Genomic DNA, 57,671 nt, shown 5'->3' on the forward strand with positions numbered 1-57,671 from the left:
CCAACCGATCGGCCAGCATCTCGGCAAACCGCGCCGGATCGTCGAGCGCGCCGCCCTCGGCGAGAAGCGCTGTGCCGTAGAGCAATTCGGCGGTCTCAGCGATGGACGGGTCGTCGCTGCGGTCCTGGTGTGCCTGGCGAAGGCCCGTGACCAGCGGGTGGTTCGGATTGAGTTCGAGGATCCGCTTGCCCACCGGGATGTCCTGCCCCGAGGCGCGGTAGAGGCGAGCGAGCGCGGGCGTGATCCCGAACGCGTCGGTGATCAGGCAGGCGGGCGAGTCGGTGAGCCGAGTGGAGAGCCGAACCTCCTTGACGTGATCGGCGAGGGTGTCCTTCATCCAGGCGAGCAAATCGGCGAATTCCTTCTGCTGCTCTTCGCGCTCGGCCTCGCTCTCGTCGCCCTCGGCGCTCAGGTCCACCTCGCCCTTGGCGATCGACTGCAGCGGCTTGCCGTCGAATTCGGTCACCGTTCCCACCCAGACCTCGTCGACCGGGTCGGTGAGCAGCAGCACCTCGTAGCCCTTGGCTTTGAACGCCTCGAGGTGCGGCGACTTCAGGATCTGCTGACGCGTCTCCCCCGTGGCGTAGAAGATCTGCGTCTGGCCGTCCTTCATGCGCTCCACGTACTGGGCGAGCGTGGTGGCTTCCTCCTCGCTGTGCGTCGAGGCGAACGAGGAGATCTGCAGCAGCGTCTCCTGGTTGTCGAAGTCCGACAGCAGACCTTCCTTGACGACCCGGCCGAATTGGGTCCAGAAGGTCCGATAGTCGTCGGGGCGCTCGGACTGCAGATCCTTGATGGTGGACAGGACCTTCTTCGTCAACCGTCGCCGGATGGCTTTGATCTGCCGATCCTGTTGCAGGATCTCGCGAGAAACGTTGAGCGACATGTCCTGCGCGTCGACCACACCCTTGACGAAGCGCAGGTATTCGGGCATGAGCTGATCGCAGTCGCCCATGATGAACACGCGCTTGACGTAGAGCTGGATGCCGGTCTGGGCGTCGCGGTTGAACAGATCGAACGGCGCGTGCGACGGAATGAACAGCAGCGCCTGGTATTCGAAGGTGCCCTCGGCCTTCATCGCGATGACCTCGAGCGGGTCGTCCCAGGCGTGCGCGATGTGCTTGTAGAACTCCTTGTATTCCTCCTCGGAGACCTCGTCTTTGGGCCTGGCCCACAGGGCCTTCATCGAGTTGAGGGTCTCGGTCTCGATGGTGACGGTCTCCTCGCCGCCCTCCTCGCTGGCCGGTTCCCGGCGCTCGACCTGCATGCGGATGGGCCAGGCGATGAAGTCGGAGTACTTCTTGACCAGACCCCGGAGCTTGAACTCCGAGGTGTAGTCGTGCAGCTCGTCCTCGGCGTCTTCGGGCTTGAGGTGCAGGATGACCGACGTCCCCTGCGGCGCATCGTCGATCGATTCGATCGTGTACGTGCCCTCGCCGCTCGATTCCCATTTGGTGGCGTCGCTCTCGCCGGCCTTACGGGTCAGCAGCTCGACCTTGTCGGCCACCATGAAGCTCGAATAGAAGCCGATGCCGAACTGGCCGATGAGTTCCTCCGACGCGGCCTCGTTCTTGGCGTTCTTGGCCTCGCGGAGTTGCTGGCGCAGCTCGGCGGTGCCCGACTTGGCCAGCGTCCCGATCAGGTCGACCACTTCGGCACGGGTCATGCCGATGCCGTTGTCGCGGATGGTCAGGGTGCGCGCCTGGTGGTCGACGTCGATCTCGATGTGCAGGTCGGAGGTGTCGACGTCGAGGTCCTTGTTGCGGAACGCTTCGAGCCGCAGCTTGTCCAACGCGTCGGAGGCGTTGGAGATCAGCTCCCGCAGGAACGAGTCCTTGTTGGAGTAGACGGAGTGGACCATCAGATCCAGCAGTTGCCGAGCCTCTGCCTGAAACTCCAACTGCTCGACGCGCGCGTTCATGACTTCTCCTATATCTCCTTCCCAGGGCCGGACGGTCTCAAATTTACCGAGCCGCCGGCCGTCGGCGTGTGGTGACCATCCTCTTCGGGGACGACCGGCTCTACGCTGAACCCATGTCTGTTGCTCAACGCGAACGCGCCGCCCTGGTGGACACCATGCGCGACGTCGGTCCGGACGCGCCCACCCTGTGCGAGGGCTGGACGACGCGGGACCTGGCCGCCCACCTGGTGATCCGGGAGTATCGGCCCGACGCCGCCCCGGGCATCCTGATCCCGTTCTTCGCCTCCCACACCGCCAAGGTGCAAAACCAGGTGAGCGAGCGAAACGAGTGGGACGAGCTGGTCGGCAAGGTCGCCGCCGGCCCGCCGGTCTACTCCCCGCTCAAGCTGCTCGACCCGGTCGCCAACGTCGCCGAGATGTTCATCCATCACGAGGACGTGCGCCGCGCGCAGCCGGGCTGGCAGCCGCGCGCGATGGAGCCCGCGCTGAGCACGATGCTGCGTCGCACCCTGCCGCTGATGGCCCGGATGACGCTCGCCAAGGTGCCCGCCCGGGTGGCGCTGCGCACCCCGGAGGGCAAGACGTTGCTCACCGCCGGTCAGGGTCCGGCGGTCACGGTGACCGGCGCGCCCGCCGAGCTGTTGCTGTTCTCCGTCGGGCGCGCGGCGCAGGTCGAGTTCGACGGCGACGCCGCGGCGGTGCAGGCGGTTCGCGACGCGCCCAAGGGGTTATAGCATCGCGCCGCGGGCGTAACGCCACGGCGAAAAATTCAGCGGAATCTCGCCGTGGCGTTACACGTGCGCGAATAGGGAAGGTCACCCAAACGCCGCGCGCAGGTCCTTTTTGATCACCTTGCCGAATTGATTGCGCGGGAGCGCGTCGACGACCACGAGATGTTCGGGGTGCTTGTAACGGCTCAGCCCCCGCGATTGGCAGTGTTGCACAAGGGATTCCAGCGTCACACCGTCGGCGGTGGCGGGCACCACGACGGCGCAGACGCGTTCGCCGGTGCGCGGGTCGGGGATCCCGATGACGGCGACGTCGGCGACGGCGGGATGGGTCGCGATCGCATTTTCGATCTCGAGGGCGGAGATGTTCTCCGCGTTGCGGATGATCGCGTCTTTGGTGCGACCCGTGACGCGGACGTTGCCGCCCGCATCGATCAGGCCGAGATCGCCCGTGCGCAGCCACCCGTCGTTGTCGAAAGCCTCGGCGTCCAGCGAAGGATCGGCGTAACCGAGGAAACATTGGGGGCCCTTGAGTCGCAGCTCCCCCTCCTGGCCGGCGCCCAGTTCGACCTCGTGGCTGTCGACCACGCGGACCTTGACCCCGGGCACCGGCGGGCCGACGGTGTGGTCGAGCACCTCCGGCGGGGCGGTCGGGGGAGGCGAAGTCGCACACGGAAACTCGGTCATCCCCCACGCGTTGGCGATCCCGGCGATGCCGAAGGTCTCCCGTACCTGCCGTCCGAGTTCAGCGGTGATGGGCGCGCCTCCCGCCAGGCCACCCCGCACGGACGGAAACAACGGCCGATCACCGTGGGCGCGTTGGGCTTCCAGGAACGCCACGAAGAACGGGGTGGCGGTGCCCAGGAACGTCGGGTTGTGGGCGGCGATGGCCAGCGGCGTCGTCGCGGGGTCGAACGACGCGAACAGCGCCAGCCGCATGCCGGTCAGCAGGGCCGTCGCCAGCATCGCCGCCCCGCCGATGTGAGCGATCGGGAAGGCGATGGGGTCCACGTCGCTGCTCGTGGCCCCGACCATGCCCACCACCCCCGCCGAGCCGGCGATGACCGAGGTATCGGTGTGGCGGATCCCTTTGGGGTCCGCGGTGGTCCCGGAGGAGTAGTAGACCCAGCGGGCGTCGTCGGCCGATCGTGGGGGCGCGGGCAGGGAGCCGTGGTGGGCGCCGGGCAGCCGCAGCTCGCCGGACGGAGGCGTTTCCAGGTCGAGGGTGATGACCTCAAAACCCTTGTCCCGCGCCAGGTCGCGGGCCAGGCCGCCATGGTCGAAGCCGCGCCAAACGTCCGGTGCCACAAGGAATTCGGTGTTCAACTGGCCGGTGATGAAGCCGACTTCGCTCTCGCGCAGCAACGGGATGATCGGGTTTTGCACCGCACCCAGCCGGGCCAGCGCGGACATCACCACCAGGGTTTCCAGCGTGGTGGGCAGCTGCCAGGACACCACGGTTCCCGCGCGGACACCCCGTTCGGCGAAGGCGGCGGCGGTGGCGCACGCGGCGTCGTGGAGCTGGCGTGCGGTCAGGCAGCGACCGTGCTCGTCGGCGAGAAGCGGCCGGTTCGATCCACGTTGCGCCGCATCGGCAATCAACGCCCAGAACGTGCCGGCGCCAGCCAACGTCAGCGCACCGTCGGGTCGGTGGAGGGCGGGCGAAATCCCGAGTGCGCGACGGCGACCGACACACCGGTGCCGATCGGGCCCTTCTCGTCGACGAGTACCGCGGAGCCGCTGGCCACCCCATCGTGGCTGTGATGCGTGAGGGAGGCCAGCCCGATGTGCGGTCCCTCGGGCAGCCGGGTCAGCGTCAGCGTGTAGTCGACGTTGATGAATTCCAGGGAGTTGGTGCCCCAGTTGGCGATCGAGGCCGTGATGTCGCCCGCCATCGCGGCGCGGGTGAAGGCGGACAGCGGTTCGTCGTCGATCAACGGGCGGTTCTCGTGCAACCAGGTGTATTTCGGGCCGTCGGTCTGGGGCCAATCCGGCTCGGGGTTCTGCACCTCCGAGCCCCAGCCGTAGGTGCGCATGAAAAGCGTCGGGCAAGTCTCACCCAGCGGCATCGGCGGCATCTGTACCGGCGGTGACCAGATGTGTCCGTCGGGCTGGGGACCGCGCCGCACGAACAGCGCGCTGGCCTGTGCCACGGGGGCGCCGTCCTGGATTATGACGGCCTCGACCAGCCGCAAACGCCGCCGGTCCTGGCGCACCTCGGTGTGCACCTCGAGCGGTTTGAGCGCCGTCGGCCGGGGCAGGTCGACGGTGAGCCGCGCGGGTTGCAGGTGCGCGTCCGGCGCGGCCCGCTCGACCGCCCACGCCAAGAGTCCGCCGACGACGTGGCCGCTGAGCGATGGGCCCCAGCCGCCGCGCGCGATTTGTGTTGGTACGAAATGTTTTTCGTCGCGCACGAAATACGGCGCCGGTTCCGCCCATTGGGCTTCATCCGGAACGAAACTGGGCTCGGCCACTGCATGACCCTTCGCGTGAGGGGATCGCGGAACCCTGCTGAGATCCGCAACCGTGAATGTTACAGTTGCGCTTCCAGTCGCTGGATGCGCACCGTGCCGGTCAGTCGATGGCGGCGCCCACCAGGTGACCGATCACGTAGGTGACCGTCAGTGCGAGGCTGCCCCCGATGGCGTTGCGCAGCACCGCGCGAAGCTTCGGCGCCCCGCCCAGGCCGGCCGAGACCGCTCCGGTGACCACCAGCGCCATCAGCACCGCCACCATGGTGACGGGGATCCGCCACGTGGTCGGCGGGGCCAGAATGGCGATCAACGGCAGCAGGGCGCCGATCGCGAAGGACAGGGCCGACGACGATGCCGCCTGCCACGGATTCGTCAGCTCCTCGGGATTGATGCCGAGTTCGACCTCGGCATGGGCCAGCAACGGATTCTGATCGGTGAGTTCCTCTGCCACGGTGCGCGCGGTGGCGGCCGTCAGGCCTTTCGCTTCATAGAGTTCGGCGAGCTCGTCCAGTTCGGCGGCCGGATCGTCGCGCAATTCGCGACGCTCCTGGCGCAGCAACGCCCTTTCCGTGTCGCGTTGGGTGCTGACGGATACGTATTCGCCGAGCGCCATCGACACCGCTCCGGCGACCAGCGCGGCGCTTCCGGCGGTCAAGATCGGCGCTCGCAGGGTCGTGGCCGCCGCAACCCCGACGACGATGCCCGCGGTCGAGACGATCCCGTCGTTGGCGCCCAGCACGCCCGCGCGCAGCCAATTCAGCTTCGAGGACACCGATCCGACATGCGGTTCGGCCGGATGTGACGTAGTCGACACGGCGGCAACGATATAGAGGAAAACCCTGGCCGACTAGCCAACCTAGCCTTGCCAAACCGGTGCGTTTCGATGCCCCGCCCAAGCATTGCATGGGCCAGACACAGCTGGTCCATAGGAAAGCTATCTAGCGTCTGGGTTGTGTCGGGGGGAGGTTCCGAACACATCCCTAGTTGAAGAAGTCCCTAGTGGATAGGTGAAGCACCATGAAGTTGAAGCAGCTTGTCGGAGGGGTGACCGTCGCCGGCGCGCTCAGCGCCGCGGCCCTGGGAATGGGCGCCGGGTTTGCCAACGCCGCGCCGGGCGGTCCGCCGCCCGGTCCCGGTGGTCATGGCGCACCGCAACCCGCGGGCTTCCACGTCCCCACCGGGCCCAACGATCCCGGCGGACCCGGTGGTCCTGGCGGTCCTGGTGGTCCTGGTGGCCCGCCCGGGGGCCCGGGTGGACCCGGTCATCCCGGTGGGCCTGGCGGGCCGGGTGGACCCGGCGGTCCCGGTCCCGATCACCCGGGCGGTCCGGGCGGTCCGGGTGGTCCGGGCGGCCCCGGTCCCGATCACCCGGGTGGACCCGGTGGCCCGGGTGGCGCGTGGCACGGCGATGACCAGCGCGGCTACTTCCACGGCGCCCCGTGGGGCGACGGGCCCGGCCCGTGGGGCCCGGGCGCGCCGCCGCGGCCGGCGTGGGATCGACCGCTCCCCCCGCCCGGCGGTCACTGGGTTTACGGCCCGATCGACTACTGGGGCTACCAGGAAACCCCGTACTGGAACCCCCGTTTCAACCAGTGGGGATTCGACTTCTTCGGGGTCTGGATTCCGCTGTAAAGATCGCTGAACGCGATGCCCGCCTCGCCGATCGGTGAGGCGGGCATCGTCGTTTAATGCATTGGCGGCGAATGCTTTCCGCGGTTCGACGCGGGTTTCAGCGTTTGGTGCCGACGGTCAACAGGTCGGACACGAGGCGGGTCCAGACCGGCCGCGGGATCCGGTGCTGATCGCTGATCACGAACCCGGCGTCTTCGAACAGCGCCCGCATCTCGGGCGCCGACGTGTTGTGTTGCGGCTTCCACCGGTTCTGCGCGGAAGACTGCAGCCGCGGTTGCCGCGTGCTCAGGGCCGACACGGCCACCAGGCCGCCGGGCGCGAGCACGCGATGGAATTCGCGCAGCGCCGCGGGCTGATCGAAGAAGTGGAACGCCGAGGTCGTCACGACCGCGTCGAGCGCACCGTCGTCGAAGGGAAGCTGTTCGGCCGGGCCGCGCAACCACTGCACCCGGTCCGATTTGGCCCGGGCCTGGTTGAGCATGCCGTCGGACATGTCGACGCCATAGATCACGTCGGGATTCAGTTCGCGCTGGATCCGGTCACTGAGAATACCTGTGCCGCAGGCGATATCAGCGATCTTTCGCGCTCCGTGGTTGCGCAGCTGCGCGATCACCTCATTGTGCGGCGGCCGGTATACCCACTGTTGCAGGAACGGCAGGTCGTAGGCCGGCGCGAGGAAGGTCCACATCCGGGTGACGGCTTCGTTGAGCCCGCGACGCTGCGGGGCGGTCACTTGGCCAGCACCGAGCTGAAGTAGACGGTGTCGGCCACCGAGACCGAGTCGTTGGTCTGCGGGATCGAGTCCAGGCCGAAGTCCGCAAGCAGCTGACTCATCTGGACGCCGACCGAGCGCCAGCCCAGGTTGTCGAGGTACGCGGCGACGTCGCTGCGCTCGCCCTGGTAGCCGAGATCGCCGAATTCCAGGTCGAAGCCGTGTTCACGCCATTTCGCGGTGGCCCTGCGCATCATTTCGTGAGCCTTCTCGGTGTCTACCTCGGACATGTCCGGAATAGCTTCGCACGCCAGCCGGCTGCCGTCGGCGCTGAGTGCGGTGATGTTGTCCAGCAGGCGGTCCTGCGCTTCGGGCGGCAGATAACCGAAGAGTCCTTCCGCGATCCATGCCGTGGGCAGGCTCTTGTCGAATCCCGCGTCCGCCAGGGCTTTTGGCCAGTCGTTGCGCAGATCGACGGGGACCGTGCGCAGCTCGGCCTGCGGGGCGGCGCCCAGCTCTGCCAGGGTGGCGGCCTTGAATTCGATCACCTGCGGCTGATCGATCTCGAACACCGTCATGTCGGCAGGCCAGGCCAACCGGTAGGCGCGTGCGTCCAGGCCGGACGCCAAAATCACCGCCTGCCGGATCCCGGCCTGCGTCGCGGCCTGGAAGAACGAGTCGAAGAAGCGGGTCCGGGCGGCCATCGCGACGGGCATGTGTTCGAGCTTCCAGCCGGATTCGTGGTCGTCGACATCGGCGGCGGCCAGGTCGCCGGAGACCCAGCGCGTGAAGAAGTCCACGCCGACGGCACGAACCAGGGGCTCGGCGAATCGGTCCTCGATCAGCGGGTTGTCGGCGTTGGTCGCGATCGCCCGGGCGGCCGCCACCATCGTGGCGGTCGCGCCCACACTGGTCGCGAGGTCCCAGGTGTCGTTGTCTGTGCGTGGCATGCGGCTGTTGTCCCCCTCGGAATCGGATTACTTAGCCGGTATAACGACCGGCGGGCGGGTGGAGTTCCCGCGCGCCGACCATCCGGCGATGTCGCCGATTCCAGGCGGGCGTTGCCGCAGCTAAGCGGGCCTTTTAGTGCGCTCCCAGGTGGCCGGGCGCCCCGGGTCCACCGGGGCCTCCGGGCCCGCCCGGTCCTCCGGGCCCACCAGGACCGCCGGGCCCGCCCGGTCCACCGGGCCCGCCCGGGCCTCCCGGGCCATTTGCGGCCGGAAGCAAGAACACGCACTCATTCAGCTCGATGCTCCAGCCCCAGCCCGGGGCGCATTCACCGTCGGCGCGGGCGATCGCCGACGTCCCGAGCACCGTCACCGGCAACCCCGCCAGCGCGAGGGCGAACACGCCGATCAGGGAGCGCCGCAGATACCGTCTCATCGCCGACCTCACTTCGTCCTTGGGGCAGGGCGCGCGGCGTTGGCCGTCGCATCAGGCCGGACCCGCGCACATCATTGTGCGGCAATCGACGCGTTAGCGTGCCGAATCGGCGGACCTGAATGTTGTTGGCGGCTCGCGCCTTCAGTCGGTCATCAATTCGAAGACCGGGATGACGCGATCGGTGCGTTGCTGGTATTCGCCGAAGCCGGGAGCGCGCTCGACGATGACGGGATAGATCAAATCCCTTTCCTCGCGCGGCAATTCGCGCGCGGTCACCGACTTGGGAGCGTCGGAGCCGATCTCGACGGTCACGTCGGGGACGGCGCGGATGTTGTGCACCCACGCGGGATGGTTGTCCCGGCCCGCCGCCGAGCCGACGATATAGATTTTGCCGTCGATGTCGAAGTAGGCGACTGGGTTGACGCGTTGGGCGCCGCTGCGCGCACCCTCTGACGTCAGCAACAACAGCGGGAAGCCCTCGAACTGTCCGCCGACCTTGCCACCATTGCGGCGAAACTCTTCGATGTTGTGCTCGTTGAAGTCCCGTTCCGAGCTCAGCGCGTCCTCACCCATTGCGCCATCGTGGCACGCAGGAGGCACATGGGCCAGCCATAACAGGTTATATGTTGCGCCGCAAGGATATTCAACACCGAGAAAGTGTTAGCGCTTCTCGGTCGGCGGCGCGGTGACGATGGCGGTGAGCTCGGTCAGGCCGCTGACCTTGAGGACGGGCATCAGGATCGGGTGCGCGACCAGCTCAATGCGGTCGGCGTGGGCGGCCAGGGCATTGATGGCGGCGCTGTCGAGGTACTCCACGGCGCTGAGATCGACAAGCACCGCCCCGTCGCTGCCGGTGGCGGCGGTGGACAGGGCCAGGGTGAAGGCGTCGACATTGGTCAGGTCGATTTCCCCCGATGCGACCAGCACGAGTTTCCCGTCGCGCCCGCGCGCGGTGTCGAGCGTGAGCGGCGTGGTCATCAGGTGATCCGCGCCGATAGGTGAACGGTGGTTCCGTCGTGCGCCGGTCGGATGTCGACGTCGTGCATCAGGCTTCGCATCAGCGGGATGCCCCGGCCGCGACGATGATGGGAGGCCGGCTGCGGAGCCTTCCACGAACCGGTGTCCGTGATCGTCAACTTCACCTCATCGCCCACCGCGACCGCGCCGAGCCGAATGAGGCCCTCCGGTCTGTGCCGGTGGCCGTGCTCGATCGCGTTGGCGACCGCTTCCCCGGCGGCAACCAGCACGTTCAAGGCCTCCTCGGGGCCCACCCGGACGCGGGCCAACCACTTACGCAAGGCGTTGCGGGTGGGCGCGAGCTGGCTGACATCGGCGGGGAAGTTCAGCTCCAACGGCGCCGGATGACGGTAGAGCAACAGGACGACGTCGTCCTGGTACCCGCCCGGCGGCGCGACGCGGGTCATGACCTGGTTGGCCAGATCTTCCAGTCCCAGCGTTCGGGCGTCCTGCGCGACGTCGGCGACGCGAAAGATGCCCCGATCCAGTGGACTGCGGCGACGCTCGACCAGCCCGTCGGTGTAGAGCAGCAGGGTCGTGCGCGCCGGTATGGTCACGCGGGCCTCCGGGCGCGACCAGTCCCCCCGTATTCCCAAAGCAATGGTGTGGCCGTCGTCGAGCAATTGGGTGCTGCCGTCGCCGTGCACCAGGATGGGCGGCGGGTGCCCGGCGCTGGAGTAGACCAGTTCACCGGTGTCGGGGGTCAGGACCGCGCACACCGCGGTGGTGCATTGCGCGCCGGGTAGCCGCGCGGCGAAGCGATCCAACCCCGCGAGAGCTGCAGCGGGGCTTGGGTTTTCGAACAATAGCGCACGACAGGCGCTGCGCACCTGACCCATCACCGCGGCAGCGGCGAGGCCATGGCCGACGCAGTCGCCGACAACCAACGCGATGCGCCCGTCCTCGAGGTCGACGATGTCGTACCAATCGCCGCCCACTTGCAACGGCCTTGTGGCGGCCTGATAGCGCACCGCGAATCCGCTGGGCAGATCGGCCGGGCCGAGGATCGCGTGCTGCAGGGCCAGAGCGGTTTCGCGCTGCTGGTCGACTTGGTGCACCCGCTGCAGACCCTGGCCGAGGCGGCCGGCCAGCACGGTGAGCAAGGTCTGGTCCTCCAGGGTGAACGGGCGTTGCTCGGCCAGGTCGATCCAGACGACGAGCACGCCCTCGGGGTGCTGCAGCGCGATGCCCGCCGTCCCCGGCTGCGTCGTCGTCGGGGTGAGTAAGTCGCCGTCCCGCAACGAGCTGAGCGCCCCTTGGGTGTCGGACGGCAGGTCGGCCCACTGCGCGGGCTCACCCACCGACACCACCTGCGGCGCGCCGAAGGCCGTCTCCGTAGACGAGCCGTACGCCGGAAAGGTGACGGCCAGGACCCGGCGCGCCCGCCACAGCCGGCGCAGTTCTTCGGCGGCGGTGTGGACCGCTTCCTCGACCGTATCGGCTTGGGCCAGTTCCTGATTGAGCGCGTGTTCGCGGCCCGCCGCCAGCGCCAACGCGATCGCGGCGTGCCGGGCGAAGTCGCTGACGAGGTCGAGGTAGTCGTTGCCGAACGGGGGCTGGCGCGGGTCGCGCGCGACGGCGATGACACCGAGCACCGCGCCGTCCGCGATGAGCGGGATGACTATCGCCGGGCGTTCACCGACATCGGTGAAGCCCTCGATCGGGTATTGGAAGGAATCGGTGATCAGCGGCAGACCGCGTCGCGCCACACCGCCCGTGGTCGAGCCCTCCATCGGGACCTGCCGACCGATCACTTCCGACGAATAGCGGCCCGCCGTTGCGGCCACCACCAGCGTGTCGGCCTCGTCGGCGACCGAGTCCGGCTCCCGGGGCACCAGCAAGATCGCCTGCTCGGCGCCGGCCAACTCCAGCGCCCGGTTCACGATGAGCTGCAGCGGCCCCGTCTGCGGGTCGCCGGACAGCAGCGCGGTCGTGATCTCACGACTGGCCGTCGTCCATTTCGCCGTTTCACGCTCGCGCTCGAAAAGTCGTGCGTTGTCGATGGCGGCGGCGGCCGCCGTGGCCATCGCTCGTACGGCACCCTCTTGCGAGTCGGTGAAGACGCGCCCGGGCCGGTCGTCGGCCAGGTAGAGGTTGCCGAAGTTGGCCGCCCGCACGGTGATCGGGATTCCCAGAAACGCCCGCAACGGTGGGTCCTGTGCGGGCAGCCCGGCGGTCTGCGGATCGGCGCTCAGATCGTCGACGCGCAGCCCGTCGCCGACCGGAAGGTCGCCGAGCCGTCGCGCTGCGTCGCCGTCGATGCCCGCGTGCACGAAGGACACGAGGCTGCCGTCGGGGGCGCGGATGCCCAGGGCGGCGTAGCGGGCGCCGGTCAGCTCCATCGCCGCTTTGAGGACCCGGTGCAGCGTCACGTCCAGGTCCAGATCGGAGCCCAGTTCGACGATGACCTGCACCAGTTGTTCCATCTGGTCGCGCGCCGCCACCAGCTCATCGAGCTGGTCGTGCATCTGGCCCACCAGTTCGCGCCGGCCCTGCCAGGTGAAGGCGGAGTCACTCCGGTCGCTGTCCATAGGCACCAAGGTAGTGCGTGGGGTTGCCGGCGCGCGGGCGCAGCGGCCTTTACTGAATCTTGACCGGCTATTGAATTGCCCCGCCGACGATAGGCAAGGTGAGTACCCTTTTAGCGGTGGAACTGGGGGTTTTACGCCCTCTCCAGGTCCGGCGAGGCGGAGCGGCCGTCGGTATCCCGGGCGCGAAACCTCGCGCCATCCTCACCATGCTCGGACTGCACGACGGTTCCGTCGTGCCGGCCGACACGCTCGTCGAGTTGCTGTGGGGCGAGGATCCGCCGCGCACCGCCGACAAAGCCCTGCAGACCCACATCTCCGCGCTGCGCCGCACGCTCGGTGACGGCTTCGTCCTGACGCAGGGCGCGGGTTGGGTCCTCGCCGACAGCGAGGTCGATGCCTCGCGGTACAAGACGGCCGCCCGCCTGGGACGCGCGGCCGCCGCCGCCGGCGACACGAGCCAAGCGGTGGCCCGGTTCGACGAGGCCCTCGCCCTATGGCGCGGAATCCCCGAACTTCCCGATGGCCGGCGCGGCACGTCCGAAAAAACGCGGTGGATGGAGGGCCACGCCGCGCTGGTGGAGGATCGAGCCGACGCGTTGCTGGCGACGGGCCGCGCCGCGGAAGTCATCGGCGATCTGGAGGCCGCGATTGCCGATGCTCCGCTGCGCGAAAGGCGGTGGGGCCAGCTGATGCTCGCCCTCTACCGCGCCGGCCGGCAAGGCGAAGCCCTCGGCGCGTACCAACGCGCGAGGGCGCTGCTTGCCGACGAGCTCGGCGTCGATCCCGGACCGGAACTTCGCCGGCTCGAGGCCCTGATCGTCGCGCAGGACTCCTCCCTGGACATTGCTGTGGCACAACATGTTCCGTCGGTGACCCGCGCGGTGACGTTCCTTCTCACCGATATCGAGGGGTCGACGGCCGCCTGGGAGGCGGAGGCCGGGGCCATGGCGGCGGCCCTCGCCCGACACGACGAGCTGATCGAACACGTGGTCACGTCGCGTGGCGGTCGGCTGATCAAGACGCGCGGCGAGGGCGATGCCACCTTCTCGGTTTTCGAACGGCCTTCTGCGGCGGCCTCGGCAGCGGTCGAGTTGCAGGACGCGATCGCGCATGAACCCTGGGCGCTGCGGCAACCCATCCGCGTCCGGGTGGCGCTGCATACCGGCGAGGTCGAGCTTCGCGACGGCGACTACTTCGGCCGGGCCGTCAACCGGGTCGCGCGGCTGCGGTCGCTGGCCGAGGGTGGCCAGATTCTGTGCTCGGGCGCGACCGCCGAGCTCGTCATCGACTCGCTCGCCGACGACGTGGTGCTCACCGACCTGGGGATGCGCCAGTTGCGGAATCTCGCACGGCCCGAGCACGTTTTCGAGTTGCGACTGGAAACCGCTGAGCGGCGTCCGCAGCAGGCGGCGGCCGAAACCCCGATGGAGCGCCCCGGGCTTCCGGCGGTGCTCGTCGGCCCCGGGCCGTTCGTCGGGCGGGGCCGCGAACTCGAAGGCCTGCTGTCGGCGTGGCAGGGTGCACTGACGGGGGGCGTGCGCACGGTGCTGATCGCCGGCGAACCCGGCGTCGGCAAGACCCGCCTGGCCGGTGAGTGGTCGCAGCGGGCCTATGAAATGGGCGCGGTCGTGCTGTACGGCCGGTGCGACGAGGACCTCGGAGCGCCCTATCAACCGTTCGCGGAAGCGCTGCGTGCGCTCGTGCCGTGTATGGGCGCTGAGCGGCTGCGGGGACTGCGTGGCGTCGAAGCGTTGCTGCCGCTCGCGCCCGGGCTGGCCGATGTGGTGCCCGACCTCGCTCCCCCGGCGCACGCGGATCCCGACACCGAGCGATACGCACTCTTCGATGCCGCCGTTGCCCTGCTCGAAATCGCCTCCGCGAGCGCACCGGTGCTCTTGATCCTCGACGACCTGCACTGGGCGGCCAAGCCGACGCTGCTCCTGCTGCGGCACCTGCTGCGCTTCGGCGACCACGCCCGCGTGCAGATCGTCGGCACCTACCGCAGCACCGACCTCGACCGCTCCCACCCCCTGGCGGCGATGCTCGCCGACCTGCACCGCGACGGCACGGCCAACCGGCTCAACCTCGGCGGCCTCGACGAGGACGACGTGACCACCTACGTCGCCGAAGCCGGCTACGACGACGAGGAACTCGCGCACGCGCTGGCGTCGGTCACCGGCGGTAACCCCTTCTTCCTCATCGAGGCCTTGCGCCACGTCGATGAGAGCGGCGGCGTGTGGGATCAGAGCACCCTGCCGCAGGGTGTACGAGAAGCGGTGAGCCGCAGGCTTTCCCGGCTACCGACCGAGACGAACAAAGCCCTCGCCACGGCGGCGGTTGTCGGCAGCCGGTTCGCCCTGGAGCTGGTCGAGCAGGTGGTCGGCGACGACCTCGTCGACGCGTTCGACGAAGCGCGCCGGGCGGGCATCGTCATCGAAGAACCCGGTGGCAACTACCGGTTCAACCACGCGATTGTCCGGCAGTCGCTGCTGGCCGAACTGGCGTCCGTGCGGCGCATGCGGCTGCACCAGCGCATTGCGACGACACTGGAGACGATGCCGGGCGCCGACGACGAACTGTTGGCCGAGTTGGCGCATCATTACTTCGAGTGCGCTTGGGCGGGAAACGCGGCCAAGGCAGTCTTGTACTGCCGGCGCGCGGCGGACCAAGCGATGGCACGACTGGCCTACGAAGGTGCTGCCGACCTGTACCGCCACGCGCTGCACGCGCTGGAAGAGCTCGATGATGAGCTGCCCGATCGCGACGATCAGGCCGCCGAGCTGTTGGTCGCGCGTTGCGAGGCCTTGTTGGCCGCCGGTGACGTGACGTCGGCCGCGGGCGCTGTCTCCCAATTACGGGCGGCGACAGTCGATTCGGCCCGGCTTGCGGCGTGGGCAACCTGCTTCGACGGGCAGCTGTCGATGCTGATCCACCCCGAGCGGTTGGACGAGGTCGAAGCCGCGTTGGGCGCGGCCGCCGCCAAACTCGCCGAACAAGACGACGCCGCCGGAGAAGCCACGGCGCACACCGTCCGCGCGGGGTGCCTCGCCCGGCTCGGGCGGATCGCCGACTGCGAAGTCGCCCTCGACAACGCGCTGAACGCGGCGCGTCGCGCGCGCGAACACCGCCGCGTGAACGCGGTTTTGGCGGGCGCTCCCCTCGCGGCGCTGTGGGGCCCCAACCCGGTTCCGCGTGCGGGCGGGCGGTGCCTCGACGTGGTGCGGCTGCTGCGGATCACGACCGACTCCCCCGCCGTCGAGGCCACCTCGACGCGATGCCAGGCCGTCTTGGAGGCCTTTCGGGGCCGCGCCGCTGCGGCGCGTCGGATGATCGACTCGGCCCGGCGCACGGTGAGCGAGCTCGGCTTGCGTCATGCGCTGCTGGAAGTTGAGCAGTTCGCCGGGATCGTCGAGCTCATCGTCGACGATCCGGCCGCCGCCGAGCCGCATTTGCGGAAGGCCTGCAACGGCTTTCGTCGCATGGGCCTGGACGCGGACACCGCCGAGACCGCCGCGTTGTTGGGCCGCGCATGCCTTGCGCTCGGGCGCGATGACGAGGCGGACGAATTGTGTTCGGAGAGCGAGCGTCTCGCCGGGCACGCGCTGAAGGCATCGATCGCGTGGCGCACCCTGCGTGCGCATTTGCTGGCGCGCGGCGGTGATCACGCTGCGGCTAGGCAGGTTGCCGAGGCGGCTGTCACTTTGGCGGAACGCACAGACGCGCTGGTTGACCACGGCGACGCCTGCCTGACGCTGGCGACGGTTTTGAACGGTGCCGGCGACGTCGTGGCGGCGCGCGAGGCCGCCGAACACGCGGTCGAGCTGTACGAACGCAAAGGCGCAGTGGCGCTTGCCGAAATGGCGCGCGTCCTCCTCGGCGATCGAGTCAAGCCGAGCGCACCCGCGCGACCCGAAGCGCCGAGTGTCGCGTTGGACAATGCGTGCGTGCGCGCGGGCGAACGCGTGACGTCCGCGATCAATCGTGAGGCGTGGGGCGAGTTCGAGCACCTTTTGGCGCCAGATGGATTCATCGAGAGCCGCCGCAAGGTTGTCGGGTTTGGTCAGGTCGACGTCCCATCGGGCGAGTTTCCACAGCTGAACAGGCGCGTTTTGGAGAAGGTCCCTATGCGGGTCAGCCAAATCGTCATCGCCGTCCGAGGCGAGCGTCTGGCGCTCGCGCGATTGCTGATCGGTGCTGTCGACGTCAGCCCTGGGGCGCCCCACGACGAATTCCTCCTGCTCTATGGCATCGACGATGATGGCCAGATCTCCCTGCAGATGTGGTTTGACCTCGACGACCTCGACGCCGCGATGGCCGAACTCGACACCGTGCATGCCACGTTCGAGGCAGAGCATCCACAGTCGCGGACGCTCGACAACGCGGCAACGTGTGTGTACGAACGCTTCTGGTCCTACTTCGCCGAACGCGACTGGGAGGCCGTAGGAGCGATCGTCTCCCAAAGCCTTTCCGGCGCCGATCACCGACGGGTGGTGAATGCCGGGAACCGAGGCAGTCGAGAATCCGTTATCGAGGATCTGCGAGTGGCTGCCGAGCTTGGTTTTACGATACGGATGGCGGACGTCGTGGCGATCCGCGGCGAGCGCCTCGCCCTCACCCAGGTTCGTGCGTCGGGGCGCGACCCGGAGACGATTCAAAACGATGCCTTCAATCTCGTCGAAATCGACGCCGACGAGCGAATCACGTCGATCGTTATCTTCGACCTGAACGACTTCGACAGTGCCATAGGCGAACTCGACGCCCGGTACCTCACCGGCGAAGCGGCCGCCCACGCGCGCACATGGTCGGTCATCGCGGAGAGCTACGCGGCGATAAATCGTCACGAGCAGCCAACCACTACGCCGGATTGGATCAACGTCGACCACCGACACGAAATTGCGATGAGGCCCGACGACCTGATCGCATACATCAGGTCCGGAACGGACCAGGGCCAAGACATCAAAACTTATGTCGAGACCGCGCACCGACTGGACGACCACGGCGCGGTCTTAACCTACGCAGCGTGTGAAACCTCGCGCGAAGGCTTCGAAGCCGAGTGGCGAGGCATTGCCCTTCTGATAGTCGAACACGACATGGTCAACCGCACTGAGCTATTCGACGAGGCAGACCTCGACGCCGCGATCGCGTGCTTCGATCAGCTGAACCGACCGGCAGCGCGGCGGGAAAACGCTGCGAGCCGGGTAGCCGAGCGCTTCTTTGCGTACTTCGCCGGCCGCGATTGGGACTCGGTGGCGACGATACTGGCCGACGATGTTACGCACGACGATCGCCGGCGCGTGGTGAACGCTGGGGTCTTACGCGGCCGAGATACCCAAATTGCGAACCTGCAGGCTATTTCTGAGGTTGGGATCTCGAAGTTTTCGTCGACAGTCATTGCGACTCGCGGCGCGCGTCTGGCCCTCGTCCATACCCGTTCGTCGGGCCCAGGCCAATTGCCCGAGGGCGTCCTCACTGAGGAAATCGGGGTCGTAGAGATCAACTGCGACAACCAGATGGCAGCCTACGTCACGTTCGACGCCAACGACATCGACGACGCCATCGTCGAGCTCGATGCCCGCTACCTTGCCGGTGAAGCGGCGGTCTATTCGCATGCGTGGTCGGTCGTGGTGCAGACGTATGCCGCGTCGAACATGCAACAACTCCGAATGACTCCCGACTGCGTGAGCATCGATCATCGACACGCGAGGGCGTTCGCGCCAGGTGAGTTGAGCGCATACATGCACGCCACCTGGAAGCTGGCGCGCAACGTCTGGGGGTACGTCGACGCCGTGCACCGACTGAGCGACGTCGGCACTGTCGTCAGCCATGTGGTCAGTGGATGGTCGCGCGAGGGGTTCGAGGCCGAATGGCGCGAGGTCATTCTGGTCACGATCGAAGGCGACCTAGTGAACCGCTGCGAGCTGTTCGACGAAGCGGACCTCGACGCTGCGATCGCACGGTTCGAGCAGCTCAGCCCGCGGCCATCCCGGCTACAAAACAAGGCAGCGTTGGTCTTCGAGCATGTCTGGTCGCACTTCGCGGCTCGCGACTGGGACGCCATGGCCAAAACGGTGGCCGACAACTACGTCAGCATCGATCATCGACGGATCGTCAGTGCCGAGCCTCAACACAGTAGAGGCGACGTGATCAGAGACCTGCAGGCGGCCGCCGAAGTCGGTTTCACGATCTCGATGGTGAATGCCGTTGCGATCCGCGGAGAGCGCCTGGTCCTCGCGCGAGTTCGCGCCTCCGGCCGTGACCCCGAGGCGGCTCAAAACGATGCGCTCAACATCGTCGAGATCGACGATGGAGATCGGATCGCGAACGTCGTTGTGTACGACCTCGAAGACTTGGACGCTGCCATCGGCGAGCTCGACGCGCGATACGTCGCCGGCGAAGCGGCCGACCATGCGCGCACGTGGTTGGCGATCGCGGGAACTTACGCCTCGATGAGCAGAAACGAGTTCCCCGCGCTGACATCTGACTGCACAACGATCGACCATCGCGGGGTGGCGGCGTTTGCGCCCGACGAGTTGCCCGCATACATCCGCGCCGGCTGGGCTGCCGGCCAGACCATCCGAGCCTACGTCGAGGTTGTGCATCGGTTGAGCGATCTCGGGGCGGTCTGCGGCTATGCGGCGCTGGGCATTTCGCGTGACGGCTTCGACGCGGAGTGGCGGGAGATCGCCGTCGCGACGGTGGAGGGCGACATGGTCAACCGGTGCGAGCTATTTAACGAGTCAGGCCTTGATGCCGCGATCGCGCGCTTCGATGAGCTCAGTCCGCGCGCGCCGAGGCTGGAAAATGCGGCAAGCCGAGTGAGCGAACGCTTTCTGGCGCACTTCGTGGCCCAGCAGTGGGACGCCATGGCGAAGCTATTGGCGGACGACTATTCCTTCGACGACCACAGAAGCGTCGTGAATGCCGGAGTCCGACACGGTCGAGATGCGGCCATCGCAAACATGCGCGCCGTCGCGGACCTCGGGGTCGCGAACGCCGTAGTGACCGCGATCGCGACACGCGGAGAACGACTCGTCCTCACCCACAGTATCTTTTCGTTCCGGGATCGAGGGCCCGAGGCGTTCCTCAGCGAGCAACTCGATGTCGGGGAGATCAATTCAGCTGGGCAGTTCGTGGCAAATGTCTCGTTCGACACCAACCACATCGACGCCGCCTTCGCTGAACTCGATGCCCGATACCTCGCTGGCGAAGCAGCCGCTCATGCGGACACGTGGTCGGTGATAGCCGGCGTGCACGCGATGTTCAACCGGCACGAATTCCCGCCAGCGGACTGGGTGACCATCGACCACCGGCGAGGCACACCGTTCACCGCCAGCGACATGACTTCAGCCGTTCACACGCTCTTCGACCTCACGCCGGACTTCAACGTCCATATCGAAGCCGTGCACAAACTCAACGGTTTTGGGGCGGTGATAACGAACTATGCACACGGGTCCTCGCCCGATGGCCTGGGCGTCGAATGGCGCATGGTGATGCTTCACATCGTCGAGGGCGACCGCCTCACCCGTTGCGAGATATTTGACGAGACAGACATCGACGCCGCGATCGATCGGTTGGGCGAACTCAGCGGGCCGGCGCGGCGACTGGAAAATGCGGCTAGCCAAGTCAGCGGCAAATTCCTTTCGCACTACGCGGTGCGCGATTGGGATGCCATGGCCGAGCTCCTCGCGGACGACGTTTCCTCAGACGACCGTCGTCGTGTCTTGAACGCCGGGATGCGGCGTGGTCGAAATGCCGAAATGGCGAATTGGCATGCCACCGGTAAAATCTGGAGCACTCATGAGACATCGACCATCGCTATTCGTGGGCAGCGTCTCGCGTTGTTCCGTACGACTTTCACGAGCCATCAGTCACCGGACGCATTTTCTGCTGCGGCGCTCACCGTCGTCGAGATCAACGACGACAACCGAATTCGTGGAATCGTCGTCATAGAGCCGGACGATATCAGCGCTGCCTTCGAGGAGCTTGATGCCCGATACCTCGCCGGCGAGGCAGCACCGTACGCGCAGACGTGGTCAGCCGTCGCACGAGGCTATGCCGCGATCAATCGACACGAACTTCCCAGCATGACGCCAGATTCGGTTTTCATCGATCATCGATCGGTCTTGACGACCGAGCCGGAGGATCTGGCTGCGTATTTTCCCGCCATTTGGGGCCTGATGCCGGACGTCTACGTCTACATCGAGGCTGTGCATCGGCTGAGCGACGCTGGAGCGGTCATCAGCCATGTCGCCCGCGGAACCTCGCAAGAGGGCTTTGAGGCCGAGTGGCGCACGATCAATGTCGGGACAGTCGAAGGTGACCTGATGAACCGGGCCGAAGTCTACGACGAGTCCGACCTCGACGCCGCGCTCGCGAGGTTCGATCAACTGACTCGGCCGGTGCTGAACAACGCGGCTAGCCAGACGTGGGAGCGCATTTGTGAGTGCCTGGCGGCCCGCGACTGGGACGCCCTCGCCGAATTAACGGCCGAAAACATCTCCGTCGACGACCGTCGGCGAGTGGTGAACGCCGGGCTCATCAACGGCCGGAATGCCAATCTCGAAAGTACGCGGGCGCTCGCTGAGGTCGGGTTCACCTTAAATACGCTGAGCGTCATAGCAACTCGTGGCGCGCAGCTCGCCCTGCTCCGCGTTCGCGTCTCGGGTGACGACCCCGAAGCGATTGCAAGCGATGCATTGATCATCGTCGAGATCGATTCCGACAGACGCGTCGCGTCGAACGTCATCTTCGATCTCGAAGACATCGACGCCGCCTTCGCCGAGCTCGAATCTCGATACCTTGCCGGCGAAGCGGCACCGTACGCGAACGTGTGGTCGCTCATATCGGGTGGTATCGCCGCGGTCAACCGCCGCGAACTTCCCGCAACAACGCATGACTGGGTCACCGTCGATCACCGCCGGCTCCCGATGTTCGAGGTGAGTGATCTACCCGCAGCCATGCGCGACTTTTGGGACCTCACGCCGGACGTAAGCTTTTGCATCGAGGCGGTACATCGACTCGGCGGTTTTGGAGCGGTCGTTACCCAAGCCGTTAATGCGACTTCGGTAGAAGGCTTTGACGTCGAGTGGCGGATGGTCCAGATTTTGACGGTCGAAGGCGACCTGTTCAGCCGCTTCGAGCTATTCGACGAGACGGATCTAGCAGCCGCGCTCGCCCACTTTGACGAACTGCACCGACGCGCGCGACGTCTGGAAAACGCGGCAAGCCAGGAACACGCGCGCATCAGGGCGTGCATCGCGGCCCGTGACTGGAACGCGGTAGGTGAAATCCTGGCCGACGGGGTCGCGCTCGAGGATCGCCGACGAACCGTGAACTCCGGGGTTCAACGCGGTCGGGACGCCGTTGTTGCTTACCTGCGGGGCGCCGTTGACGTGGGCCTCACCAACATTTCGTTCACCATCATCGCGACCCGGGGTGATCGTCTCGAGCTCGGCCGTACGTGCGTTTCGGGACAAGAACAGCCTGAGGCATTCCGCATGGAGTTTTTCAGCGTCGTCGAGATCAACGCCGACAGGCGGATCGTGGCGCGCGTCGCCTTCGACCTCGAGGACATCGACGCCGCGTTCGAAGAACTCGATGCGCGATATCTCGCCGGGGACGCGGCCGCCCACGCACGCACTTGGCCTGTCATCGCGAGAGAAATCGCCGCGTTCAATCGGCACGAACCTCCTGCGCTGACGCCAGATCCCGTTTACATCGACCATCGATCCCTCGTATCGATCGAAGGGGTCGATGTGGCCGCCTCCGAACGTGCCGCATGGGACCTCACTCCAGACGGCAGGACCTACATTGAGGCCGTGCATCGGCTGAGTGAACTCGGAGCCGTCGTTACCCAAGTGCTGAAAGGAAGCTCGCCAGAGGGGCTCTACGCCGAGTGGCAGATGATCAGTATCTTCACCGTCGAAGGTGACCTGGGCAGCGGCTACGAAGTCTTCGACGACACCGACCTCGACGTCGCGCTCGCCCGCTTCGACGAATTACATTCCCCGCCAGGACAACTGGAAAACGCGGCAAGCCGAGCAGAACGCCGACTCATTGACCACTCGGGCGCCGGCGATTGGGCGACGATATCCGATATTTTGGCCCCCGACAGTTTCGTGGAGGATCGACGTCGAGTGGTAAATGTCGGCTCCTGGGACGGTCGCGATGTCGTGCTGGCAAATATGCGAGCACTGGCCGAAGGCCTTGCGCAGATGTCTTTGACGGTGATTGCGACTCGCGAGGAGCGCCTCGCACTCTCCCACTTCCGCTCGTTCAACGTTGATTCGCAGCAGGGGGAATTCTCCATCGAAATGCTGGGTATTGCTCAAATCGACACCGACGGGCGGATCGCGGCCCACATCTTTTTTGACGTCGACGATATCGATGCTGCCTTCGAGGAACTCGATGCCCGCTACCTTGCCGGCGAAGCGTCCGCCCACGCGCATACCTGGTCGGTCGTCTCAGGTTCTTATACCGCGATGAACCGAAACGAACTTTTCCCGACGACGCCGGATTGGGTGAACGCCGATCGTCGACGTCACGCGATTCTCGAGGAGGGCGGCCTGAACGCGTCCCTGCGTTCGCTGTGGGACCTCGTCCCTGACATCAAATTCCGCGTCGAGGCCGTGCATCGCTTGACTGACCTTGGGGCCGTCACTAGCCATGTGGCCCATGGCGTTTCGCAACACGGCTTCCCTGCCGAGTGGCGGGGGGTCGAAGTCCATACCGTCGATGGCGATCTGATCAGCAGCTGCGAAATCTTCGACGAGGAAGACCTCGAAGCCGCGCTCACCCACTTTGACGAGCTCAACAGTTGATCAACCGTATGGCGCCACAACCGCAACCGCTCTACCTACTGGCGGACAGTCAGCTGCTGTTCTGGAAGCGCCACGACCGGCTGCTTCTCGAGGCAGCCTTCGATGGATTGGATCGAGGCAAACCGTTGAGCGCGGCCTACATCGGCGCCTCCAACGGGGACCGGCCGGAGTTCTACGAGATCTTCGAGGCGGCGATGGATGCCGTCGGGATCACCGACCGTCGCATGATCGTCTCGTCGTTCGACGGGCCCGACCGCGCCTTCCTGGAAAGCGCCCAGTTGATCGTCCTGGCCGGCGGCGATGTGCGTCTGGGCTGGAACACCTTCGAGGAAACCGGCATGAAGGAGGCGATCCTGGACCGCTATGCCGAAGGTGCTGTCCTGGTGGGCATTTCGGCCGGTGCGGTTCAGCTCGGACGCTGTGGGATCGCCGAGACGCCGGAATCCCTCGGCGCCGAGGTGTTCGACGTGTTCAATCTCGTCCCCATGGTGATCGACGTGCACGGCGAACAAAACGGGTGGGCGCGGCTACAGCGCACGATGGAGTTGCTGAACGCAGAGGTGACCGGGCTCGGCATCCCCGCTGGCGGCGGAGTCGTCGTGCACCCGGACGCCACCATCGAGCCCCTGCGCCATTCCGCGCACACGTTCGTCTTCGACGGCACTGCCATCACGCACGCCCTGTTGCCTGCCGAAGTGGGCACCTGAGGCATTCGTCCGTAGCCTAAAATCCGTGACGGCCTTCGACCCAACCGGACCCGACGGCCAGCCCCGCATCGTGGCCGACCTATTGCGGCCCGACGCATATGACCCGCCGGCCCACGACGTGCGTCTTCACGAGACGCACAGCTCGTGGGTCCTGCTCGCCGGCCCCTATGCCTACAAGCTCAAGAAGCCGGTGGACCTCGGGTTCCTCGACTTCACCTCCATCGAGCGGCGCCGCGCCGACTGCGACGAGGAGCTGCGCCTCAATCGGCGGTTCAGTCCCCAGATGTACTTGGGCGTCGTCGAAGTCACCGAGCAGGACGGCCACTACCGCATCGGCGGCGAGTCCGGGTCGGGCGAGCGGGCGGTGTGGATGCGGCGCCTGCCGGAGGAGGGCATGCTGCCGGCCAAGCTCGCGCGCGGGGAGGTCGACCTTCGTCTCGCGCGACGAATCGGCCGCACCCTGGCCAAGCTTCACGGCAGGACCGAAACCGGGCCCGACATCGATGCGTACGGCAGCCCGTCCAGCGTGGCCGCGAACTGGCAGGAGAACTTCGATCAGATTTCTCCGTTCGTCGGCCGGACCATCTCATGCGACGTCAACGACCACATCCGACGCTACGTCGACGAATTCCTGCGAACGCGGGCGCCGGCGCTCGAGCGACGCGTGGCCGACGGACACGTGCGCGATGGCCATGGCGACCTGCATGCCGCCAGCATCTGCATCGACGACGGCCAAATTCTGCTATTCGACAGCCTGCAATTCGCGCCGCGCTATCGTTGCGCCGACCTCGCTTCCGAAGTCGCCTTTCTGGCAATGGATCTCGAATACCACGGGCGCGCGGACCTGGCCTGGGGGTTCGTTGATTCCTACGTGCGCGCCAGCGGCGACGACGGTCTGCTCGACCTGCTCGACTTCTACGCCTGCTACCGGGCCTACGTTCGCGGCAAGGTCCGCAGCCTGCGCCTGGCCCAGACGGAACAGGCGTCCGGCGGTGACAACCGTGAGCTCATCGCCGAGTCGCGCGCGTACTTCGACCTGGCCTGGGCGCACGGGGGTGGGCTGCCCCGCCCCCCGATGGTGGTCACCATGGGTCTGCCGGCCAGCGGCAAGACCACCCTGGCGCGCGCGCTCGCCGGCCGGCTCGGGCTGGTGCATCTCTCGTCCGATATGGCGCGCAAGCGGATGGCGGGCATCGAGCCCACCCAGCGCGGCAGCGACGAATTCGGTTCGGGGCTCTACGATCCGGCGATGACGCGCAGCACGTATGCCGCGCTGCGCCGTGATGCCGCGCGCTGGTTGCGTCGCGGCCGGGGCGTGGCCGTCGATGCGACGTTCGGCAATCCGCGCGAGCGCGCCCAGATGCGGCAACTGGCGCGCCGCCTCGGGGCCGACCTCCGCGTCGTGCTGTGCGACGCCGACGACGCCACCCTGATCGCGCGACTCGAGCGGCGCGCCACGCAGAAGGGCGTGGTCTCGGATGCGCGGATCGAGCTGTGGCCCGAGCTGCGCGCCGCATTCACGCCCCCCGACGAGCAACCGTCCGTTCTGCGGGTCGATGCGACGCGCGACAGCGAGGAGACCGTCGAGCAGGCGCTGGCGCTGCTGCGCGCTTCCTACCGCTAACGGCGCCGTCGCGCGCCGTGCCGTCCTAGCACGTCGGCGTTGGCCAGCGTCTGGGCCTGAGCGGCCAGGGTCGATGCCCTGTTGGCGTGCGCGATCGCTTCGGCGTCGTTAGTGGATTCCTTGCCGCGCGCCGCCGCCAAATGCCGCTGGGCCTCGTCGAGCCGGGCCTGGGCGTCGACGCCGACGCTGTCGCGATGCCGGGACACGTAGTCAGAGATTTGGCGCAACCGTGCATCCGCGGTGGACAGCGCCTGCGGCAACGATTCACCGTGCCCCGCAACGCTGCCCGGCGCGCGCCGGCGCCGACGCGCGCGATAGAGCACGAACAGCAACAGCAGAACCACGACGACGATGACGCCGATCGCGACCAGCGGCCAGATCGGCTTCGACGAGCTCGCCGGCTTGGCCGAACTCGCCAATTTATCCAACCCGTCGGCCGCGGCGACCGCCGCTCCGCTCCAGTCCTTGGCGCCCAGCACGGGTTCAATCTGGTTGCGCCGCAGGCTATCCAGCCCGGAAGCGGTCGGCCCCTGCACCTGCGGCGGCACGGTGAACGAGTACGCCTTGGTGTTCGTGGCTATGGCCAGCAGCGCATCCTGGCCGCCCAGCCCGCTGGCGCTGCGGGTGCGGTCGGCCCAGTTGTCGGGCTTGAAGCGAGAGAAGTTGTCGGTGTAGACCACCCAGAGTTGGATGTGACGATCGCGGTACAGCCGATCGATCGCTTCGCTGACCGCCGCGCGACCGGAATCGGTCAACACCCCCGTGGTGTCGGTGACGTGATCCGTGAGCTTCGACGGCGGTTGCGCGGCGGCGGGGCTTACCAGCAGCAAGCACGCGGTGAGGATCGTCAGGACGGCACCGAACAGGCGAATAACCCGCATACAGGTAACTTAGCCGCCAATTCGCGTTGGGTCAGGAGGGCGCCGCATCCGCGGCCAACGGGGCCCGAATCGCTCTGCGCGCGTCGGCGACCAGCAGAATCCGCCCAGAACCCCCGCCCACCACGACCCCCGCACGCACTGGACACCCAATGGTTACGCGCGTAACCTCTGTCGCGCAACGACAGCATTCTCGCGAGCGAAAGGCCACTGAGAACCGTGAGTAACGCCATTAAGGTCTTCAACCCGTCCACCGAGGAGCTGATCACCGAGGTCCCCGACTCCGACCAGGCGGCCGTCGACGCGGCGGTGGCCCGCGCGCGTGAGACCTTCGAGTCGGGCGTGTGGCGCAAGGCGCCGGCGTCGCACCGGGCCAATGTCCTCTTCCGCGCGGCGCGCATCATCGAGGAGCGCACCGACGAGCTCGCCGCGCTCGAGGGCCAAGACAACGGCATGAACCTGACGGCCGCGCGGCACATCATCCCGGTGTCGGTCGACATGCTGAAGTACTACGCCGGTTGGGTCGGCAAGATCCACGGTGAGTCGGCCAATCTGGTGAGCGACGGCCTGCTGGGCACCTGGGAGACCTACCACACCTTCACCCAGCTCGAGCCGGTCGGCGTCGTCGGCCTCATCATCCCTTGGAACGGACCGTTTTTCGTCGCGATGCTCAAGGTCGCGCCCGCCCTCGCGGCCGGCTGCAGCGCCGTCCTCAAGCCCGCCGAGGAGACGCCGCTGACCGCGCTGAAGCTCGAGGAGATCTTCCGCGAGGCGGGCCTGCCCGACGGCGTCCTGAACGTCATCACCGGCTACGGCGAGACCACGGGCGCCGCGCTCACCGCGCACCCCGACGTCGACAAGATCTCGTTCACGGGGTCGACGGAGGTCGGGCGGCTGATCGTCAAGGCGGCCGCCGGCAACCTCAAGCGGCTGACGCTCGAGCTCGGCGGCAAGTCCCCGCTGATCATGTTCGACGACGCCAACCTCGACAAGGCGATCTTGGGGGCGGGCATGGGCCTGCTCGCCGGTTCGGGGCAGAACTGCTCGTGCACGTCGCGCATCTACGTCCAGCGCGGCATCTACGACGACGTCGTGCAGCGGCTGGCGGAGTTCGCCCAGATGCTGCCGATGGGTGGCAGCGAGGATCCCGACTCGGTGTTGGGCCCGCTGATCAGCGACAAGCAGCGCAAACGGGTAGAAGGCATCGTTAACGACGGGGTGGCCGGCGGCGCGCAAATCATCACCGGCGGCAAGCCGATGGACCGCAAGGGCTACTTCTACGAGGCGACAATCATCACCAACACCACGCCCGACATGCGGCTCATCAAGGAGGAGATTTTCGGGCCGGTCGGCTGTGTGATCCCGTTCGACGACGAGGACGAGGTAATCGCCGCCGCGAACGACACGCACTACGGGCTGGCCGGGTCCATCTGGACCGAGAACCTCTCCCGCGCCCACCGGATGGTGAATGAGCTTCGGGCGGGCCAGGTTTGGGTGAACTCCTCACTCGCGGCCGACCCGTCGATGCCGATCAGCGGCCACAAGCAGTCCGGGTGGGGCGGCGAGCGCGGCCGCAAGGGCATCGAGGCCTACTTCAACACCAAGGCGGTCTACATCGGTCTGTAACCTGCTGCCCCGGCGCCGCGGGCGTAACGCCACGGTGGAACTATTGCCGATTTTTCGCCGTGGCGTTACGCCCGGGCCATCCCGGAGACTGTGGGCTACAGCGGCTTTCAGTGAGACGCTACGAGGGCACGGCCCTCATCGGTGCACCCGGCAATGAAGTCAGGGGCCGAGTCCACTTGAGCGATCTTCCCGCTTTTCAGATCGCTCTGAAGGACCCTCTGGCAGTACTGGTTCCAATCGGTATCAGCATTCAGCTGCACGTGATAGTGCTGAATCTGCTCATCGATGGCCTGTTTGCCTTGGTTGTACGAGGGCGACCCGGGGTCGGCGCCCGCTCCGGACGCGAAGACAACGGCGGCGGCACTAAGCACCGCTGCCAACGTCAACCCGCGCATGCGACTCACGCCGACAATCTTACGTGGATTTTGCTGCCAGCACATCCGCCTCGATTGCGGGGGCGGCGGCGGGTTAGAACGTCCACGAGCCGGCGGACTGAAGTACGAAGCCACGGTTGAGGATTGGATCGACGCAGGCGGTCAGGCGGTCAGCGCCCACGACGCATGTGATGTCGCCTTTGGTGAGCTTTTGGCCGACGTTGAGCAGCGGCGAGGTGATGATCGGGCAGCCGGTGCCCTTTTGAAAGCTGTACGGGTTGAGGTCGGTCGGAAGCGATGACGGCGAGGCGACCACCGAGCAGCCGTCGCTGCCGACGGGGGCGTTGTCCGGCAGACCAGGTAGTGGCCCATCGCAGCTGGCGCTGACATGATCGCCCGGCTTGGGTGGGTTGGGGAGGATGCACTGCAGCCCATCGGGTGTCGCGAAATAGGCCGCGCCGCCGGCGCGGGCCGCGGCGGTATAGGGCGCGGCGTCGACCGCTTGAAATGCGTTCAGATCGGGAAATTTCGGCGGCGGCGTGGCCGTCGCGACGCCGGGGGCGTTGCGGGAACATGCCAGGCTCAGGACCGCAACGGTCGCGGTGATCACCGCTAGGGTCACCCTGCTCAGCATGTGGTGTCCCCTTTCCTAGTGTTGGACGCCAAAGGTTGTCGTCCACGTGTTGGGATCATAGGTCGGCCCGGGCGGCCAGGTGCTCACTCGAAGCTGAATCGTCTCAAGGCCGGTCGCGGGGTCGAGCGTCGTGCCCGTGATGGTGGGGCCGTAGACGGTCGGAAGCTGGTTGGGGGCCACCAGCGTTTGGGGTGTCGCCCCCATCAGCCCTTGCGGTGTGGCGGCGGTGATGCCCTGCACGGGGCCGCCGTTGGTCGCGCCGACGAGCATGAATCCACCACCTTTGAGCGAGACCAGTTGGCTTTCACGATCGCCGGGGAGGCTGACGGTGCCGACGCGCTGCAAGTTGTTGATCCAGCTGTTGGGTTTGGCCGGATCGATGGGTCCCGACACCCACATGCCGCGGGTGGTGTCGCCTACCCGGTTGCTGGTGTTGCCGACGATCACCATCTGGTTGGTGGCAGGATCGTAAACGCCGCTGGCCTGGTAAATCCCCGGCAGCTCACCGACTTTCACGGGATGGGTGGGATCGGTGTAATCCCAGACCGACCCGTTGGTCGCGAATTCGTTGAACCCGGGCGTCACGGACCCATCCGGGTGGCTGAAAAACGCGTAGCGATGACCGTCGGGCCCCAGCGCGGTCCCCGTCGGCAGCGGGCGGGTGCCCGGCGGCCCTTGCGCGAGCTCCGATGCCGGGCTGCGCGGAAAGCCGTCTCGGGGGTCGCCGCCAAAGGTGGGGCCCTGGCCGTCTTGGAACTGGTCTTGCAGGTCGTAGGTGTTTTGCTCGTGTTGGGGCGGGCCGGCCGGTCCGGTGATCCTGGGGTCGCTGGGTGGAGCGTCTTGCCCGTCCCCGAAGCCCGCCGGCTTGAACTCGGCGACCGCGGCAGCATCTTGCGGGGTGAGGTGTCCGTTCGCCTGTGCTTCACGCAGCGATTTCGTGTAGGTGTCGCGGATCGAGTTCATCTGCTTGAGGGCGTCCCGCGTGTCATCGGCGGCGTCGGCTTTGGCGTCCTTGATCAAGGTCTCGAGCGCCCGGCGGCTCTTCGCATCGAGGGTGGGGTCTTGCAGATCCTTGGTGGCCGCGCCGATCAGTTTGTCCAGCAACTGCAGTTGTCGTTCCAGCGTGGCGATCTCCGCGGAGCCCTCTTTTTGCGCGGCGGCCAGCATGGCGGCGATGTTTTCCAGGTCCGCGGCGATCTTGGGCAACTGGTCGGTCTGCAGGCGAAGCGATTTGGTCAGCCGCTGCACTTCTTCTGAGCCGTTGATCGGATGGTCGCCGTTCTGGTGGTTCCAGGCCTGATCGAAGCGCTTGCGGGCCTGCTCGAACTCCTCTTGGGCGGCGGTGGAGCACCGGCCCGCCGCGTGGAAGGCCTCCGCCAATTGGGAGATCTGAAAGGGGTTGCCGGCCTGCAAACTGCGGTTGACCGCCCAGGGATCGCCGCCGGCCTGGGCGATCAGATCGGCAACGCTCAACCAGTTCAGCTGCATCGCCCCGCCCATTTGTGCTTTTGACCAGCTTTGACGCTACCTCCGCTGGTTCCCCTGACCCCCTATTCCACCCGAAAAGGCGCTGCAATTCACTTCAGTGCGCTCGGCGCGGAGCTAATCGGGGACACGTGGCGAGGGGCGCGCTTCAATAGCATTGCGACCAGGAGGACATGATGGCGCGCTTCAAAACCGAAATGGAAGTCTGCCCGCACTGCCGGCGCTCGGCGGAGGCCACGGTCGAATACAGCTACGACAACGACGGCAAAGTCACCGCCAGGCGGGTGCGGGACGTCAACTGCCGGTATGCGGACTGCCCGGGTAGCGAGGTGCCGCCGCACTGGGGCTAGGCGATGTCGGTCGCCCGCTGCTTCGTGTCGGACTCCTTGTCGGAGAGAAGATCCCCTTCTTGGGGCATTCAAAGTTTGGCGACGCCGCCGATTCCACGCTCAACTCGCTACGGGCGTCCGGGATCACCCGCCGCGCCGAGCCCGCGGTGAGACAACGTCTTCACTGGGTGCCAGACGGCGCCAACCGCTTCGCCAGGTACGGCGCCGTGCGGCTCTGTTTGGCCCGTGCCACCTGCTCAGGTGGCCCCGCCGCGACGACCCGGCCGCCATCGCTGCCGGCTCCCGGTCCCAAGTCGATCACCCAATCTGCACCCGCGACCATCCGCATGTAGTGCTCGGCCACCACCACGGTGTTGCCCGCGTCGACCAGGCGGTGCAGTTGACGATCGAGCAGATCCACATCGGCGGGGTGCAGCCCGGTGGTCGGCTCGTCGAGGACGTAGAGGGTGTGCCCGCGCCGGGGTCGCTGCAGTTCGGCCGCGAGCTTGATCCGCTGTGCCTCGCCGCCCGACAGCTCGGTGGCGGGCTGTCCGAGACGGAGGTATCCGAGCCCGACCTCTTGCAGCGTGGTCAGGCTGCGCGCCGCGCTGGCGACGTCGGCAAGAAACTCCGAAGCCTCATCGACGGTCATCGCGAGGACATCGGCGATCGTACGGTCGCGATAGCGAACCTCGAGTGTCTCGTCGGAGTACCGCGCTCCTTGACACGCCGGGCAGGTGGCGTATGTGCCTGGCAGGAACAATAATTCGACCGACACGAAACCCTCCCCCTGACAGGTGGGGCAGCGACCGTCGGCCACGTTGAACGAGAACCTGCCCGCCGTCCAACCGCGGCGGCGCGCCTTCGGGGTCGCAGCGAATTCACGGCGCACGGCGTCAAACAAGCCGGTGTAGGTCGCCAGCGTCGAGCGCGGCGTGCGTCCGATCGCACGCTGGTCGACCGATACCAGCCGGTTGATGTTTTCGGCCCCCTCTGCCGTCACACCGATACTCGCGTCATGATCGAGATCGACTATCCCGCTGTCGGTTTCGTCGTCGTCGGGTTCGGCAGGCTCGACCGCTCGTCCGGTGCCGAGCTGGCTGTGGACGACATCGCCGAGGACCTTGACGACGAGTGTCGACTTGCCGGAACCGGACACCCCGGTGACCGCGGTGTACACGCCGAGGGGCAGGTCCACGTCGAGGTCTTTCAAATTATGGAAGCAGATCCCGCGCATCCGCAGCTGCCCGGACGGCGTACGTGGTTGTCGACGCGGCGGCCGGGCACCGTCGAAAAGGTAGTGACGAGTGACGGACCCCTCGATGTCGGCGAGGCCGGATACCGGCCCGCTGTAGAGCACGCCCCCACCGAGTTCTCCGGCCCCGGGCCCAACGTCGACGATCCAGTCGGCACGGCGCACGACGTCCATGTCGTGCTCGACCACGAATAACGAATTGCCCGCGCGCCGCAGGCGATCGAGCACCTCGAGCAGCGGCTCGGCGTCGGCCGGGTGCAGGCCGGCCGACGGTTCGTCTAACACGTAGAGCACGCCGAACAAGCCGGCGCGCAGTTGGGTGGCCAGCCGCAACCGCTGCAGTTCGCCGGGTGACACGGTCGGGGTCCGGCGACTGAGCGTGAGATAGCCGAGGCCGAGATCAATGAGTACCTGCAGGCGTGCGACCAGGTCGGCGGCGATCATGGTCGCCACTTCCGTCAGCTCGCCGGATGTCATGGACTCGTACGCGGCGGCGGCGTCGGTCCGAGAAGCCGTCGGGCGCAACGTGTCCGCGAGGTCGCCCAGTGGCATGGCCGTGTAGTCGGCGATGGTGCGGCCGGCGAAGGTCACCCGCAACGCCTCCGGCCGCAACCCAGAGCCGTCGCATACCGGGCATTCGACGGTGTCGACGAATTGCAGTACGCGGCGGCGCATCATCGCGCTATGGGAGTTGGCCAACGTGTGGCGGACATGGCGTTCGGCGCTGGAAAACGTGCCGTTGTAGTAATAATCGGCTTGCACGGGGTGCTGGCTCGGATCGATTTCGACGGTCGGCTGCTCCTCGGTGAACAGAATCCAATTGCGTTGCCGCTTAGGCAGTTTCCGCCATGGCTTGTCGATGTCGTAGCCCAGCGTGACGAGGATGTCGCGGAGGTTTTGGCCCTGCCACGCGCCGGGCCATGCGGCGACGGCGCCTTCGCGGATGGTCAGCGAGGGGTCTGGCACCAGTGTCTCTTCGGTCACCCGATGGATTCGTCCCAGCCCGTGACATTCGGGGCACGCCCCCACCGCGGTATTCGGCGAGAACGCATCGGAGTCCAGTCGTTCCGGAGCCCCCCGCGGGTAGGTCCCGGCGCGGGAGAACAGCATCCTCAACAGGTTCGATAGGGTGGTGACGGTGCCGACCGTCGACCGCGATGTCGCCGAACCCCTGCGCTGCTGCAGTGCAACGGCAGGCGGTAGCCCGGTGATGTCATCGACCTTTGGCGCGCCGGTTGGCAATAGCAGGCGACGGGCGTACGGAGCGACCGATTCGAAGTAGCGGCGCTGGGCCTCGGCATAGATGGTCCCGAAGGCTAGCGACGATTTGCCGGATCCGGAGATTCCGGTGAACGCGACCAGCGCGTCACGCGGCGCTACGACGTCGACACCCCGCAGATTGTGCACCCGCGCCCCGTAAACGCGCACAGAAGGATCGATTTCGTCGGTGCGTCGATACGGGATTTGCGTCATCTTGCTCAGCCGAGTACCCCCGGGTGCGGCCGCACAAGCCTGCGCTCCCCTGGCAGCGACCAGCGAGGGCCTATCGGCAATCCGTTTTGACGCCCCGCCGGCCGGGAATTCCGCCGTGGCCATGACGGAAACATCACCAAGCCGGATCCGCCTGAGCCATCACGTCGTGGAACTCGATGACGGGCGGCGGATCGGGCTTTCAGTCGGCGGCCGCGGAGTGCCGTTGTTGTTCATGCACGGGCTCCTGCTGAGTCGGAAGGCCTATCTGCGGATGCTCAGCCGGATCGCCGGAATGGGATTTCTGGTCGTCGCCGTCGATGCCGCCGGTCACGGAGATACCGGGCGACTGCCCAGCAACGCGTGCGGCTTCACCGATCGCGCCGATTCGGTGTTGCGCACGCTGGACGCCCTTGGCATCGGACAGGCGTTGTTCGTCGGCCATTCGATGGGCGGGCGAATGACCATCCAGCTGGCCGCACGCGCGCCTGAGCGGGTACTCGCCGCCGTGCTGTTCGACCCGGCGTCCGGAGCGCGGTTCGACACGACCATCCCAAAATTGGTGAGGTCCCCAACCAAGGCGTTAGGCGCGGCCTACACCGCTGTCCGCGACACACTGGGCGACCCGACGCAGCTCTCACCCAGCGAGCAACTCGGATACTTCCGCGTGCTGGCCGCGGTGGCGGTGCCCAACCTGCGTGATCCACTCGCGGCCGTCCGGACGATCAGGGCCATCGTCGAGTCCGGTGATTACACGCCGATGCTGCACACCATGCGCGACGAGGGGATGCCCACGATGGTGGTGCACGCCGAAAAAGACATGATCGTGCCGTTCCCGCACGCGCGCGAAATCGCCAACGAGGCCGACGCGACGCTGTACAGGGTGCCGGACGCGTATCACTCGTGGATGATCGCCAATCCGCGCCAGGGCGCCGATGCGTTTCGTCAACTGCTCGACGGCGAGCTGGGCGAGGTGCTTCGCGACGCCGCCGACGCGATGGGCATCGCGGACCTCGATGACCACGAGGCGTGGGAGAGCGAATTACTGGACCCCGATGCGTTGGTGTTGCAGTTCATCCACGGTCGCGACCGAATCGAAATCGGGCCCGAGGAGCTCGATCACGTGGACCTCGAGCTGGTGCGCCGTACGGAGCGCTCGCAGGAACGGCTGTCCTGGGCTCGACGGACATATCGCCGATGGGCGGCCAAGCACCTGCATCAGGCGCGATCGCTGATCCGGCACAACACCCGGATCGAGCCCGAGCACCACGAATAGCTAAGGGTGAAAAGCGCGTGGTGGGGCGGGCGGGGCTCGAACCCGCGACCAACGGATTATGAGTCCTTTTCCGGCGCTCCGCCGACCAGCCGAAACGGGTTAGCCGCTCGCAGTGAACGCCTGCAAGAAAGGGCTTTTGGGCGTTGCCAGTACGGCCGGGTTACGCCTTCGGTACGGCTACAAATCGCCCTCGGTCGCCGGTATGTCGCCGGTACGAACGTATTAGCTAACGGTGGGACGAGAGCACGCGACAGCTCGCAGCTGTCGACTTGCGGACAGCTCGCAGGAAAAACTTGTGGCTTGCGGTTAACTAACTACTCGATCGCGGGTGGCGCTCGCGACAGCGACTGCGGGAGGAACGACTATGCCCACCATCACCACGTCGGACGGTGTCAAGATCTTCTATAAGGACTGGGGCTCTGGCCAACCGATCGTTTTCAGTCACGGTTGGCCGCTGACGGCCGACGACTGGGATGCGCAGATGATGTTCTTCCTGCACCAGGGCTATCGAGTGATCGCTCACGACCGGCGCGGGCATGGCCGATCCGAGCAAGTCGGGACCGGCAATGACATGGAGCACTGGGTGGCCGACCTGGCCGCGTTGACCGAGCAGCTCGACCTGCGGGGGGCCGTCCATATTGGGCACTCCACCGGCGGCGCGGAAGTGGCCTGCTACGTCGCGCGCCACCAGGAGCGAGTCGCCAAGGCGGTACTGGTGTCCTCCCCGACACCAAGCATGCTGCAGACCGAGAACAATCCAGGCGGCCAACCCCAGGAGTGGTTCGACGCGGTGCAGGCGGGTGTCTTGGGGAATCGATCGGAGTTCTTCCGCGCCGTGCCAGAGGGTCCGTTCTACGGATTCAACCGTTCAGGGGTAGAGCTGTCCGAGGCGGTCATCGCGAACTGGTGGCGACAGGGCATGTCCGGCAGCGCCCACGCTCACTATGAGACCGTGTTTTCCTGGCTGCAGGACTACACCGAGGATTTGCGCACAATCACCCTTCCCGTCCTGGTGATGCACGGCGACGACGATCAGATCGTGCCATTCACCAGCGCGGTGCCCCGAGCGGTCGACCTACTCCAGAACGGCGCATTGAAAACCTATGCCGGCTACCCGCACGGAATGCCGACCACGCATGCGGATGTGCTCAACCCGGATCTGCTCGCGTTCATCGCGTCCTGATCGGCAGCGTTCGCCGGACAAAGAGATGCGCGGCTTAGCATGGGGCCAATTGCAGACCACGTGCGCTTAACTCCCTTATCTTGGCAGTGTCAAGGAACGACCGAAGTAACTGTCAGCCATCACCCGAAGACGAAATGTCAAGCACCAACCGACGTCATGCACCCTTGCTTTGTGAGTGGGGCGGGCGGGGCTCGAACCCGCGACCAACGGATTATGAGTCCGCGGCTCTAACCAACTGAGCTACCGCCCCCGACGGGGTAGTTCCGTAGGAAACCGTAGCCGAAGACCGGAGTCAGTATCCGTCGGGCGGCAGACGCCCACATGGCAGGTCACACAGCGATGGGCGCCGCGTAGTAGCGGCGCCCATCGACAAAACGCACTCAGGCGGGCGACGACGCCTGTGCCGCCTGTCCCTTGATCGCGGGGATCATTTCCGGCGCGTAGACGAAGATCGCGGACTCGACCTCCCACTCAGCCTGCTCGGGCTTCAGCGGGGTCGTGTTGGTCACCATGTTCACGAGTCGCTTCCCGGCGGCCAACGGATTGTCAGCGCTGCGAACCTGGTCGGCGAACCAGCGGCCCTCGGCGGTCATGTTGCAGTCGTTGAACTCGGCGGAGTGGATCATCTTGTTCTGCGCAAGCAGGTTGATGTACTGGTCGTCCTTCGGGGTCATGTTGCAGGCGGCCGCTGCCTGCGGCGCGGACAGCAGCGCTTCGCCCAGCATCGACGTCGCCACGACGGCGCCGGCCGCCCCCAACGCCAGCATCTGCCCGCGCGAGCGTGTACGTCTGATGGTCATCTTTCGAACTCCTTCGCGTAGATATTTGCTGATCCACCTGTCGCACACCAATGGGTACACGGACAGAGAGCACGACAAACGGCGGGAGTACAAACAATGGATGAACAAAGAAGGTTGAAAACAATAGCGCGAGAAGCTATTTGAGCGACCGCTCCGCTCAGGGATCGACGAGCTTCTCCACCGGCACGGCGGCGTCCGGCATCGCCGTCAGCGGTTCAATGTGCCGCTATTCAATTAGCTGACAATATCAAATACAGCGGATGAAATTCAAAGCCGTTGCGGCCGTTCGATATTCGTTAGGCAGGGCAGACGCGGGCCCGGGGGATCAAGACTCCGTCGGCCAGTTTTGCTTGGCGGCCTGGTCCTTGATCTTCGGGATCACTTCCGGCGCGTACACATAGATCGCCGACTCGACTTCCCACTCGGCTTTGTCGGCCTTGAGCGGCGTCGTGTTGGTCACCATGTTGACGAGTTCTTTGGCCCGACCGAACGGATCGGACGAGCTCTTCACCTGGTTGGCGAACCACCGGCCCTCGGCGGCCTCATGACAGTCGCTGTACTCGGCGGTGTGCACCATGTTGTTCTGCGCGAGCAGGTTGATGTATTGGTCATCCGCAGGGCTCAAGTCGCACGTCGCCGAAGCCACGGGCGCTGAAAGCACCGCTCCGCCGAACATCGAGGCCCCCAGCGCGACACCGGCAGCCCAGACCGACGACACCCGCATGCGCGAGCGGGTACGGGTGCTTGTCATGTTCGAACCTCCCTCTGCGCAGGAACTCGATTGGCTCCGACGCAAACCCAAGCTACGAATGCTGCAAACAACGAACCGGGAAATCCATCGGCATGACGGCTCATGACGTACGTCCCATGGCCACCCGGCTGGGGCCACGCTGCCATTTCGCTACCGTCACGTCTCAGTGGTCATTTCAGTGTCGGCGACGGGGCTTAAGTTATCCAACGACCCCCGCACACAGCGAAAACGCACGCTTGCGCGTCGATGTACGAATGGTTAACATTTCGTGCCCTCGCACCCGGGTGAGCTCCTGACTCACCCGCCGGCCACGTCGCGGCGCAAACGTCGCAGAGCCCTGCCGCCGGGCGTCGCGGTGCGCGCAGCTAAACGGCGGGCGGCAATCGACTACCGGGTTAACACCGGCCGCCGTCAGCTAAATACCGTGTGCCCCTCGGCGTCGATCAGATACCGCTCGGTGCCGCTCTCGACGCGTGGGGCGTCGGCGCCCAATGACACGGCGACTTTGTTGCTGGCATTGCGCATGATGTCGAAGGTGAGCTCGACTGATTCCGCCTCGGAGAAGCGGGAGCGCACCTCGGCGGCATCGTCGGCGGCGAGGTGCGCAGGGGTCCAAATTAACCCATCCGCATAGCGCAGCGCTGCTTTTGCGCGGTCGTCGAGCAAACCCGACGATTCGAACCGCTCGATCTCCTCGTACAGCGTTTCCGAACCGCCGGCGTCGAGCGCGCCGCCCTCGCGTAGCGAGTTGCACAGCCGGCAATTGTGTTGCGCCGCGCCCCGCAACCGCACCAGTTCGGAGGTGACCGGGTCCAGCGCACGCATTCGCGCCACGGCGATTAAAAAGTCGTTGAACACCAGATCCGACGGGTCGGTGGTGTGATCCCAATTGATCGGTCCGGCCGCCCAGCCCAGGTACTGCGAGCCGACCCCGAGCGCTTCCAGCCCGGCCCGCACCCGCGGGACGAAGTCGGCGATGTACATCTGCACGACGACCCCAAAGGTGCGGTCCCCGAAGTGCTTCGACAACCGGGACCGTTGCTCGGCGGTGATCGCCGCGACGTCGGCGCTGAATTGTTCGGCGAAGTCGACGACGGCCGCCTCGGCGTCGGATTCCGGCTCGCCCACCTCGACGGCCGAGGGCAGCGGCGGCAGCGACACCGTCTGCGCGCACACCCGCCGGATCAACGCCGCGATGCGCGCGTCGGCGGGCGCCGCGGGAAACAGCGCCACCAGGCGCGTGAGCTGGTCTTCTCGAACCGAAACCGGGGCCGCCATTCGTCACACGCTAGAGCGCGTGTCGCCCGGTGGCAATCGAACTATTGGGCCTGGCTCACCGAGGACATGTGGAAGTCCGGGATCCGCAGCGACGGCATCGCGGCGCGGGTCGCCCAATCCCCCCATTCGCGCGGCAGCGTCTTCTCGCTCGCACCGGCCTCGGTGGCCCGTCGCAGCAGGTCCAGCGGGCTTTCGTTGAACCGGAAATTGTTGACGGCGGCGGTCACGCGTCCGTCTTCGATGAGGTAGACGCCGTCGCGGGTGAGTCCGGTGAACAACAGTGTGGTGGGGTCGACGACCCGGATGTACCACAGCGTGGTCAACAGCAGGCCTCGCTCGGTGGCCGCGATCATCTCGTCCTGGGTGGCCGTCCCCCCGGTCATCACCAGGTTGTCGGCGGCGACGGCGACCGGGGCGTCGTACTTCTCGGCGGTGGCCCGCGGGTAGGCCAGCGCGTTGATCACACCGTCGCGGATCCAGTCCACCTGGGTGATCTCCATGCCGTTGTCGAACACCGACAGCGTCTCCGAGGAGCTGCTCGCCGCGACGAACGGCGTGCAGGCAAGGCCGGGCGCCATCGGATCGGAGAACAAGGTCAGCGGCAGATCGGTGAGCCGCTCCCCCACCCGGGTTCCACCGCCGGGCGCCGAGAACGCGGTCCGACCCTCCTGCGCGCCGCGGCCGGACATCGACCACGCCATGTAGATCATCATGTCGGCCACGGTCGACGGCGGCATGATCGTCTCGTAGCGCCCCGCCGGCAGCTCGACGCTGCGCTGCGCCCAGCCCAGCCTGGTCGACAGCTGCTCGAGCAGCGAATCGATTGGCACATCGACGAAGTCGGGTGTCCCGACGCCCGCCCACGCGCTGGCGTCGCCGCGTTTGGCGTTGATCTCCACCGCCCCGGTGGGTTGGCTGAAACGCCGCCGCAATCCGGTCGACGATGCCAGGAACGTCGTCGAAACGCTATGGTGCGCAAAGCCGTAGAGCCGGTCCGCGCCCTTGAAGCCGCGGCTCAGGGAGTCGGCCGCGTCGGCGAAGACCAGCGGCCCGGTCCCCTGCACCGGCGCGTCCCAGTCGGCGGGCACCCCGCTATCGGCGAGCAGCGGCGCGGCATCACCGGCCTCCGGCGCCGACCCCGCGGCCTCCTGCGAGGCCGCCACCAGTCCAGGGAGCACCCGCGGATCCGCCTCGGCGGACACGACCGTGCCGATGCGCGCGCCGCCGCCCCGACGCACCACGGAGATCACCGACACGCTGCGGCTCACCGAAACCCCGTTGGTGGTCATCGAATTGCCCGCCCAGCGCAGGGTCGCCTCGACCTTGTCGGTGACCAGCACCATCGTCTCGTCGGCGCCGCCCAGCTTGGCCGCCTCGTCGAGCACGATGTTGACGACGTGCTGCGGGCGGATCATCGCCCGCCCTCCGTGCGGGTGTTGAGCACGTTGACGCCGCGGAACAGCGCCGAGGGACAGCCGTGGCTTACCGCCGCGATCTGCCCCGGCTGGGCCTTGCCGCAGTTGAACGCCCCACCCAGGCGCCAGGTGGACCGGCCCCCCACGGCCTCCATCGAATTCCAGAAGTCGGTCGTGGTGGCCTGATAGGCGACGTCGCGCAATTGCCCGTCGAGGCGGCCGTCGCGAATGCGGAAGAACCGTTGGCCGGTGAACTGGAAGTTGTAGCGCTGCATGTCGATCGACCAGGATTTGTCGCCGACGATGTAGATGCCGTCCTCGACCCGGCCGATGAGCTCGTCGGTGCTGATGTCCTCGGGGGCCGGCTGCAGCGACACGTTGGCCATGCGTTGGATCGGCACGTGGTGCGGCGAGTCGGCGTACGAGCAGCCGTTGGAGCGCTCATGCCCCAGGCGCCGCGCGAACACCCGGTCGAGCTGATAGCCGGTGAAGATCCCGTCGCGCACCAGATCCCAACTCTGCGCGGCAACTCCTTCGTCGTCGTAACCGATGGTGGCCAAACCGAATTCGTCCGTCCGGTCCGCGGTCACGTTCATCACCGACGACCCGTACCGCATGGTGCCCAGTTTGTCCGGTGTAGCGAACGACGTTCCGGCGTAGGCGGCCTCGTAGCCGATCGCGCGGTCGTATTCGGTTGCGTGACCGATGGATTCGTGAATCGTCAGCCACAGGTTGGTCGGGTCGATCACCAGGTCTGTCGCACCGGGGACAACGGTGGGCGCCTTGACCTTCTCGGCCAGCAGTGCCGGCAGCTGCGCCAGCTCGTCGGTCCAGTTCCAGACCTCGTCGCCGGTTAGGACCTCCCAACCCCGGCCCATCGGCGGGATCAGCGTGCGCATCGAATCGAAGCTGCCCGCCGCGGGGTCGACGGTCACCGCCTCCAGGGTGGGCTGGATGCGGACGCGCTGCTGGGTGATCGAGGATCCGAACGTGTCGGCGTAGAACGTCTGCTCCTTGACCGCGGTCAGCACGGCTGAGACGTGATCGATGCCGTCGGCGCTGAGCAGCCGCCCCGAGTACTCCTCGAGCACGGCGATCTTGTCGGTGGTGGAGACGTCGAACGGGTCGATGCGGTAGTGCGACACCCAGGTCGCGTCGGTGTAGACGGGTTCGGGCGCCAGCTCGACGCGCTCGGTGCTCAGCATCGCCAGCGTGGTGGCGACCTGCACCGCGTGCCGCGCGGTCTCGGCGGCGACCGACGGCACCAACTCGGCGTGCGAGGCGAATCCCCAGGTGCCGTCGACGATCACCCGCACCGCCAGGCCGACCTCGCGGTTGATCACCGACGTCTCGAGCGCGCCGTCACGCAGCTGGATGATCTCGGTGGTGATGCGATGAACGCGCAGGTCGGCGTGCGTGGCCCCGGCCGCGGTGGCCGCTGCAAGCGCGGCGTCGGCCAGTTCGTGGCGCGGCAGGTCGAGGAAGTCGGCATCGATCCCCCGGTTCGGTGTCACGGCTCCACCGTAACGGCCGCTCACCCCAAACCGCGGCAGCGCCCGCTTTAATTACCCCATGGCCGGCGCCGCACGCAGGATTCGTCCTCGATCGACCGCGCTGGGCTATGCGCTGCTGGCGCCGAGCCTGTTCGGTGTCCTCGCCTTTCTGCTACTGCCCATCCTGGTCGTGATCTGGCTGAGCCTGTGCCGGTGGGATCTGCTGGGACCGCTGCGCTTTGTGGGCCTGTCCAATTGGCGGTCGGTGCTGACCGACGGCACATTCGGTAATTCGCTGATCGTCACCGCGATCTTCGTGGCGATCGTGGTGCCGGCGCAGACGGCGCTGGGATTGCTGGCCGCGTCGATGCTGGCCCGCCAGCTTCGTGGCACCGGCCTGTTTCGCACCGTGTTTGTGCTGCCATGGATTTGCGCCCCGCTGGCGATTGCGGTGTTGTGGCGGTGGATCCTGGCTCCCACCGACGGCGCCGTGAGCACCGTGTTGGGACACAGCATCGAATGGCTTTCCGATCCCAGCTTCGCGCTGCCGCTCGTGTCGGCCGTCGTGGTGTGGACCAACGTCGGATACGTCTCGCTGTCGTTCCTGGCGGGCCTGCTGGCCATCCCCGACGAGGTCCACGCCGCCGCACGCACCGACGGCGCCAACGCGTGGCAGCGGTTCTGGCGCATCACCATACCCATGTTGCGGCCGACGACCTTCTTTGTGCTGGTGACCGGGATTGTCAGCACCGCACAGGTTTTCGACACGGTGTACGCCCTGACCGGCGGCGGGCCGGCGGGCAGCACCGACCTGGTGGCCCACCGCATCTACGCCGAGGCGTTCGGTTCGGCGGCGATCGGCCGGGCGTCGGTCATGGCGGTGGTGCTGTTCGTGATCCTGATCGGCGTCACGTTGCTTCAGCATCTGTATTTTCGGCGACGGATCAGTTATGACCTCACCTAGCCGCGCCAGCAACGCGCTGTTCTATTCCGGGCTGACCCTGGGCGCGTTGATCACGTTGGCGCCGTTCACCCTTGGCTTGATGACCGCGTTCACCTCGGCGCACCAATTCGTCACGGGTACGCCGCTGCAGCTGCCGCGGCCACCGACGTTCGCAAACTTCACCGACCTCGCCGGCGCCGGGTTCGGCCGCGCGGCGGCGGTCACCGCGTTGATGACAGCGGTGATTCTGGTGGGCCAGTTGACATTTTCCGTGCTGGCCGCGTACGCCTTCGCGCGCTTGCAGTTTCCCGGGCGCGACGCGCTGTTCTGGGTGTACATCGCGACGCTGATGGTGCCGGCGACGGTCACGATCGTGCCGATGTATCTCATGATGGCCCAGCTCGGCCTGCGCAACACGTTCTGGGCGCTGGTGCTGCCGTTCATGTTCGGCTCGCCCTACGCGATCTTCTTGCTGCGCGAGCACTTTCGCATGATCCCGAACGACTTGGTCAACGCCGCCCGCCTGGACGGCGCCAACACGCTGGACGAGATCGTGCACGTGGTGATCCCGTCGAGCCGGCCTGTCCTGGCCGCCCTGGCGCTGATCACCGTGGTCTCGCAGTGGAACAACTTCATGTGGCCGTTGGTGATCACCAGCGGCCACAAGTGGCGGGTGCTCACCGTGGCGACCGCCGACCTGCAGTCGCGGTTCAACTCCCAATGGACGTTGGTGATGGCGGCCACCACCATTGCCATCGCCCCGCTCATCGTGCTGTTCGTGGCCTTCCAGCGCCACATCGTCGCCTCGATCGTCGTCTCGGGGCTCAAATGACCCGGCCCCGGTTTTCCACGCTGGTCGCCGCGGCGCTCGGGGCGGTTGCGGTGTTGCTGGCGGCGACGGCGGTGCTGCTGGATTACTCGGGCCAGCCCCACGGCGGCAAGACCATTGTGACGGTGCGCATCTGGGGCGATCAGATCGCCGCGGCCTATCGGCAATCGTTCCAGGAGTTCAGCCGCGCCCATCCCGACATCGAAGTGCGCGTCAACTTGGTGGCGTATTCGACCTACTTCAACACCCTGCGCACCGACGTGGCCGGCGGTAGCGCCGACGACATCTTCTGGCTCTCCAACGCCTACCTCGCGGCTTACGCCGACAGCGGCCGGTTGCTGGATATCGGTGCAGCGCTGGGCCCCACCGCCGCGTCGGACTGGGAGCGACCGGTCGTCGAGCAGTTCACCCGCAACGGCACGCTTTGGGGCGTGCCGCAGCTGACCGACGCCGGGATCGCGTTGTACTACAACGCCGACCTGCTAGGCGCGGCCGGCGTCGACCCCGCCCAGTTGAGCACCTTGCGGTGGGGTCCCGACGAGCGGGACACGCTGCGGCCCGTCCTCGCCCGGCTCACCGTCGATGCCGACGGAAACCGCGGCGATACCCGGGGATTCGACGCCGGGCGGGTGCGGCAGTGGGGATACAACGCGGCCAATGACCCCCAGGGGATCTACCTGAACTACATCGGGTCGGCCGGCGGTGTGTTTCAGCGTGGCGACGAGTTTGCGTTCGACAATCCCGGGGCCGTGACCGCGTTTCAATATCTGGTCGACCTGATCAACCGCGACCACGTCGCGCCTCCCGCCGCCGACACCAACGACAACGGCGACTTTTCCCGCAACCAGTTCCTGGCCGGCCGGATGGCGCTGTTCCAGTCCGGTACCTACAACTTGGCCCCGGTGGCCCGCGACGCCCGCTTCCGTTGGGGTGTGGCGCTAATGCCGTCGGGCCCGGCGGGCCGGGTCAGCGTCACCAACGGCATTGCCGCGGCGGGCAATGCGGCATCACGGCATCCCGACGCGGTGCGCCGGGTGCTGGCCTGGATGGGGAGCAGGCTGGGCAACGAATATCTGGGCCGCTACGGTGCGGCGATCCCCGCGGTGTCGTCGGCCCAGCCGGTCTACTTTCACTACTGGGCCAGCCGGGGCGTCGATGTCACGCCCTTCTTCACCGTGCTGAGCGGCCCGCGCATCGCGGCGCCCGGCGGCGCGGGGTTTGCCGCGGGCAATGACGCCCTGCAGCCGTATTTCGACGAAATGTTCCTGGGCCGCGGCGATGTCGCGTCGACGTTACGGCGCGCTCAGGCGGCGGCCAACGCCGCCGCGGCGCGTCAGTGAGCGCCTGATCACGGCGAGCCGCTCGAAACCTCGCCGACCGTCTCGTCGTTGAGCGCGCTGTGGTGGCGGCCCCAGACGAAATAGAAAACCAACGCCAGCACGACCCAGCCGCTGAACGCGACCCAGGTGTACCAGTGCAGGCTGGCGAGGATGTACCCGCAGGCCGCCACCGAGAGGACCGGCGTGACAGGGTAACCCGGGACCTTGAAGCCCCGCGGCAGGTCGGGCTCGCGCACCCGTAAGACGATCACTCCGACAGAAACCACCACGAACGCGGTCAGGGTGCCGATGGACACCATGTCCGCGAGCTTTTGCAGCGGGACGAAGGCGGCCAACGTCGAGGCCGCGAGCGCGACGATCACCGTGTTGTTCACCGGGGTCATGGTGCGCGGGTTCACTTTTGCGAACCTCGCGGGCAGCAGGCCGTCCCGCCCCATGGCGAACAGGATGCGCGTCAGGCCGTACATGGTGACCAGCGTGACGCTGAAGATCGAAATGACCGCGCCCGCAGCGAGGATCGAGCCGGCCCAGCTCCCGTGGGTGACGTTCTCGAGAATCGTTGCCAGCCCGGCCTCCTGCTGTCCGGCGAAAGCTTGCCAGGGCTGCGCGCCCAGTGCGGCCACCGCAACCAATACGTAGACGCCGGTGACGGTCAGCAGCGCGGCGATCAGCGCGCGCGGCATGGTCTTCTGCGGGTTGTTCACCTCGTCACCCGCGGTGGACACGGCGTCGAGGCCGATGTAGGAGAAGAAGATGGTGCCCGCGGCCGACCCGATGCCCGCGACGCCGAACGGCGCGAAGTCCCGCAGGTGGTGCGCGTCGAACGCGGTGAAGGCGACGATCGCGAACACGACGAGCACGCCGAGCTTGATCATCACCATGATGGCGTTGACCTTCGCCGATTCGCTGGCGCCGCGGATGAGCAGCAACGCGCACATCCCGATCAGCGCGATCGCCGGCACGTTCAAATAGCCGGGCTGCGCGTCCCACGGCGCGGCCGACAAGGCATGTGGCAGTTGAAATCCCACCACGTTGCTCAGCAGCCTGTTGAGGTAGCCGCTCCAGTTGACCGCCACGGCGGCGGTGGCCACCCCGTATTCCAGAAGCAGGCAGGCCGCCACGCCCATCGCCACCACCTCCCCGAGCGTGGTGTACGCGTACGAGTACGACGAACCCGAAACCGGCACCGCCGAGGCCAATTCGGCGTAGCACACGGCCGCGAGGCCGGCGGCGAGGCCCGCCAGCAGGAAGGAGACGATGACTCCCGGCCCGGCTTCGGGCACGGCCACGGACATGACGAAGAAGATGCCGGTGCCGATGGTCGAGCCGACCCCGAACATGGTCAGCTGAAAGGTGCCGATGCCGCGCTTGAGGCCCTCCGCGGCACCGGGCGCGACGTGCGCGCCCACCACGGGGCGGCGCCGCAGCAGCTGCTCCTTCAGGCCAACCGACGTGGCTGCCAATTGCGCCTCCTGTTTCCGGTTCGGCGATCAGCGCCGGCGAAGCCCTCCGGGCCCGTCGGCCGCCAGGTGGCGCACCCCGGGCTCGGTCCAGGTGCCCGGATCGTCGAAGGCGCGCACGGCTTCGCGCCTAGTGAAGCTGGAGGATCGAGTCGACGACCACGCCGGCGGCGCCGGCCGCGGCGGTGATCGCCAGTGTCACCCAGTCCGCGAGCTTCGGGCGTCCGGGAGCGGCCGAGAGCTGACCGATTCCGCCACGCGCGGTGATCGCATCGCCCATTTCGTCGGCGCGCCGCAACGTCACAACGATTGCCGCGGTGAGCAAGTCGATCATGTCCCGCGCCTGCTGGCGCCGGCGCGCCCGGCGGCTGCGCGGAGTCTCGTTGGGACGCAGGCGCCGGGCGGCGTAGAGCACCTGGAACTCTTCGATCAACATCGGGAAGGCGCGCAGCGCGAGCGCCAGGGCAACCGCCCATTCGTCGCTCGGGATCCGCAACCACCGCAAGGGCCGGCCCAAAGCGGCCAGCGCCGGCCCCATTTCGGCGACGTTGGTGGTCCAGGACAGCATCGCCCCCAACCCGATCAACACGATCGACAGCGCGGTGACCCGCACGAAGTGCAACGTGCCGCCCAGCCCGATATGCACGCCGGCAATCGAGACCACGGGGCTTCCGGCGCCGAGAGCGGCGGTGATGCCGCCCACCGCGAGGACGATCCATATCCAGCGCCGCGGCGAGGGCAGCGCGCCGCGGGGAATGTGCGCGAGCCGGGCCGCCGTGATCAGCAACACCAACATCAGCCCGACGCTCGCCCAACCCGGGTAGAAGGTCAGCAGTATCGAGACGCCCAGCACCACCAACAGTTTGGTGCCGGCCCACAGTTCGTGAATTTTCGACGTTCCGGGCACCGGCACCAGCAGGACGACCGGCCGGGGAGTGCGCCGTGTTTTTCCCTTCGCCGACTTGGCGTCCGCGGGCGCGGTCATGGCATGCCCCCCGCCGCCGTCGACGCCGTCTCGAGCACGCCGTTGCGCAGATACAGGGATCGCGGGCAGAGCTCCTCCAGCCCGACGATGTCGTGGGAGATGACCACCAGCGTCAAACCTCGTTCCCTGCGCAGGTTTTCCAGCAGCCGCAGCAGGCCCCGCTGACTGCCGACGTCCAATCCCGCCAGTGGTTCGTCGAGGACGAGCGCCCGCGGGGAACGGGCCAGCAGCCCGGCCAGCACGACACGGCGCATCTGGCCGCCACTGAGTTGATCGATGCGCCGCGTGCCCATCGCCGGGTCCAGGCCGACCGATATCAGCGCCTCGGCCACCCGATCTTTGTCATGATGCGAAAAGCCCGCTGCGGAAGCGACTTCGGCGTCGACGTGGTCGCGCATCAGCTGCAACCGGGCCGACTGGAACGAGAGCGCGACCTCCCCGACGTGTTCGTGGGTGGGCTCGCCGTCGATCAGGCAGGTACCGCTGGTCGGAGTCGTCAACCCCGCCATGATCCACGCCAAGGTCGATTTGCCCGACCCGTTGCCGCCGTGGATCAACACCCCGTCACCCTGCTCGACCACGAAGCTGACATCGCGCAGGGCGACCTTGGCCCACGGTGTGCCGCTGGCGTATTCGTGGCTGACGTCGACGAGCTCGAGCACCGGCGTGCGCGACGGGGCCGCGACGTGAGGCGTCTGGGCGTGGGTGGCCGGGGTCTCGGCCTTGGCGGTGTTATCCGGTGAATCGCTGAGCGTGATGATGCGGTCGGCGGAGGCGGCCTCGTTGTCGTAGTGGGTGATGTGCACCAAGGCGCTCTGGTGGCGTTTCGCAAGACCAGAGAGCACGCCCAGCAACGCATCTCGCCCCTGCTGGTCGACCATCGTGGTGACCTCGTCGGCGATGAGCAACGCCGGATCGCGCGCCAGCGCCGCCGCGAGCGCAAGGCGCTGCAGCTCTCCGCCGGACAGGCTGCCGGTGTCGCGCTCGGCAAGTCCCTCGAGCCCGACCTCGCGCAGCAATCCGCCCACATCGATCTCCGCCCCCGGCGGCAAACCCCACACCACGTCGTCGGCGACGCGCGTGCCCAGAACTTGACTTTTGGGGTGCTGCAAGACAATTGCGGTGCCGCCCATTTCGCCCAGCCCCACCGCGCCGGGGCGGTCGATGGTTCCCGACGTCGGCTCCCGGCCGGCCAGCATCAACATCAACGTGGTCTTGCCCGAACCGTTGGCCCCGGTCACGGCGATGTGTTCGCCGGCCTGGACGGCGAGGCTGATCTCGCGCAGCGCGTCCCGGTCGGCGCCGGGATACCGGAACGACACCTTGTCAAGCCGCACGGGCACCGGCCCCACCGGAGCACTGCCAGCACCCTCGGAGACGTCCAACTTGTGCACGTCGGGAATCTTGCGCATTCGCTCCAGGAGGCGAGACAGCGCCGACCAGCTGATGAACGAAACGATGACGACCAACAAGACCATGTACGGGAAAATCAGTAGCTGCCAGTGGTGTATCCCGTTGGCGACGTATCGCTTCAAAGCGTCGCCCACGCCCGGCAGGTGTACCCAATTCAGGAATGCCGCGACCCCGTTGGCATTGGCGGTGATGACGTCGAAGAACAGCTGCCGCAGCCGCGTCAGCACCGCCAGGACCGCGACCCACCCGGCGCCCCACAGGACTCCGGCGATCAACGACAAGAAGGCGACCGTCGGCGTGCCCCGGCCCTTGCGCTTGACGATTCCGCACAGTCCGCCGACCCAGGCGCAGTCGACGAGCATGAACAGGCTGCCCAGTCCGGCGATCAAAAAGGCGATCACCCCGCCGGCTACGGTCGCGGCCATCAGGGCGCGGGGGCGGTAGCGGTACGCCAGCAATCCCATGGGCACGGTGCCCAGCACGCCCAACCCCTGAGCGAATGGGATTACCGCGGCGAGGATCTCGATCGCCGCGCAGAGGGCCCCCATGACCGCGGCCTGTGCCAACTCATTCGGACGCAGGGCCCCTTCCCCGGGTTGCCGAATACGCAGCAAGGTCACTTGGGCGATTCTGCCAGTCCCGCGAGGGGGTGTCCGCTGAAGAAGGGTTTTGGCGCGGCACGCCTGGTCGCTTCGCCCTCGCTTAGCAAAGCTATGCAACCATGGATACATGGACAATGTCGTCGACACCGCAAAGCTCGAGGGAGCGCAGGGGCTGGGGGCCGATCTGCTCGCCGTGGTCGCGCGGCTCAACCGCCTCGCCACCCAGCGCATCCAGATGCCGCTGCCGGCCGCGCAGGCAAGGCTGCTGGCCACCATCGAAGTTCACGGCGAAGCCCGAATCGGTGACCTCGCCGCCGTCGATCACTGTTCGCAACCGACGATGACCACGCAGGTGCGTCGCCTCGAGGAAGCGGGTCTGGTGACCCGCATGGTCGACCCGGGAGACGCGCGCGCCGTCCGCATCCGCATCACCGCCGAGGGCAGGCGCACCCTCAACGCGGTCCGGGCCGACCGCGCCGCCGCGATCGAACCCCAATTGGCGCTGCTCGACGCCGGTGACCGCCAGGTGTTGATGCAAGCGGTCGACGTGTTGCGCCGACTGCTCGACGATGCCACCCTGGCCACCTCGCTCGCGGGCCGCCGTACCTCGCTGTGAACGTCACAATGCTGGAGAGCGGACCGCGAGCGCGGGTAGACACGTAACCGAACGGGCGACCGGCGCCTGACGGCGAGACCCAATCGAGCTGACCGGTGACGAAAGGTGGCGGCCATGCCGACCGAGGCTTCGGCCGTTCCGGCCTCCCCGCTGACCGTGTGGGCCGGACCGAGCAGGTATGTCTTTTCGCCGGGACGCGACGTGCTCGTCGGCTATGGCCCGGGCTGCGACATCCCGCTGGAGCGCCTCGGAAGTCCCGCGCCGCCGCCCGCGCCCCATCCGGATGTGGTGCTCCGGTTCACCGGGGCCCAATGGGTGGCCATCGATCTGAGCCACCGCGGCATCTTCCTCGACGGATTTCGCGTGCCGACGGTCGAGATCCGCGACGGCCTGGGGATCACCATCGGCGATCCCCAGCACGGCCCGCGGCTGATTTTCCAGCTCGCGCCCGCCCCCGCCGCACCGGGACACCCGCCGCCCGGCGGGCCCGATCCGCGGGTCCCCACCCAAAGCGCCACCCAGCGCATGCCCGTGGTGGCGCCCCCACCGACCCCGGCGCCCCCACCCCCGCCAGTAACGCCGCATCCCGCGGCGCTCCCTCCCTTTCAGCCACCGGTCGCACCGACGCACCCGCCCGTCGCACCGGCCGAACAACCAAAAGGCCCGGGCCTGATCGAGCGGGTGATCACCTCGAAGCTGCGCGCCCAGCGCCCCTCCATTCGCAGCGACGAGGCCAACTCCACCTTCCGTCTGCCGCTGCGAACCGCGGCGCGCACCACCGGGGTGACGGCGTACCAGCTGGGCCTTGCCGTCGACGGGCGGCAGATCCTGTCGGACATCTCGTTCGGGGCCCGTCCGGGCACCATGACCGCCGTCATCGGGCCCTCCGCCGCGCGCAATTCCGCGCTGCTGGCCGTGCTGGCCGGCACCAGGGCACCCAGCTCCGGGCGCGCCACCGTCGATGGGCACGACGTGCACGCCGAACTGCAAGCCATGCGCAGCCGCATCGGGATCGTCGCGCGTGACGACCGGCTGCACCGCCAGCTCACGGTCGAACAGGCCGTGCAGTACGCCGCCGAAGTCCGGCTGCCACCGGAGGCCTCGGCCGAGCAGCGCGAGCGGGTTGTCGGCCAGGTGCTCGACGAGCTCGACCTGACGCCGCACCGCACCACCCGGATCCGCAAGCTCGCCCCCGAGGTGCGCCGGTGCGCCGCCCTGGCGATCGAGCTGATCACGCGGCCGAGCCTGCTCGTGGTCGACGAACCCACCGCCGGGCTGGACCCGGCGCAACAGCGCCACGTCATGGCGGTGCTGCGGCGCCAGGCCAATATCGGCTGTGTCGTCATCGTCGCGATCTCGGCGCGCGCGTCGCTCACCGACGTCGACACGTGCGATCAGGTGCTGGTACTCACCGGGGCGGGCAAGGTCGCGTACCTGGGCACCCCCCTCGACGCCGGATCCGCCATGGGCACCACCGACTGGTCGCAACTCCTCGCCCGGGTGAGCGCCGATCCCGACGGAACGCACGCCGCGTTCCGCGCGCGGCCGCAGCCGTTGACCGCCCCGCCCGAGGTCGCCGCACCGTGGACGCCGCCGGCCGGGCTGCCCCGGCGCCGCCAGATCCGGTTGCTGGCCCGACGGGAGGTCCGCCTGCTCCTGGCCCATCGCAGCTACTTCGCGTTCCTGGCGATCCTGCCGTTCGTGCTGGCGGGGCTGACGCTGCTGATCCCGGGCGACGCAGGCCTGACGCGTCCCGGGCCGGGCGGCGCCAACGGGCACGAAGCCATCGAAATCCTCGCCGCCCTCAACGTCGGCGCGGTGATCCTGGGCACGGCCCTGACCATCCGCGCCCTGGTCCTCGAGCACCGCGTCTTCCGCCGGGAACAACAGGTAGGACTGTCCGCGCCGGCCTACCTGGCCGCCAAGCTCACGGTGTACGCGCTGGCCGCCGCCCTGTGGACCGCCGTCATGTTCGCGATCGTCGTCGCCGTGCGGGGCGGACCGGCGGGCGACGCCGCGTTGCTGCGCAACGCCACGGTCGAGCTCTACGTCACCGCGGCGGCCACCGCGATCGTGTCCGCGGTGATCGGCCTCACCCTCTCGGCGCTGGGCACCGCGCTCCGGCAAGTCCTACCGCTGGTGGTCCCGGTGATCCTGGCGTCCGCGCTCTTCAACGGGAGCCTGGTGCAGCTGGTGAGCCTGTGGGGGTTGCAGCAGATCAGCTGGTTCGTCCCGGCCCAGTGGGGCTTCGCGGCCTCGGCGTCCACGGTGAATCTACGCAGGACCGACGCGCTGGCCGCCAACGTCTTGACGTGGACCCACTACAGCGGCTGGTGGGTCTTCGACATGGTGATGCTCGGCCTGTTCGGTGCCGTCGCGGCCGGGTTCACGCTCTACCGGCTGCGCTCGCCGCTGCCCGGCGAGCACCGCCCACCGGTCCGCGGCACCTGAACCGTCGTTCTTGTTCCCCGCGGCGCGAGCCGCGCATTACTGTCGGCTTATGGCGCCACAAAAGACAAGCACCGCAGAACATCTCCGCAACGCGCTGGACGGCCGGTGGCGTGACGTCAGAAACCGGATGCGGACGACGCTGACCGAGGACCTGTTCCGCCCGCACTACACCCCCAACACGGTGATCGCCCGCACCAAGGTGGCGGAGCAGATGAGGATCATGGCGGCGTTCGGCGCGGCCGCCGACAGCTTCCGCAAAGAACATGGCGGCACCGGCGACGTCGGCGCGGCGATCACGATGATCGAGATGCTGGCGATGTCGGACCTCTCGCTGATGGTGAAGGCCGGGGTGCAGTGGGGGCTGTTCGGCGGTGCCGTGGAGAACCTGGGCACCGAGCGCCACCACGAGACCTACGTGCCCAAGATCATCAGCCTGGAATTGCGCGGCTGTTTCGCGATGACCGAGACCGGGCACGGCAGCGACGTGCAGTCGCTGGAGACCACCGCGACCTACGACGCCGAGACGCAGGAGTTCGTCATCGACTCCCCCACCCCGTCGGCGCGCAAGGACTACATCGGGGGCGCGGCCGAAACCGCAACCATGGCAGCGGTTTTCGCGCAACTGATCACCACCGAGGACGGCAAGCCGGTCAATCACGGCGTGCACTGCGTGCTGGTCCCGATCCGCGACGAGGACGGCAACGACCTGCCCGGGATCACCACGTCGGACTGCGAATACAAGGGCGGGCTGCCCGGGGTGGACAACGGCCGCATCGTGTTCGACCACGTTCGCGTCCCGCGGGTGAACCTGTTGAACAAGTACGGCGATGTCGCCCCCGACGGCACCTACAGCTCGCCGATCGAGAACCCCAACCGCCGGTTCTTCACCATGCTGGGCACTTTGGTGCGCGGCCGGATCACCGTGGGCGGCAGCGCCGGCGCCGCCGGCCGGGTGGCGCTGGACATCGCGACCCGGTATGCGTTGCAGCGCAGGCAGTTCAGCGCCCCCGACGACGGTTCCGAGGTGCTGATCATGGACTACCTGGTGCACCAGCGGCGGCTGTTCCCGCTGATCGCGAAGTCCTACGCCCTGCAGTTCGCGCAGAACGAACTGGTCAGCAAATGTCATGACGTCCAGAGCGCCGACGCACCCGACGCCGACGAGCAACGCGAGCTCGAAGCCCGCGCGGCCGGGCTAAAGGCCGCCAACACCTGGCATGCCAGCCGCGCGATCCAGGAATCCCGCGAGGCGTGCGGCGGCGCGGGCTACATGGCCGAGAACAGGTTGATCGGGCTGCGCGGTGACACCGACGTCTTCACCACGTTCGAGGGCGACAATCACGTGCTGACCCAGCTGGTGGCCAAGGAACTGCTGACCGCGTACGCCGACGACATCAAGAGCATGAGCCCGGTCGAATGGGTGCGCTTTGCCGCCAACACCGTCGGTGAACGCGTCATCAAACGCACTGCGGCGGAAGCGATTATCCAAACGATCGTGGACTCCCGCCAGGACAGCGAGGAAGAGGGCAGCCTGTTCAATCGCGGCACGCAGATCAAGATGTTCGAAGACCGCGAGGAATACCTGCTGGCGTCGGTGGCGCGCCGGCTGCAGGCGAAATCCAAAGAGATGTCGGAATTCGACGCGTTCAACTCGGTGCAGGACCACGTGCTGCACGCGGCGAGCGCCCACATCGACCGCGTGGTGCTCGAAGCGTTCGTCGCCGGGATCGACGGCTGCGCGAACGAGGAGGCCCGCGAGCTGTTGGGGATCCTGTGCGACCTGTACGCGTTGTCGGTGATCGAGGACGACAAGGCGTGGTACATCGAGCACCGGTACCTGTCCACCGAGCGCGCCAAGGCCGTCACGCGGGGAATCAACGACCGCTGCCGGGCGCTGCGCCCGCACGCCGCGACACTGGTCGACGGCTTCGGGGTTCCCGAGCAACTGCGTTACGCCGAGATGCTGCACCCGGAGAACTTGGCGGACGCCGTCACAAGCTGACAGGCGAAGCCGATCGGCGTCGTCGAAGCCCTTGGCCCGACGGGTTATTGGTTGGGAACCTTGCCGACGGTTTGCAGCTTGCCGTCCGGGCCGATCCGGAACTTCACCGTCCCGATCCCGCTGGGACAGCACAGCTGATCATTTCCCTTCTGCCACTGGTACTGAACGGTCACGGTGTCATCCGAGGGCGGCAGCACGGTGATGTACGGCTTTGGGTTCGGGGTGGCGGTCCCGAGCGGCCTGTTGTGGTCGAAGAAGAGCAGCTGCTGGGGAGTCGACTCATTCGCGATCGTGGGGATGATCTGCACCCACGACAACCGGCAGTTGCGGGTATGGCCGCGCCCGATTTCAACCCAGATGGTGCCGGGGATCGCGATGGGGACCGCGGTGATCGCCTGGCGCACGGTGTCGGCGGTCGGCCCGTCGGAGGCCTTGCAGGTGTCGGGCTTGGCCTGCGGTGGCGTGGGCGCTTTGCCGCCGCAACCACAGGCCAGCAAAACCAGCACGATCACAGTGAGCCGACGCACGCGGTGAGCTTAGCGAAGACTGTGAATGTTCCGTCGGTTTGGTCGGAAAGCCCGTTCTGAGAAGCGTCGTGCGGGGTGCGCGACGTAACCTCGTGCGGGGCGGGTGGTCAACGGTGACCTGCGGTAACGCGATCCCCCGCCGCGAATTCCCCCGGCGATTTCACATTGGCGTGTCGGCCGGTGAGAGAAGAAAGTAAACGGGGGGAAATTTCGGGGAGCGGCGGCGAAACATGCCTGCTCCACAATGAACTCACTCGATACGGAGCTAACCCGTACGCACTCGACGGAGGGACGTGAGCGTGGCCACGGAGTCCATGGCGGAGGAGAACGCCGTGAACACCATGTGCGCGTATTGCGGCGTCGGTTGCGGCATGGTGTTGCAGATCACAACGGACCCGGAAACGGGTCGCGGTCACGTCACCAAGTCGGTTGGCAACAAAGAACATCCGGCCAACTTCGGCCGGCTGTGCACCAAGGGCGCCACCACCGCGGACATGCTGGGCGCCCCCGGCCGCATGGACTCGGCGTACGTGCGCACCGATCGCGGCGAACCGCTGCAGGCCATCGACACGGATCAGGCGATCACCCAGTGCGCGAGACGGTTACGGGCGATCATCGACGAACACGGCGCGGACGCGTTCGCGATGTACGTGTCCGGCCAGATGTCCATCGAGGCGCAGTACCTGGCGAACAAGCTGACCAAGGGGTTCATCGGCACCAACCAGATCGAGTCGAACTCGCGACTGTGCATGGCCAGTGCGGGTTCTGGCTACAAGCTTTCGCTGGGCGCCGACGGCCCCCCGGGTTCGTATCAGGACTTCGAACACGCCGACGTCTTCTTCGTCATCGGCGCCAACATGGCGGACTGCCACCCGATCCTTTTCCTGCGCATGATGGACCGCGTCAAGGCCGGCGCAAAACTGATCGTCGTCGACCCGCGCCGCACGGCGACCGCCGACAAGGCGGACCTCTTCCTGCAGATCGCCCCGGGGTCGGATCTGGCGCTGCTCAATGGCCTGCTGCACCTGATCGTCGAGAACGGCCACACCGACCCCGAATTCATCGCCGAGTTCACCGAGGGCTGGGAGGTGATGCCCAGCTTCCTGGCGCAGTACACCCCCGCCAAGGTCAGCGAAATATCCGGCATCCCCGAAGACGACATCCGCGCCGCGGCCCAGATGATCGGCGAGGCCGACAATTTCGTGAGCTGCTGGACGATGGGGCTCAACCAGAGCACCCACGGCACCTGGAACACCAACGCCATCTGCAACCTGCATCTGGCCACTGGGGCCATCTGCAAGCCCGGCAGCGGTCCCTTCTCCCTCACCGGGCAGCCCAACGCGATGGGTGGCCGCGAGATGGGTTACATGGGACCGGGCCTGCCGGGGCAGCGGTCGGTCGCCTCGGCCGAGGACCGCGAGTTCGTCGAAGACCTGTGGGGCGTCCCCCGCGGAACGCTGCGCACCGAGGTCGGCACCGGCACCATCGACATGTTCTCCCGAATGGCCGCCGGACAGATCAAGGCGTGCTGGATCGTCTGCACCAATCCCGTTGCCTCCGTTGCCAACCGCAAGACGGTGCTGGCCGGACTGGAGCGCGCCGAATTGGTGATGGTCCAGGACGCGTTCCTCGAGACGGAGACCACCGAATACGCCGACGTGTTATTGCCAGCGGCCCTGTGGGCGGAGTCTGAGGGGGTGATGGTCAATTCCGAGCGCAACATGACGCTGTTCCAGCCGGCGGTCCCCGCACCGAGTCACGCGATGCCGGACTGGCAAATCATCGCCCGGATCGCCTGCGAGATGGGCTTTTCGGAGGCGTTCAGTTACGACTCCGCCGAGGAGGTCTTCGAGGAAATCAAGCGGTTCTCGAACCCGAAGACCGGTTACGACCTGCGCGGGATCAGCTACGAGCGGTTGCGCCGGAGTCCGGTGCAGTGGCCGTGCGCGCCGGACAGCGAGGCCGATCGCAACCCGATCCGCTATCTGAACGACGGTGTCAGCCAATCACAGTTGGTCCGCGACGACGGCACGGTGCCGCGACTGGCCTTTCCGACCCCGAGCGGCCGTGCGGCGTTCTTCGCCCGCCCGCACCTGCTGCCCGAGGAGATGCCGGACGACGACTACCCGTTCCTGCTGAACACCGGCCGGCTGCCGCACCAATGGCACACCATGACCAAGACCGGCAAGGTCGCCAAGCTCAACAAGCTCAACCCCGGACCGTTCGTCGAGATCCACCCCGACGACGCCGCGAGGCTTGATATCGCCGACGACGATCCGATCGAAATCGCTTCTCGCCGCGGCCGCGCGGTGCTGCCCGCGGTCGTCAGCGATCGGGTGCGTCCGGGCAACTGCTTCGCGCCGTTCCACTGGAACGATGCCTTCGGCGAGTACCTGTCGATCAACGCCGTCACCAACGACGCCGTCGACCCGATCTCGAACCAGCCCGAATTCAAGGCGTGCGCCGTCACCTTGACGAAAGTAGCTGTCTCCCAACCCGATCCGGACACCACGACGACGGCGAACACCGACGCACCGGACGCCGCGGCCAGGGAGGTACGAGAAATCAGCGTGCCCCAACTCGACACCCTGGGCGAATTGCTCGGCGTCACAACACTGCCCAAGCCGGAATTCAACGAACTCGGCCGCGCCTACCTCGCCGGGATGCTGACCGGGCTCCGCTCGGACGCCGGCCGCCGCGCCGCCGG

Annotated in this window: 40 protein-coding genes, 1 tRNA gene and 1 pseudogene (2 of these 42 cut by a window edge); 16 read left to right on the plus strand and 26 right to left on the minus strand. The window is 67.1% G+C overall.

The window, feature by feature from the left end; genetic code table 11:
• Positions 1–1,921: the 5' portion of a molecular chaperone HtpG gene (gene htpG / locus QGN31_RS16280; RefSeq protein ID WP_008255722.1), read on the minus strand. It extends 14 nt beyond the left edge of the window; the window shows 1,921 of its 1,935 coding nt (coding positions 1–1,921); its start codon is at positions 1,919–1,921; the stop codon falls past the left edge of the window.
• A 113-nt stretch (positions 1,922–2,034) separates the two neighbouring features.
• Here htpG and QGN31_RS16285 point away from each other — a divergent pair, with 113 nt between their 5' ends.
• A complete protein-coding gene (locus tag QGN31_RS16285; protein WP_043955697.1) occupies positions 2,035–2,655 on the plus strand; it encodes a TIGR03085 family metal-binding protein in 621 nt (206 codons plus the stop codon).
• An 81-nt stretch (positions 2,656–2,736) separates the two neighbouring features.
• On the opposite strand, the gene QGN31_RS16290 is transcribed toward QGN31_RS16285, so the two are convergent.
• The 3 genes from QGN31_RS16290 to QGN31_RS16300 all read right to left on the minus strand — a co-directional run bounded on the left by QGN31_RS16290 (position 2,737) and on the right by QGN31_RS16300 (position 5,937).
• Positions 2,737–4,278 (minus strand): class I adenylate-forming enzyme family protein, encoded by a 1,542-nt coding sequence (locus QGN31_RS16290; RefSeq protein WP_014941716.1) that lies wholly within the window; start codon positions 4,276–4,278, stop codon positions 2,737–2,739.
• 2 nt (positions 4,279–4,280) lie between these two features.
• Positions 4,281–5,123: a thioesterase family protein gene (locus QGN31_RS16295; RefSeq protein ID WP_014941715.1), complete on the minus strand. Its 843-nt coding sequence runs from the start codon at positions 5,121–5,123 to the stop codon at positions 4,281–4,283.
• A gap of 100 nt (positions 5,124–5,223) precedes the next feature.
• Positions 5,224–5,937: a VIT1/CCC1 transporter family protein gene (locus QGN31_RS16300; RefSeq protein ID WP_008255713.1), complete on the minus strand. Its 714-nt coding sequence runs from the start codon at positions 5,935–5,937 to the stop codon at positions 5,224–5,226.
• Positions 5,938–6,140: 203 nt separating this feature from the next.
• Here QGN31_RS16300 and QGN31_RS16305 point away from each other — a divergent pair, with 203 nt between their 5' ends.
• Complete coding sequence (locus QGN31_RS16305) at positions 6,141–6,755, plus strand: hypothetical protein (RefSeq protein WP_014941714.1); 615 nt, start codon at positions 6,141–6,143, stop codon at positions 6,753–6,755.
• Between the two features lie 97 nt (positions 6,756–6,852).
• Here QGN31_RS16305 and QGN31_RS16310 read toward each other — a convergent pair whose 3' ends face one another.
• From QGN31_RS16310 to QGN31_RS16335, 6 genes are all read right to left on the minus strand, one after another.
• Positions 6,853–7,488 (minus strand): class I SAM-dependent methyltransferase, encoded by a 636-nt coding sequence (locus tag QGN31_RS16310; protein ID WP_009957746.1) that lies wholly within the window; start codon positions 7,486–7,488, stop codon positions 6,853–6,855.
• A complete protein-coding gene (locus QGN31_RS16315; protein WP_014941713.1) occupies positions 7,485–8,417 on the minus strand; it encodes an SAM-dependent methyltransferase in 933 nt (310 codons plus the stop codon). The genes QGN31_RS16310 and QGN31_RS16315 overlap by 4 nt, the downstream gene beginning before the upstream one ends.
• A 133-nt stretch (positions 8,418–8,550) precedes the next feature.
• Entirely contained in the window at positions 8,551–8,850 is a 300-nt protein-coding gene (locus tag QGN31_RS16320; protein WP_085978338.1) for a hypothetical protein, read from the minus strand.
• A 141-nt stretch (positions 8,851–8,991) separates the two neighbouring features.
• Entirely contained in the window at positions 8,992–9,423 is a 432-nt protein-coding gene (locus tag QGN31_RS16325) for a nitroreductase family deazaflavin-dependent oxidoreductase (protein ID WP_014941711.1), read from the minus strand.
• Positions 9,424–9,510: 87 nt separating this feature from the next.
• Entirely contained in the window at positions 9,511–9,828 is a 318-nt protein-coding gene (locus QGN31_RS16330) for an STAS domain-containing protein (protein ID WP_014941710.1), read from the minus strand.
• Positions 9,828–12,398, minus strand: coding sequence for a SpoIIE family protein phosphatase (locus tag QGN31_RS16335; protein ID WP_008255701.1), 2,571 nt, complete (start codon positions 12,396–12,398; stop codon positions 9,828–9,830). Before QGN31_RS16335 ends, QGN31_RS16330 begins: the two co-directional genes overlap by 1 nt.
• 116 nt (positions 12,399–12,514) lie before the next feature.
• Here QGN31_RS16335 and QGN31_RS16340 point away from each other — a divergent pair, with 116 nt between their 5' ends.
• Genes QGN31_RS16340 through QGN31_RS16350 form a run of 3 tightly spaced genes read left to right on the plus strand, consistent with a single transcriptional unit; the run spans position 12,515 to position 25,549 of the window.
• Complete coding sequence (locus QGN31_RS16340) at positions 12,515–23,218, plus strand: BTAD domain-containing putative transcriptional regulator (RefSeq protein WP_083862993.1); 10,704 nt, start codon at positions 12,515–12,517, stop codon at positions 23,216–23,218.
• A gap of 8 nt (positions 23,219–23,226) precedes the next feature.
• The gene (locus tag QGN31_RS16345) at positions 23,227–23,925 is read left to right on the plus strand and encodes a Type 1 glutamine amidotransferase-like domain-containing protein (RefSeq protein ID WP_014941708.1); all 699 of its coding nucleotides are present in this window, start codon (positions 23,227–23,229) and stop codon (positions 23,923–23,925) included.
• A 25-nt stretch (positions 23,926–23,950) separates the two neighbouring features.
• On the plus strand, positions 23,951–25,549 hold the full coding sequence (locus QGN31_RS16350) for a bifunctional aminoglycoside phosphotransferase/ATP-binding protein (protein ID WP_014941707.1): 1,599 nt from the start codon (positions 23,951–23,953) through the stop codon (positions 25,547–25,549).
• On the opposite strand, the gene QGN31_RS16355 is transcribed toward QGN31_RS16350, so the two are convergent.
• Complete coding sequence (locus QGN31_RS16355) at positions 25,546–26,430, minus strand: TPM domain-containing protein (protein ID WP_014941706.1); 885 nt, start codon at positions 26,428–26,430, stop codon at positions 25,546–25,548. The two genes, QGN31_RS16350 and QGN31_RS16355, sit on opposite strands and share 4 nt — an antisense overlap.
• Positions 26,431–26,646: 216 nt before the next feature.
• On the opposite strand from QGN31_RS16355, the gene QGN31_RS16360 reads away from it, so the two are divergent.
• A complete protein-coding gene (locus QGN31_RS16360; protein WP_014379848.1) occupies positions 26,647–28,053 on the plus strand; it encodes an aldehyde dehydrogenase family protein in 1,407 nt (468 codons plus the stop codon).
• A 107-nt stretch (positions 28,054–28,160) separates the two neighbouring features.
• Here QGN31_RS16360 and QGN31_RS16365 read toward each other — a convergent pair whose 3' ends face one another.
• The 3 genes from QGN31_RS16365 to QGN31_RS16375 all read right to left on the minus strand — a co-directional run bounded on the left by QGN31_RS16365 (position 28,161) and on the right by QGN31_RS16375 (position 30,549).
• Complete coding sequence (locus QGN31_RS16365) at positions 28,161–28,448, minus strand: hypothetical protein (protein WP_014941705.1); 288 nt, start codon at positions 28,446–28,448, stop codon at positions 28,161–28,163.
• A gap of 73 nt (positions 28,449–28,521) precedes the next feature.
• Positions 28,522–29,061, minus strand: coding sequence for a hypothetical protein (locus QGN31_RS16370; RefSeq protein ID WP_014941704.1), 540 nt, complete (start codon positions 29,059–29,061; stop codon positions 28,522–28,524).
• 15 nt (positions 29,062–29,076) lie between these two features.
• Positions 29,077–30,549, minus strand: a complete 1,473-nt coding sequence (locus QGN31_RS16375) for a putative alpha/beta hydrolase (protein ID WP_029385664.1) — start codon at positions 30,547–30,549, stop codon at positions 29,077–29,079.
• A 170-nt stretch (positions 30,550–30,719) separates the two neighbouring features.
• On the opposite strand from QGN31_RS16375, the gene QGN31_RS16380 reads away from it, so the two are divergent.
• The gene (locus QGN31_RS16380) at positions 30,720–30,896 is read left to right on the plus strand and encodes a hypothetical protein (RefSeq protein WP_014384423.1); all 177 of its coding nucleotides are present in this window, start codon (positions 30,720–30,722) and stop codon (positions 30,894–30,896) included.
• 160 nt (positions 30,897–31,056) lie between these two features.
• Here QGN31_RS16380 and QGN31_RS16385 read toward each other — a convergent pair whose 3' ends face one another.
• On the minus strand, positions 31,057–33,603 hold the full coding sequence (locus tag QGN31_RS16385; RefSeq protein ID WP_014941703.1) for an excinuclease ABC subunit UvrA: 2,547 nt from the start codon (positions 33,601–33,603) through the stop codon (positions 31,057–31,059).
• 121 nt (positions 33,604–33,724) lie between these two features.
• Between QGN31_RS16385 and QGN31_RS16390 the strand changes: the two genes are divergently transcribed.
• Together QGN31_RS16390 and QGN31_RS16395 are read left to right on the plus strand one after the other, a co-directional pair.
• A complete protein-coding gene (locus QGN31_RS16390; protein ID WP_043954724.1) occupies positions 33,725–34,876 on the plus strand; it encodes an alpha/beta fold hydrolase in 1,152 nt (383 codons plus the stop codon).
• A gap of 364 nt (positions 34,877–35,240) precedes the next feature.
• On the plus strand, positions 35,241–36,059 hold the full coding sequence (locus QGN31_RS16395) for an alpha/beta fold hydrolase (RefSeq protein WP_014384420.1): 819 nt from the start codon (positions 35,241–35,243) through the stop codon (positions 36,057–36,059).
• A gap of 176 nt (positions 36,060–36,235) precedes the next feature.
• Here QGN31_RS16395 and QGN31_RS16400 read toward each other — a convergent pair.
• From QGN31_RS16400 to QGN31_RS16425, 6 genes are all read right to left on the minus strand, one after another.
• A tRNA-Ile gene (locus tag QGN31_RS16400) sits at positions 36,236–36,309 on the minus strand.
• 130 nt (positions 36,310–36,439) lie between these two features.
• Positions 36,440–36,859: a hypothetical protein gene (locus QGN31_RS16405; protein ID WP_043954720.1), complete on the minus strand. Its 420-nt coding sequence runs from the start codon at positions 36,857–36,859 to the stop codon at positions 36,440–36,442.
• A 325-nt stretch (positions 36,860–37,184) separates the two neighbouring features.
• Positions 37,185–37,583, minus strand: a complete 399-nt coding sequence (locus QGN31_RS16410) for a hypothetical protein (protein WP_009953104.1) — start codon at positions 37,581–37,583, stop codon at positions 37,185–37,187.
• Between the two features lie 438 nt (positions 37,584–38,021).
• Positions 38,022–38,888 (minus strand): carboxymuconolactone decarboxylase family protein, encoded by an 867-nt coding sequence (locus tag QGN31_RS16415; protein WP_014941700.1) that lies wholly within the window; start codon positions 38,886–38,888, stop codon positions 38,022–38,024.
• Positions 38,889–38,929: 41 nt separating this feature from the next.
• Positions 38,930–40,303, minus strand: coding sequence for a TldD/PmbA family protein (locus QGN31_RS16420; RefSeq protein ID WP_014941699.1), 1,374 nt, complete (start codon positions 40,301–40,303; stop codon positions 38,930–38,932).
• Positions 40,300–41,817 (minus strand): TldD/PmbA family protein, encoded by a 1,518-nt coding sequence (locus QGN31_RS16425; protein ID WP_014941698.1) that lies wholly within the window; start codon positions 41,815–41,817, stop codon positions 40,300–40,302. The genes QGN31_RS16420 and QGN31_RS16425 overlap by 4 nt, the downstream gene beginning before the upstream one ends.
• A 58-nt stretch (positions 41,818–41,875) precedes the next feature.
• Between QGN31_RS16425 and QGN31_RS16430 the strand changes: the two genes are divergently transcribed.
• The 3 genes from QGN31_RS16430 to QGN31_RS16440 are packed head-to-tail and all read left to right on the plus strand — an operon-like array spanning position 41,876 to position 44,908.
• Positions 41,876–42,760 (plus strand): carbohydrate ABC transporter permease, encoded by an 885-nt coding sequence (locus tag QGN31_RS16430; RefSeq protein ID WP_008255663.1) that lies wholly within the window; start codon positions 41,876–41,878, stop codon positions 42,758–42,760.
• A complete protein-coding gene (locus tag QGN31_RS16435) occupies positions 42,747–43,571 on the plus strand; it encodes a carbohydrate ABC transporter permease (protein ID WP_014941697.1) in 825 nt (274 codons plus the stop codon). The genes QGN31_RS16430 and QGN31_RS16435 overlap by 14 nt, the downstream gene beginning before the upstream one ends.
• On the plus strand, positions 43,568–44,908 hold the full coding sequence (locus QGN31_RS16440; protein ID WP_014941696.1) for an extracellular solute-binding protein: 1,341 nt from the start codon (positions 43,568–43,570) through the stop codon (positions 44,906–44,908). Before QGN31_RS16435 ends, QGN31_RS16440 begins: the two co-directional genes overlap by 4 nt.
• Positions 44,909–44,916: 8 nt before the next feature.
• On the opposite strand, the gene QGN31_RS16445 is transcribed toward QGN31_RS16440, so the two are convergent.
• The 4 genes and pseudogenes from QGN31_RS16445 to QGN31_RS16455 all read right to left on the minus strand — a co-directional run bounded on the left by QGN31_RS16445 (position 44,917) and on the right by QGN31_RS16455 (position 49,386).
• Positions 44,917–46,371, minus strand: coding sequence for an amino acid permease (locus QGN31_RS16445; protein ID WP_014379821.1), 1,455 nt, complete (start codon positions 46,369–46,371; stop codon positions 44,917–44,919).
• 42 nt (positions 46,372–46,413) lie between these two features.
• Positions 46,414–46,488: pseudogene (locus QGN31_RS26365) on the minus strand (hypothetical protein); the annotation flags it as partial.
• 10 nt (positions 46,489–46,498) lie between these two features.
• Positions 46,499–47,353 carry an energy-coupling factor transporter transmembrane component T family protein gene (locus QGN31_RS16450; protein WP_008255659.1) on the minus strand — a complete coding sequence of 285 codons (855 nt, stop codon included), beginning with the start codon at positions 47,351–47,353 and terminating at the stop codon, positions 46,499–46,501.
• Positions 47,350–49,386: an ATP-binding cassette domain-containing protein gene (locus QGN31_RS16455; RefSeq protein ID WP_225336764.1), complete on the minus strand. Its 2,037-nt coding sequence runs from the start codon at positions 49,384–49,386 to the stop codon at positions 47,350–47,352. Before QGN31_RS16455 ends, QGN31_RS16450 begins: the two co-directional genes overlap by 4 nt.
• Before the next feature lie 109 nt (positions 49,387–49,495).
• Between QGN31_RS16455 and QGN31_RS16460 the strand changes: the two genes are divergently transcribed.
• From QGN31_RS16460 to QGN31_RS16470, 3 genes are all read left to right on the plus strand, one after another.
• On the plus strand, positions 49,496–49,984 hold the full coding sequence (locus QGN31_RS16460) for a MarR family winged helix-turn-helix transcriptional regulator (RefSeq protein ID WP_008255657.1): 489 nt from the start codon (positions 49,496–49,498) through the stop codon (positions 49,982–49,984).
• A gap of 114 nt (positions 49,985–50,098) precedes the next feature.
• Entirely contained in the window at positions 50,099–52,435 is a 2,337-nt protein-coding gene (locus QGN31_RS16465) for an ATP-binding cassette domain-containing protein (RefSeq protein ID WP_008255656.1), read from the plus strand.
• Positions 52,436–52,484: 49 nt separating this feature from the next.
• Positions 52,485–54,437, plus strand: a complete 1,953-nt coding sequence (locus QGN31_RS16470) for an acyl-CoA dehydrogenase family protein (RefSeq protein WP_014379818.1) — start codon at positions 52,485–52,487, stop codon at positions 54,435–54,437.
• Positions 54,438–54,481: 44 nt separating this feature from the next.
• On the opposite strand, the gene QGN31_RS16475 is transcribed toward QGN31_RS16470, so the two are convergent.
• Positions 54,482–54,949 (minus strand): LppP/LprE family lipoprotein, encoded by a 468-nt coding sequence (locus tag QGN31_RS16475; RefSeq protein WP_008255654.1) that lies wholly within the window; start codon positions 54,947–54,949, stop codon positions 54,482–54,484.
• A 329-nt stretch (positions 54,950–55,278) separates the two neighbouring features.
• Here QGN31_RS16475 and QGN31_RS16480 point away from each other — a divergent pair, with 329 nt between their 5' ends.
• Positions 55,279–57,671: the 5' portion of a bifunctional nitrate reductase/sulfite reductase flavoprotein subunit alpha gene (locus QGN31_RS16480; protein WP_014379817.1), read on the plus strand. 1,849 nt of this gene lie beyond the right edge of the window; only the first 2,393 of its 4,242 coding nucleotides appear in the window; its start codon is at positions 55,279–55,281; the stop codon falls past the right edge of the window.

Origin of the sequence: Mycobacterium sp. 2-64, assembly GCF_035918375.1 — a bacterium.
Lineage (GTDB): Bacteria > Actinomycetota > Actinomycetes > Mycobacteriales > Mycobacteriaceae > Mycobacterium > Mycobacterium intracellulare.

Excerpts from the sequence above, each read along its gene's own strand:
- QGN31_RS16355 (WP_014941706.1), bottom strand. The coding sequence starts at position 26,430 with ATGCGGGTTATTCGCCTGTTCGGTGCCGTCCTGACGATCCTCACCGCG.
- QGN31_RS16450 (WP_008255659.1), bottom strand. The coding sequence starts at position 47,353 with ATGACCGCGCCCGCGGACGCCAAGTCGGCGAAGGGAAAAACACGGCGC.
- QGN31_RS16305 (WP_014941714.1), top strand. The coding sequence starts at position 6,141 with ATGAAGTTGAAGCAGCTTGTCGGAGGGGTGACCGTCGCCGGCGCGCTC.
- QGN31_RS16390 (WP_043954724.1), top strand. The coding sequence starts at position 33,725 with ATGACGGAAACATCACCAAGCCGGATCCGCCTGAGCCATCACGTCGTG.
- QGN31_RS16365 (WP_014941705.1), bottom strand. The coding sequence starts at position 28,448 with ATGCGCGGGTTGACGTTGGCAGCGGTGCTTAGTGCCGCCGCCGTTGTC.
- QGN31_RS16430 (WP_008255663.1), top strand. The coding sequence starts at position 41,876 with ATGGCCGGCGCCGCACGCAGGATTCGTCCTCGATCGACCGCGCTGGGC.
- QGN31_RS16405 (WP_043954720.1), bottom strand. The coding sequence starts at position 36,859 with ATGACCATCAGACGTACACGCTCGCGCGGGCAGATGCTGGCGTTGGGG.
- QGN31_RS16385 (WP_014941703.1), bottom strand. The coding sequence starts at position 33,603 with ATGACGCAAATCCCGTATCGACGCACCGACGAAATCGATCCTTCTGTG.
- QGN31_RS16325 (WP_014941711.1), bottom strand. The coding sequence starts at position 9,423 with ATGGGTGAGGACGCGCTGAGCTCGGAACGGGACTTCAACGAGCACAAC.
- QGN31_RS16335 (WP_008255701.1), bottom strand. The coding sequence starts at position 12,398 with ATGGACAGCGACCGGAGTGACTCCGCCTTCACCTGGCAGGGCCGGCGC.
- QGN31_RS16375 (WP_029385664.1), bottom strand. The coding sequence starts at position 30,549 with ATGCAGCTGAACTGGTTGAGCGTTGCCGATCTGATCGCCCAGGCCGGC.
- QGN31_RS16320 (WP_085978338.1), bottom strand. The coding sequence starts at position 8,850 with ATGAGACGGTATCTGCGGCGCTCCCTGATCGGCGTGTTCGCCCTCGCG.
- QGN31_RS16435 (WP_014941697.1), top strand. The coding sequence starts at position 42,747 with ATGACCTCACCTAGCCGCGCCAGCAACGCGCTGTTCTATTCCGGGCTG.
- QGN31_RS16465 (WP_008255656.1), top strand. The coding sequence starts at position 50,099 with ATGCCGACCGAGGCTTCGGCCGTTCCGGCCTCCCCGCTGACCGTGTGG.
- QGN31_RS16470 (WP_014379818.1), top strand. The coding sequence starts at position 52,485 with ATGGCGCCACAAAAGACAAGCACCGCAGAACATCTCCGCAACGCGCTG.
- QGN31_RS16440 (WP_014941696.1), top strand. The coding sequence starts at position 43,568 with ATGACCCGGCCCCGGTTTTCCACGCTGGTCGCCGCGGCGCTCGGGGCG.
- QGN31_RS16330 (WP_014941710.1), bottom strand. The coding sequence starts at position 9,828 with ATGACCACGCCGCTCACGCTCGACACCGCGCGCGGGCGCGACGGGAAA.
- QGN31_RS16285 (WP_043955697.1), top strand. The coding sequence starts at position 2,035 with ATGTCTGTTGCTCAACGCGAACGCGCCGCCCTGGTGGACACCATGCGC.
- QGN31_RS16315 (WP_014941713.1), bottom strand. The coding sequence starts at position 8,417 with ATGCCACGCACAGACAACGACACCTGGGACCTCGCGACCAGTGTGGGC.
- QGN31_RS16370 (WP_014941704.1), bottom strand. The coding sequence starts at position 29,061 with ATGCTGAGCAGGGTGACCCTAGCGGTGATCACCGCGACCGTTGCGGTC.
- QGN31_RS16420 (WP_014941699.1), bottom strand. The coding sequence starts at position 40,303 with ATGATCCGCCCGCAGCACGTCGTCAACATCGTGCTCGACGAGGCGGCC.
- QGN31_RS16460 (WP_008255657.1), top strand. The coding sequence starts at position 49,496 with ATGGACAATGTCGTCGACACCGCAAAGCTCGAGGGAGCGCAGGGGCTG.
- QGN31_RS16395 (WP_014384420.1), top strand. The coding sequence starts at position 35,241 with ATGCCCACCATCACCACGTCGGACGGTGTCAAGATCTTCTATAAGGAC.
- QGN31_RS16345 (WP_014941708.1), top strand. The coding sequence starts at position 23,227 with ATGGCGCCACAACCGCAACCGCTCTACCTACTGGCGGACAGTCAGCTG.
- QGN31_RS16415 (WP_014941700.1), bottom strand. The coding sequence starts at position 38,888 with ATGGCGGCCCCGGTTTCGGTTCGAGAAGACCAGCTCACGCGCCTGGTG.
- QGN31_RS16410 (WP_009953104.1), bottom strand. The coding sequence starts at position 37,583 with ATGCGGGTGTCGTCGGTCTGGGCTGCCGGTGTCGCGCTGGGGGCCTCG.
- QGN31_RS16380 (WP_014384423.1), top strand. The coding sequence starts at position 30,720 with ATGATGGCGCGCTTCAAAACCGAAATGGAAGTCTGCCCGCACTGCCGG.